This window comes from Pannonibacter anstelovis (assembly GCF_036881715.1).
GTDB lineage: Bacteria > Pseudomonadota > Alphaproteobacteria > Rhizobiales > Stappiaceae > Pannonibacter > Pannonibacter anstelovis.
Genome location: NZ_JBAKBF010000007.1, coordinates 170,976 through 228,646, shown reverse-complemented (window position 1 = coordinate 228,646; position 57,671 = coordinate 170,976). Strand labels below are relative to the sequence as shown.

The 57,671-nt window shown below is 62.4% G+C and carries 49 protein-coding genes and 1 other RNA gene (2 of these 50 cut by a window edge); 18 read left to right on the top strand and 32 right to left on the bottom strand.

The features are described 5' to 3' along the window. Together V6L75_RS13030 and V6L75_RS13025 are read right to left on the bottom strand one after the other, a co-directional pair. Positions 1-1,154, bottom strand: partial view of a hypothetical protein gene (locus V6L75_RS13030; protein ID WP_334251931.1) — the 5' portion only. The gene continues 472 nt to the left of window position 1, outside the view; only the first 1,154 of its 1,626 coding nucleotides appear in the window; the start codon lies at positions 1,152-1,154; its stop codon lies off the left edge, out of view. A gap of 183 nt (positions 1,155-1,337) precedes the next feature. Then, positions 1,338-2,630: an adenylosuccinate synthase gene (locus V6L75_RS13025; RefSeq protein ID WP_058898796.1), complete on the bottom strand. Its 1,293-nt coding sequence runs from the start codon at positions 2,628-2,630 to the stop codon at positions 1,338-1,340. Positions 2,631-2,882: 252 nt separating this feature from the next. Between V6L75_RS13025 and V6L75_RS13020 the strand changes: the two genes are divergently transcribed. Continuing rightward, positions 2,883-3,770, top strand: a complete 888-nt coding sequence (locus tag V6L75_RS13020) for a DMT family transporter (protein ID WP_334251930.1) — start codon at positions 2,883-2,885, stop codon at positions 3,768-3,770. Positions 3,771-3,815: 45 nt separating this feature from the next. On the opposite strand, the gene serA is transcribed toward V6L75_RS13020, so the two are convergent. From serA to V6L75_RS12925, 19 genes are all read right to left on the bottom strand, one after another. Next, a complete protein-coding gene (gene serA, locus V6L75_RS13015; RefSeq protein WP_334251929.1) occupies positions 3,816-5,402 on the bottom strand; it encodes a phosphoglycerate dehydrogenase in 1,587 nt (528 codons plus the stop codon). A gap of 143 nt (positions 5,403-5,545) precedes the next feature. After that, positions 5,546-6,718 carry a phosphoserine transaminase gene (locus V6L75_RS13010; RefSeq protein ID WP_334251928.1) on the bottom strand — a complete coding sequence of 391 codons (1,173 nt, stop codon included), beginning with the start codon at positions 6,716-6,718 and terminating at the stop codon, positions 5,546-5,548. A 165-nt stretch (positions 6,719-6,883) separates the two neighbouring features. Next, positions 6,884-7,711 (bottom strand): outer membrane protein, encoded by an 828-nt coding sequence (locus tag V6L75_RS13005; RefSeq protein WP_334251927.1) that lies wholly within the window; start codon positions 7,709-7,711, stop codon positions 6,884-6,886. Positions 7,712-8,039: 328 nt separating this feature from the next. Beyond that, entirely contained in the window at positions 8,040-9,383 is a 1,344-nt protein-coding gene (gene glmM, locus V6L75_RS13000; protein WP_334251926.1) for a phosphoglucosamine mutase, read from the bottom strand. Between the two features lie 151 nt (positions 9,384-9,534). After that, positions 9,535-11,460: an ATP-dependent zinc metalloprotease FtsH gene (gene ftsH / locus V6L75_RS12995; protein WP_334251925.1), complete on the bottom strand. Its 1,926-nt coding sequence runs from the start codon at positions 11,458-11,460 to the stop codon at positions 9,535-9,537. A 228-nt stretch (positions 11,461-11,688) separates the two neighbouring features. Continuing rightward, positions 11,689-13,095, bottom strand: a complete 1,407-nt coding sequence (tilS, locus tag V6L75_RS12990) for a tRNA lysidine(34) synthetase TilS (protein WP_334251924.1) — start codon at positions 13,093-13,095, stop codon at positions 11,689-11,691. Then, positions 13,034-14,038, bottom strand: coding sequence for a tol-pal system protein YbgF (gene ybgF, locus V6L75_RS12985; protein ID WP_334251923.1), 1,005 nt, complete (start codon positions 14,036-14,038; stop codon positions 13,034-13,036). The genes tilS and ybgF overlap by 62 nt, the downstream gene beginning before the upstream one ends. A 162-nt stretch (positions 14,039-14,200) precedes the next feature. Beyond that, positions 14,201-14,692: a peptidoglycan-associated lipoprotein Pal gene (gene pal / locus V6L75_RS12980; protein ID WP_334251922.1), complete on the bottom strand. Its 492-nt coding sequence runs from the start codon at positions 14,690-14,692 to the stop codon at positions 14,201-14,203. 181 nt (positions 14,693-14,873) lie between these two features. Then, positions 14,874-16,229, bottom strand: coding sequence for a Tol-Pal system beta propeller repeat protein TolB (tolB, locus tag V6L75_RS12975; protein WP_425498724.1), 1,356 nt, complete (start codon positions 16,227-16,229; stop codon positions 14,874-14,876). Positions 16,230-16,265: 36 nt separating this feature from the next. After that, the gene (locus V6L75_RS12970) at positions 16,266-16,619 is read right to left on the bottom strand and encodes a hypothetical protein (RefSeq protein ID WP_334251921.1); all 354 of its coding nucleotides are present in this window, start codon (positions 16,617-16,619) and stop codon (positions 16,266-16,268) included. Between the two features lie 51 nt (positions 16,620-16,670). Further along, the gene (locus V6L75_RS12965; RefSeq protein WP_334251920.1) at positions 16,671-17,654 is read right to left on the bottom strand and encodes an energy transducer TonB family protein; all 984 of its coding nucleotides are present in this window, start codon (positions 17,652-17,654) and stop codon (positions 16,671-16,673) included. A 15-nt stretch (positions 17,655-17,669) separates the two neighbouring features. Further along, positions 17,670-18,113 carry a protein TolR gene (gene tolR / locus V6L75_RS12960; RefSeq protein ID WP_334251919.1) on the bottom strand — a complete coding sequence of 148 codons (444 nt, stop codon included), beginning with the start codon at positions 18,111-18,113 and terminating at the stop codon, positions 17,670-17,672. A gap of 3 nt (positions 18,114-18,116) precedes the next feature. Beyond that, a complete protein-coding gene (tolQ, locus tag V6L75_RS12955) occupies positions 18,117-18,824 on the bottom strand; it encodes a protein TolQ (RefSeq protein WP_334251918.1) in 708 nt (235 codons plus the stop codon). A 273-nt stretch (positions 18,825-19,097) separates the two neighbouring features. Continuing rightward, positions 19,098-19,550 carry a tol-pal system-associated acyl-CoA thioesterase gene (ybgC, locus tag V6L75_RS12950; protein WP_334251916.1) on the bottom strand — a complete coding sequence of 151 codons (453 nt, stop codon included), beginning with the start codon at positions 19,548-19,550 and terminating at the stop codon, positions 19,098-19,100. Between the two features lie 115 nt (positions 19,551-19,665). Further along, positions 19,666-21,777, bottom strand: coding sequence for a methyl-accepting chemotaxis protein (locus tag V6L75_RS12945; protein ID WP_334251915.1), 2,112 nt, complete (start codon positions 21,775-21,777; stop codon positions 19,666-19,668). A gap of 161 nt (positions 21,778-21,938) precedes the next feature. Continuing rightward, the gene (gene ruvB / locus V6L75_RS12940; RefSeq protein ID WP_334251914.1) at positions 21,939-22,985 is read right to left on the bottom strand and encodes a Holliday junction branch migration DNA helicase RuvB; all 1,047 of its coding nucleotides are present in this window, start codon (positions 22,983-22,985) and stop codon (positions 21,939-21,941) included. A 122-nt stretch (positions 22,986-23,107) separates the two neighbouring features. After that, the gene (ruvA, locus tag V6L75_RS12935) at positions 23,108-23,725 is read right to left on the bottom strand and encodes a Holliday junction branch migration protein RuvA (protein WP_334251913.1); all 618 of its coding nucleotides are present in this window, start codon (positions 23,723-23,725) and stop codon (positions 23,108-23,110) included. Next, the gene (gene ruvC, locus V6L75_RS12930; protein ID WP_334251912.1) at positions 23,722-24,249 is read right to left on the bottom strand and encodes a crossover junction endodeoxyribonuclease RuvC; all 528 of its coding nucleotides are present in this window, start codon (positions 24,247-24,249) and stop codon (positions 23,722-23,724) included. Before ruvC ends, ruvA begins: the two co-directional genes overlap by 4 nt. Positions 24,250-24,448: 199 nt before the next feature. After that, positions 24,449-29,188, bottom strand: a complete 4,740-nt coding sequence (locus V6L75_RS12925) for an autotransporter domain-containing protein (RefSeq protein ID WP_334251911.1) — start codon at positions 29,186-29,188, stop codon at positions 24,449-24,451. 903 nt (positions 29,189-30,091) lie between these two features. Here V6L75_RS12925 and V6L75_RS12920 point away from each other — a divergent pair. Continuing rightward, entirely contained in the window at positions 30,092-30,856 is a 765-nt protein-coding gene (locus tag V6L75_RS12920) for a sulfite exporter TauE/SafE family protein (RefSeq protein WP_334251910.1), read from the top strand. 58 nt (positions 30,857-30,914) lie between these two features. Here V6L75_RS12920 and V6L75_RS12915 read toward each other — a convergent pair whose 3' ends face one another. The 6 genes from V6L75_RS12915 to V6L75_RS12890 all read right to left on the bottom strand — a co-directional run bounded on the left by V6L75_RS12915 (position 30,915) and on the right by V6L75_RS12890 (position 34,261). Then, a complete protein-coding gene (locus tag V6L75_RS12915; RefSeq protein WP_334251909.1) occupies positions 30,915-31,661 on the bottom strand; it encodes a YebC/PmpR family DNA-binding transcriptional regulator in 747 nt (248 codons plus the stop codon). A 158-nt stretch (positions 31,662-31,819) separates the two neighbouring features. Next, the gene (locus V6L75_RS12910; RefSeq protein WP_334251908.1) at positions 31,820-32,641 is read right to left on the bottom strand and encodes a TIGR00282 family metallophosphoesterase; all 822 of its coding nucleotides are present in this window, start codon (positions 32,639-32,641) and stop codon (positions 31,820-31,822) included. After that, the gene (locus tag V6L75_RS12905) at positions 32,638-33,249 is read right to left on the bottom strand and encodes a 5-formyltetrahydrofolate cyclo-ligase (RefSeq protein WP_334251907.1); all 612 of its coding nucleotides are present in this window, start codon (positions 33,247-33,249) and stop codon (positions 32,638-32,640) included. The genes V6L75_RS12910 and V6L75_RS12905 overlap by 4 nt, the downstream gene beginning before the upstream one ends. 102 nt (positions 33,250-33,351) lie before the next feature. Beyond that, a non-coding RNA gene (ssrS, locus tag V6L75_RS12900) (6S RNA) lies at positions 33,352-33,508 on the bottom strand. 78 nt (positions 33,509-33,586) lie between these two features. After that, a complete protein-coding gene (locus V6L75_RS12895; RefSeq protein ID WP_334251906.1) occupies positions 33,587-33,958 on the bottom strand; it encodes a cell division protein ZapA in 372 nt (123 codons plus the stop codon). 6 nt (positions 33,959-33,964) lie between these two features. Then, positions 33,965-34,261 carry a DUF4164 domain-containing protein gene (locus V6L75_RS12890; protein ID WP_019965114.1) on the bottom strand — a complete coding sequence of 99 codons (297 nt, stop codon included), beginning with the start codon at positions 34,259-34,261 and terminating at the stop codon, positions 33,965-33,967. A 443-nt stretch (positions 34,262-34,704) separates the two neighbouring features. Here V6L75_RS12890 and tkt point away from each other — a divergent pair, with 443 nt between their 5' ends. The 10 genes from tkt to V6L75_RS12840 all read left to right on the top strand — a co-directional run bounded on the left by tkt (position 34,705) and on the right by V6L75_RS12840 (position 46,924). After that, positions 34,705-36,693: a transketolase gene (tkt, locus tag V6L75_RS12885; protein WP_334251905.1), complete on the top strand. Its 1,989-nt coding sequence runs from the start codon at positions 34,705-34,707 to the stop codon at positions 36,691-36,693. Positions 36,694-36,882: 189 nt separating this feature from the next. Then, complete coding sequence (gene gap / locus V6L75_RS12880) at positions 36,883-37,893, top strand: type I glyceraldehyde-3-phosphate dehydrogenase (protein ID WP_050472464.1); 1,011 nt, start codon at positions 36,883-36,885, stop codon at positions 37,891-37,893. A 161-nt stretch (positions 37,894-38,054) separates the two neighbouring features. Beyond that, positions 38,055-39,248, top strand: coding sequence for a phosphoglycerate kinase (locus V6L75_RS12875; RefSeq protein WP_334251904.1), 1,194 nt, complete (start codon positions 38,055-38,057; stop codon positions 39,246-39,248). Positions 39,249-39,628: 380 nt separating this feature from the next. Then, positions 39,629-40,696, top strand: coding sequence for a class II fructose-bisphosphate aldolase (gene fba, locus V6L75_RS12870; protein ID WP_058898778.1), 1,068 nt, complete (start codon positions 39,629-39,631; stop codon positions 40,694-40,696). Positions 40,697-41,150: 454 nt separating this feature from the next. Then, on the top strand, positions 41,151-41,795 hold the full coding sequence (locus V6L75_RS12865; protein WP_334251903.1) for a thiamine phosphate synthase: 645 nt from the start codon (positions 41,151-41,153) through the stop codon (positions 41,793-41,795). Further along, a complete protein-coding gene (locus tag V6L75_RS12860) occupies positions 41,792-43,132 on the top strand; it encodes a tetratricopeptide repeat protein (protein WP_334251901.1) in 1,341 nt (446 codons plus the stop codon). The genes V6L75_RS12865 and V6L75_RS12860 overlap by 4 nt, the downstream gene beginning before the upstream one ends. Before the next feature lie 143 nt (positions 43,133-43,275). Next, on the top strand, positions 43,276-43,839 hold the full coding sequence (gene efp, locus V6L75_RS12855) for an elongation factor P (protein WP_055456416.1): 564 nt from the start codon (positions 43,276-43,278) through the stop codon (positions 43,837-43,839). An 81-nt stretch (positions 43,840-43,920) separates the two neighbouring features. Next, positions 43,921-44,715 (top strand): inositol monophosphatase family protein, encoded by a 795-nt coding sequence (locus V6L75_RS12850; protein ID WP_026355825.1) that lies wholly within the window; start codon positions 43,921-43,923, stop codon positions 44,713-44,715. Positions 44,716-44,896: 181 nt separating this feature from the next. Further along, on the top strand, positions 44,897-45,889 hold the full coding sequence (locus V6L75_RS12845) for a flagellar motor protein MotA (RefSeq protein ID WP_334251900.1): 993 nt from the start codon (positions 44,897-44,899) through the stop codon (positions 45,887-45,889). A 3-nt stretch (positions 45,890-45,892) separates the two neighbouring features. Then, a complete protein-coding gene (locus tag V6L75_RS12840) occupies positions 45,893-46,924 on the top strand; it encodes a peptidoglycan -binding protein (protein WP_334251899.1) in 1,032 nt (343 codons plus the stop codon). Positions 46,925-47,159: 235 nt separating this feature from the next. Here V6L75_RS12840 and V6L75_RS12835 read toward each other — a convergent pair whose 3' ends face one another. Continuing rightward, positions 47,160-47,894 carry a DUF1013 domain-containing protein gene (locus V6L75_RS12835; RefSeq protein WP_050472456.1) on the bottom strand — a complete coding sequence of 245 codons (735 nt, stop codon included), beginning with the start codon at positions 47,892-47,894 and terminating at the stop codon, positions 47,160-47,162. 184 nt (positions 47,895-48,078) lie between these two features. Then, positions 48,079-49,089, bottom strand: coding sequence for an NAD(P)H-quinone oxidoreductase (locus V6L75_RS12830; RefSeq protein WP_334251897.1), 1,011 nt, complete (start codon positions 49,087-49,089; stop codon positions 48,079-48,081). Positions 49,090-49,386: 297 nt separating this feature from the next. Here V6L75_RS12830 and V6L75_RS12825 point away from each other — a divergent pair, with 297 nt between their 5' ends. Then, on the top strand, positions 49,387-49,593 hold the full coding sequence (locus V6L75_RS12825; RefSeq protein ID WP_334251896.1) for a DUF1192 domain-containing protein: 207 nt from the start codon (positions 49,387-49,389) through the stop codon (positions 49,591-49,593). A 377-nt stretch (positions 49,594-49,970) separates the two neighbouring features. Beyond that, entirely contained in the window at positions 49,971-50,510 is a 540-nt protein-coding gene (gene rcdA, locus V6L75_RS12820) for a protease adaptor protein RcdA (protein ID WP_334251895.1), read from the top strand. Positions 50,511-50,595: 85 nt separating this feature from the next. Here the strand turns inward: rcdA and V6L75_RS12815 are convergent, their stop codons facing one another. After that, complete coding sequence (locus V6L75_RS12815) at positions 50,596-51,372, bottom strand: sulfite exporter TauE/SafE family protein (RefSeq protein ID WP_334251894.1); 777 nt, start codon at positions 51,370-51,372, stop codon at positions 50,596-50,598. Between the two features lie 219 nt (positions 51,373-51,591). On the opposite strand from V6L75_RS12815, the gene V6L75_RS12810 reads away from it, so the two are divergent. Continuing rightward, positions 51,592-53,508: a propionyl-CoA synthetase gene (locus V6L75_RS12810; RefSeq protein ID WP_334251893.1), complete on the top strand. Its 1,917-nt coding sequence runs from the start codon at positions 51,592-51,594 to the stop codon at positions 53,506-53,508. Positions 53,509-53,619: 111 nt separating this feature from the next. Beyond that, positions 53,620-54,411 (top strand): SDR family NAD(P)-dependent oxidoreductase, encoded by a 792-nt coding sequence (locus V6L75_RS12805; protein WP_334251892.1) that lies wholly within the window; start codon positions 53,620-53,622, stop codon positions 54,409-54,411. A 62-nt stretch (positions 54,412-54,473) separates the two neighbouring features. Here the strand turns inward: V6L75_RS12805 and V6L75_RS12800 are convergent, their stop codons facing one another. Further along, entirely contained in the window at positions 54,474-56,315 is a 1,842-nt protein-coding gene (locus V6L75_RS12800; RefSeq protein ID WP_334251891.1) for an ABC transporter transmembrane domain-containing protein, read from the bottom strand. Between the two features lie 248 nt (positions 56,316-56,563). On the opposite strand from V6L75_RS12800, the gene rpmE reads away from it, so the two are divergent. After that, positions 56,564-56,788: a 50S ribosomal protein L31 gene (gene rpmE / locus V6L75_RS12795; RefSeq protein ID WP_334251890.1), complete on the top strand. Its 225-nt coding sequence runs from the start codon at positions 56,564-56,566 to the stop codon at positions 56,786-56,788. A 199-nt stretch (positions 56,789-56,987) separates the two neighbouring features. On the opposite strand, the gene V6L75_RS12790 is transcribed toward rpmE, so the two are convergent. Then, entirely contained in the window at positions 56,988-57,167 is a 180-nt protein-coding gene (locus V6L75_RS12790; RefSeq protein WP_026355828.1) for a YdcH family protein, read from the bottom strand. Between the two features lie 377 nt (positions 57,168-57,544). On the opposite strand from V6L75_RS12790, the gene V6L75_RS12785 reads away from it, so the two are divergent. After that, on the top strand, positions 57,545-57,671 hold the 5' portion of the coding sequence (locus V6L75_RS12785) for a YdcH family protein (protein WP_019965137.1). The gene runs 80 nt beyond the window's last position; only the first 127 of its 207 coding nucleotides appear in the window; its start codon is at positions 57,545-57,547; its stop codon lies beyond the right edge, outside the window.

Here is a 57,671-nt window from a genome sequence, read left to right as displayed (position 1 = left end):
TTGCCCGCAGAAGCGGTGCCCGAGCCGCTGGCATCTTCACCCTCCTCATAAAGGAAAGCCTTCTGCGCAACGATGGCACCCGGCGTTTCTACAGTCTGGGCAGGAGCCGTACTGGCCGGCGGGGCAGCTGCCTCAGGCACGGCAGCAGGCGTATCCTGCGGCGGCGCGGAAGGCGTGATGAGGGTCGTCGTCACGGTGCGCGCATCAGGGGCGACTGCAGGCTCTCCCGTATCTGTCAGCAGACGGTCGGTATTCTTGCCGCTGTTTTCTTCATTTGCAGCCGTCTCACCTGCGGGGACCGGCGTCTCGGGGGCCGGAGCAGTCGTTGCCGCTGTTTCTTCGCTGGAGGAAAAGATCCCCGCGATCAGCGAGCGCTGTGAATAGATGAAAGCGCCGATGCCAATCAGCACCAGCACAAAACCGCCCAGGAACACGTAGGACATGAAGGGCGAGTTGCCAGACTTTGCAGCACGGCGCGGTGCACGGGTCCGGACCTTGCGCGGTTCATCGGCCGCAGCGCTCTTGCCTCCTGCACTGGCTGACACCGGTGCGGAAGGATCCGGGCGCAAGCTCTCGCTCGCAGGCGCTGGACGAGGGCTTGGTGTGGGAATGGCGTAGGAAGATGGTGCAGGAGCAGCCGGCTCAGCGGACGGCTTTGCAGGCGCCGCATCGAAGGCAGGCTCCACGCGCGGCTCGCTGCGCTCGCCAGCCGGATCCGCCGGAGCGCTCTCGTTGCGGAAGGCATCGCGGGCGGTCTGCACCGCGCTTGACGACGCATCCCCAAGCCTTTCGGCCTCCTGCACGGTAGAGCCAAGCGGCCCGCGCGGCGAAGGAGAAGACGGCGGATAGGGCTCGGCGCGGGGCGCAGCCGGAGCGATGGCGCCCGCAGGAGGGGCCATGGGCGCAGGCGCTGCGGGCGCCGGGCGCGTTGCCATCAGCGTTTCACGCGCCGCCTCGGCCTCAACCTTGCGGATGGCTTCCTCAAGGCGCAGTTGTTCGGCCGTGATTTCGGACGGGGAAAGCGGCGGCTCATAGGCCTTGAGCTGACTGACAATCGCGTTTCGGGCGCGGCTGTAGACGTTGCGGCGCGCAGAACCGTTGTTCTCCGGCAGTGACGCAATCGTTTTCTTCAAAATCGAATAGTAATCAGCCATTGGCTCGCTCGTGAGGGGTGCCAGCCTGAACCCGGCGCACCGGAAGCTCCGTATTCATGCCATCCCATTTGTAGGCTCAACACCGGCGGGCGCAAGAGGTGTTCGGCAAAGATAGGATGCGCAATCAGGTTTTTACATGACTTTCGGGCGGAATGGGGAGCATTCCGCCCGATAAATTTCACGTCAGTCCTGGAACGGATTCTGCACCAGGATGGTGTCGTCACGCTCCGGGCTGGTGGAAAGCAGCGCCACCGGTGCGCCGATCAGTTCCTCCACATGCCGGACATATTTCACCGCCTGCGCCGGAAGATCAGCCCAGCTGCGGGCGCCCTTGGTGGATTCCTGCCAGCCCGGCAGGGTTTCATAGATCGGCACCACACGTGCCTGCGCCCCCTGGGAGGCCGGCAGGTAGTCGATCCGCTTGCCGTCCAGCTCGTAGCCGACACAGATCTTCAGCTCTTCCAGTCCGTCCAGAACATCCAGCTTGGTCAGCGCGATGCCGGTAATGCCGGAGGTGCAGACAGTCTGGCGCACCAGAACCGCGTCGAACCAGCCGCAACGGCGCTTACGGCCCGTGACGGTGCCGAACTCATGGCCACGCGTGCCAAGGAATTCGCCGACTTCGTTCTGCTGCTCGGTCGGGAACGGGCCTTCGCCCACGCGGGTGGTGTAGGCCTTGGTGATGCCCAGCACATAGCCGACCGCATTGGGGCCAAGGCCAGAACCGGTGGCAGCCTGACCGGCAACCGTGTTGGACGAGGTCACAAACGGATAGGTGCCGTGGTCGATGTCGAGCAGCGCACCCTGCGCACCTTCAAACAGCAGGCGCTTGCCTTCACGGCGCTGGCCATCAAGCAGCTTCCATACCGAATCCATGTAGGGCAGCACGGTGCCAGCCACCGAGGACAGTTCCTCGAAGATGGCCTGCGCGGAAATCTCACTCTCACCGAGACCCCGGCGCAGCGGATTGTGGTGCGCCAGCAGCCGGTCGATCTTGGCCGGCAGCGTCTCCAGATTGGCAAGGTCCATCAGACGGATGGACCGGCGGCCCACCTTGTCCTCATAGGCCGGTCCAATGCCGCGGCCCGTCGTGCCGATGCGCGTACCGGTGCTGGAGTTCTCGCGCAGCGCATCCAGCTCGCGGTGCAGCGACAGGATCAGCGTCGCGTTTTCGGCAATGCGCAGGGTTTCCGGGTTCACGGTCACGCCCTGATCGCGCAGACGGCCGATTTCCGACACCAGCGCATGCGGGTCCAGCACCACGCCATTGCCGATCACCGACAGCTTGCCCGGGCGCACGACGCCGGAGGGCAGCAGGGACAGCTTGTAGCTGACGCCATCGATCACGAGCGTATGGCCGGCATTATGCCCGCCCTGGAAACGGACAATTACGTCAGCCTGCTCAGAGAGCCAGTCGACGATCTTGCCCTTGCCTTCATCGCCCCATTGCGAACCGACGACAACAACATTGGCCATGGGTGCCATACCCTTCTCAAAAGGAACCATCTGCCGGGGCCGCTTTTTCCGGGCACCAGCACACAAAACCCCGGTACATGGCCGGGGCAAACGCGCGGACTATAGCCACTTCCGCCAAGAGTTGCGAGCCCGAAACGGAAGAAATTGACGGACGGAAGCCTCGCATTCCGGGTGGCGCTGCAATCCCGTCAGGTGATACAGCTCGCACTCTCCCGAAGGCGCAGGCCCCGCCTCAAACATCCGGACACAATCATGTCATTAGCCGCCTGGCTGCTGCTGTTTTTCCTCAGTGCCCTTTGGGGCGGCTCGTTCCTCTTTGCCAAGGTGGCGGTTGCCGAAATTCCGCCGCTGATGCTGGTGTTCCTCAGGGTTCTGATTGCGGCCAGCGTGCTGCATGTGGTGCTGCGCCTTACTCCGCACCGGTTTCCCCGTGATCCGAAGATGTTGGCAAGCTTCCTTGTCATGGGCCTGCTCAACAATGCGATTCCCTTCTCCCTGATTTTCTGGGGCCAGACGGGCATCGCAGCAGGCCTTGCTTCGATCCTCAATGCCACAACGCCGATCTTCACCTTCCTGATCGCCGCCGTGGTGCTGCATCAGGAACCGGTGACGGCCAACCGCATCGCTGGCGTATTGCTGGGCTTGTCGGGCGTGGTGCTGATGCTGTCCTCCAGCCTTGCCGGTCTCAGCTCGGATCCGCTTTGGGCGCAGGCCGCCTGTCTGGGCGCCGCCCTCTCCTACGGCTGCGCAGGCGCTTTCGGCCGCCGCTTCAAGGGCACGCCGCCGCTGGTGACAGCTACGGGCCAGATTACCGGTTCCACCGTGCTGATGCTGCCGCTTGCGCTCTTTTCCGTGGGAAGCTGGTCACCGGCGGATGTCAGCCTGCTGGTCTGGAGCAATGTGCTGGCGCTCGCCGTGCTCGCCACGGCGCTTGGCTACATGATCTTCTTCCGGCTTCTGGGTGAAGCAGGAGCAACCAACACCTCGACGGTGACCCTGCTGGTCCCTGTCTGCGCCCTCGGCTTCGGGCACCTGCTGCTCGGCGAGCGGCTTTATCCGGTGCAATTCGCCGGACTGGGCATCCTGCTTTGCGGCCTCGTGCTGCTTGACGGGCGGGTGCTGAAGCTGCTGCGCCGGTGAAATAAAAGAGCGGCACCCTGCCGGATGCCGCTCATCATACCGTTTTTAGAACTTCAGCGCCTTGGCCTGTTTCACCAGCGGCAGCGATTCGATGGCCGTCAGTGTGGCGGCAGGCACCTCGCCGTCCACCTCCAGCAGCGCAATCGCATCGCCTCCCGGCCCGGTGCGGCCAAGGTTGAAGGTAGCGATGTTAATGCCTGCCTCACCCAGAAGGCTGCCGAACTTGCCGATGAAGCCCGGCTTGTCCTCATTGGTGATGTAGAGCATGTAGGGGCCGAAGCTGGCTTCCATGTTGATGCCCTTCACCTGAATGATACGCGGCTTGCCATCGGCAAACACGGTGCCTGCCACGGAGCGCTCCTGCCGGTCCGTGACGATGGTCAGGCGCATGTAGGTCTCGTAAGCCCCCATCTGGCCGCGCCGCACCTCTTCCACCTGAATGTCACGCTCACGGGCAATGACAGGGGCCGACACCATGTTGACGGTCTGCAGCACCGGCGTCAGCACACCGGTCAGGGCCGCAGCTGTCAGGGCGCGGGTGTTCATATCGGCAATCGTGCCTTCGTATTCGATGCGGATCTTGCGGATGCCGGTTTCGGTCAGCTGGCCCGCAAAGGAACCCAACTGCTCCGCAAGCCGCACGAAGGGTGTCAGGCGCGGTGCTTCTTCCGCCGAGATCGACGGCATGTTCAGCGCGTTGATGACCGCACCGCTCATCAGATAGTCCGAGATCTGCTCGGCCACCTGCAGGGCAACGTTTTCCTGCGCCTCTTCAGTCGAAGCGCCCAGATGCGGGGTGCAGACCATGTTCGGCGCACCGAAGAGCACGTTTTCCTTGGCCGGTTCCTCGACGAACACGTCAAACCCGGCACCGGCCACATGGCCCGTATCGAGTGCCGCCCGCAGCGCCACTTCATCGACCAGCCCGCCACGGGCGCAGTTGATGATGTAGACGCCACGCTTCGTCTTCATAAGCGCATCGGCGGAGATGATGTTGCGGGTCTTGTCCGTCAGCGGCGTGTGCAGGGTGATGAAATCGGCCCGTGCCAGCAGCCCGTCCAGCTCGACCTTTTCAACACCCAGATCCCTTGCCCGCTCTGCGGAGAGGAACGGGTCGAATGCCAGAACCTTCATCTTCAGGCCGATGGCCCGGTCGGCGACGATGGACCCGATATTGCCGCAGCCGATGAGGCCGAGCGTCTTGCCGGTGATTTCCACACCCATGAAGCGGGACTTCTCCCACTTGCCGGCCTGCGTCGAGGCATCGGCTGCCGGGATCTGCCGGGCCAGCGAGAACATCATCGCAATGGCATGTTCGGCCGTGGTGATGGCGTTGCCGAAGGGCGTGTTCATCACGATGATGCCCTTGGCGGTGGCGGCCGGGATATCGACATTGTCGACACCGATGCCCGCACGGCCGATCACCTTCAGCCGCGTGGCGGCGGCAATCACCTTTTCGGTGACCTTGGTGGCCGAGCGGATGGCAAGTCCGTCATACTCGCCAATGACGGCAAGCAGTGCGTCCTTGTCCTTGCCCAGCTCCGGGCGGAAATCCACGTCGATGCCGCGGTTCTTGAAAATCTGGATGGCTGCTTCCGACAGCTGATCCGAAATGAGCACTCTGGGAGCCATGAAACTCTCCTGTCTTCAGGGCGCCTCGGGCAAGGCTGCACCGTCTGCGGTCCAGGTGCCGGACCACAGCAGGCGCCTCACACGGGCGCAGGATTTGGGTGAAGTGCAAGGCCCGGAGACTTGGAGATCACCGGGCCGCTGCATCAGGCAGCTGCCTGCAGGCGGGCCTTCTGGGCTGCAAAGGCCCAGTCGAGCCAGGGCAGAAGCGCCGCAACGCTGTCCGGATCCACCGTCGCACCGCACCAGATGCGGAAGCCCGTCGGGGCATCGCGGTAAGAGCCGATGTCATAGGCAACACCTTCGGCTTCGAGAGCCGAAGCCATGGCCTTGGCGAAGGCTGCCTGCCCCGCATCATCCAGCGCCGTCACGTCCGGATCAACGATCTTCAGACAGACGGAGGTGTTGGAGCGAGTGGCCGGATCAACGGCGAGGAAGTCCACCCACGAGGTCTCTTCCACCCAGCGGGCAATGTGCCCGGCGCTGGTGTCGGCGCGGCCGATCAGGGCCTTCAGGCCGCCGATGGAGGATGCCCATTCCAGCGCGTCGATATAGTCCTCGACGCAGAGCATGGACGGGGTGTTGATCGTCTCGCCCTTGAAGATGCCTTCGATCAGCTTGCCCTTGGAGGTCAGGCGGAAGATCTTCGGCAGCGGCCATGCCGGGGTGTAGCTCTCCAGCCGGGCAACGGCGCGCGGGCTGAGGATCAGCATGCCATGGGCACCTTCACCGCCAAGCGCCTTCTGCCAGGAGAAGGTGACGACGTCGAGCTTGGCGAAATCCAGATCCTGCGCAAAGGCGGCGGAGGTGGCATCGCAAATCACGAGGCCTTCCCGGTCTGCCGGGATCCAGTTGGCATCCGGCACGCGCACGCCCGAGGTGGTGCCGTTCCAGGTGAAGACCACGTCGCGGCTGAAATCGACGCTGCCAAGGTCCGGCAGCTCGCCATAAGGGGCTTCGATGGTGCGGGCATCCAGCTTCAGCTGCTTGACCACATCGGTCACCCAGGTGGAGCCGAAGCTTTCCCAGGCGAGCATGTCAACACCGCGCGCGCCGAGCAGCGACCACAGGGCCATCTCGACTGCACCCGTGTCCGAGGCCGGAACGATACCGATGCGGTAGTCTGCCGGCACCTCAAGGACCTCACGGGTCTTGTCGATGGCGAGTTCAAGACGGGTCTTGCCGATCTTGGCGCGATGGGAGCGGCCAAGGGACTTCACGTCCAGCGCGGCGGCAGACCAGCCGGGGCGCTTGGCACAAGGACCAGACGAAAAATGGGGATTTGCCGGGCGCTGTGCCGGCTTTGCAGTCGCTGTCATATGCTATCCTCTCAGATAGGCGCTCCTCGTTGGGGAGGAGTGTCCCACTGAAATGGATATGCCCTTCCAGTGGAGCGGTCAAGCTGGATGGGGCTTTGCAGTGCGGCAAAGCAAAAGGCCGGTGCTTGTGGCACCGGCCCCAGACATGATCCGCGGGGACGAGGATCAATAGCGGGCAGAGATCGCGTCGCCCGAATAGATCATCGGGCGGTTGACCGGGCCAGCCGTATCGAAGTTGTAGCGCACGCCGAGCCGGATCTCGTGAGCGGCCAGATCCTTGTACTTGATCCGGCTCTGACCCGTGCCGACGTTGTACAGTTGAACCGAACGGGCCTCACCCAGGTTCTTGTAGCGGTAGCCAAGGTCAATGTCCCAGTTCGGGGTCACCGCATAGGACGTACCGGCCATCAGGGCCCAGGCGAAGTTCCACTTGCCGCTCGACCCGTCATAGGACGTGGTCACGCCGTTCGGGTTGAAGGACTTCGTGTCTTTCACATTGACGTAAGCTGCGCCAACACCTGCGCCCACGTAAGGGGTGAAGCCGTTCCAGGTGCCCACATCCAGGTAGCCGTTCAGCATCAGCGTCCAGACGTCAATATTGGATGTCTCGCGCGACGAATCCGAGCCGGTGCAGAGGTTGCAGGGGGCGTAGCCTGTGTATTTCGCCGAGGGCTCGTAATCGAATGTCAGGTCCGAGCGCAGATAGTCGTTGAACTTGTAACCAACACCCACACCGATGACCATCGTATCGTTCATCTCGTTGGGGCTGAAGCGCAGGTCACCGATCACGGGATCACTGAAGCTGCCCTTCGGTGCCTGATAAATCTTGTAGCCGATATCGCCGCGCAGGTACCAGCCTCCGGCGGCAGGCACTTCCGGGATATGCTCAATCACCGGAGCCGGCAGGTCCATCGCCAGATCCGCGGCCAGTGCTGCCTGCGAGATGAAGATCGCACAGCTCGCCAAAGACAACTGCTTGAAAACGCTGCCCATGTCCTCGTCCTTTGAAACAAGCGCCCGCATCAGCCAGGCTGCGAGGCGCGCTTTGGAACATGTCTTCGTTTTAGGGCAAAAGATTTAAAGGGTACTTAACCGTGTTTCTTTACCAGCATTTTTTACCTTAACCCAAGGTAAACAAGAGCAGCTGCCTTAAGAATTCCTTAATAAAAAAGGCATCTGCCTCGCTGGCAGATGCCTTGTGCTTTTGCCATTCCGCGATGAGCTTGCTTCATCGCGGAATGATCAGGCAAGTGCAACGCCTGGGCCTTTCCAGGCATGACAGGCGGCATCAGAAGCGCCTGAATGCGGCAAAGCTTGGAGTTCAGGCCGCCGAACGCGCAACGACGCCAGCGATCTCATCCACCACGTCATTGACGAGCGAGGCATCATCGCCTTCCGCCATGACACGGATCAGCGGCTCGGTCCCGGACGGGCGTATGACAAGGCGGCCGCTGCTGCCAAGACGCTCCCGCCCCGCATCAATGGCCGACTTGACCACGTCACTCTCCAGCGGCTTGCCGCTCTTGTAGCGCACGTTCTTCAGCACCTGCGGAACCGGCACGAATTTGGAGCAGACTTCCGAGACCGGGCGGTCCTGCTCGCGCACACAGGCGAGGATTTGCAGGGCTGCGATCAGGCCGTCGCCAGTCGTGGCAAAGTCGGACAGGACCAGATGGCCAGACTGCTCGCCGCCCACGTTGAAACCGTGAGCGCGCATATGCTCGACCACATAGCGGTCGCCCACCTTGGTGCGGGCCAGTTCCAGCCCGCGTGCTCCAAGGAAACGCTCCAGTCCAAGGTTGGACATGACCGTCGCCACAATGCCGGGGCCCGAGAGCTTGCCTGCCGTATGCCAGCTTTCGGCAACGGTGGCCATCAGCTGGTCGCCATCGACCACCTGGCCACGCTCATCCACGATGATCACCCGGTCGGCGTCACCATCCAGGGCAATGCCGATATCGGCCCGTACTTCATGCACCTTGCGCGCCAGCGCGTCAGTGGAGGTGGAGCCGCAGTCCTGGTTGATGTTGTAGCCGTCCGGATTGACGCCGATGGAGATGACTTCCGCGCCCAGTTCCCACAACACGGCAGGCGCCACCTTGTAGGCCGCGCCATTGGCGCAATCGACAACGATGCGCAGGCCTTCCAGGCTCATGTCGCGTGGCAGAGTGCGCTTGGCGAATTCAATATAGCGGTCGTGCACGCCGTCAATGCGCTTGGCCCGGCCCAGCTGGTCGGCGCTGGCCAGGCGCGGGGTCAGGTCACTGTCCACGAGACGCTCGATTTCCAGCTCGATCTCATCACTCAGCTTGAAACCGTCCGGCCCGAAGAACTTGATGCCATTGTCGGCAAAGGGATTATGCGACGCCGAAATCATGACGCCGAGATCTGCACGCAGCGAGCGCGTCAGCATGGCAACAGCCGGCGTGGGCATCGGTCCGAGCAGGAACACTTCGAGGCCAACGGACGTAAAGCCCGCCACCATGGCATTTTCCAGCATGTAGCCGGACAGACGCGTATCCTTGCCGATCACGACACGGCTGCGGTGATGGCCATTGCGGAACATGAGGCCCGCCGCCATGGCGACCTTGAGTGCCACTTCCGCCGTCATCGGATGGGTGTTCGCCTTGCCGCGAATGCCGTCGGTTCCGAAATACTTGCGCATGGGTGAATCACTGCCTTTGCGATTGGTCTTGTGCGTCCCTCATACAGCGTTCCGCCGCAGAAGGCCGGTCAAAATTTGTGATCGACTGTTACGATGAAAAACGCCCGGCCTGTAAAGACCGGGCGTGAGGTTATCAAGAAGGAATTGCAGCTCAGGCGAGTGGTTGCGGCTCCATGCCTGAGGGCGCACCGCCCTCTCCGCCGCGCTTGGCTCCGGCTGACGGAACAGCGGAACTGCGGCCGACGGGCTGGTCATCATCTTCGTCACGAACAGGCGGCTTGCCTGCAAGCAGGTTCTTGATCTCTTCGCCCGAAAGGGTCTCGTATTCGATCAGCCCCTTGGCCAGCGTTTCAAGATCATCCGCACGCTCGGTCAGAATGCGGCGGGCCTCATTGAAGCCGTCCTCCACAAACCGGCGCACTTCCGCGTCAATGATGCGGGCGGTTTCCTCCGACACGTTCTGCTGACGTGCGACGGAGTGGCCGAGGAACACCTCTTCCTGGTTGTCACCATAGGCCACCTTGCCGAGTTTGTCGGAGTAACCCCACTGGGTGACCATCGCGCGGGCAAGACGTGTCGCCTGCTGAATGTCGGACGATGCACCGGAAGTGACGTTCTCGAGACCGAAGATCAGCTCCTCCGCCACGCGGCCGCCCATGATGATCGCAAGGCGCGAGGTCATCTGGGTGTAGCTCATGGAGATTTCGTCACGCTCGGGCAGCTGCATCACCATGCCGAGGGCACGGCCGCGCGGGATGATGGTTGCCTTGTGGACCGGATGGGCCTTCGGCACACTCAGCGCGACAAGGGCATGGCCAGCCTCATGATAGGCGGTGCAGCGCTTTTCCTCTTCGGTCATCACCAGCGTGCGGCGCTCGGCGCCCATCATGACCTTGTCCTTGGCATCTTCGAACTCCGCCATGGTGACGAGACGCTTGGAGCGGCGGGCGGCCAGCAGAGCAGCTTCGTTGACAAGGTTCATCAGATCCGCACCGGAGAAGCCGGGGGTGCCACGGGCAAGAACCTTCACGTCCACATCCGGCGCCAGCGGCACCTTGCGCATGTGCACCTTGAGGATCTTCTCGCGGCCAGTGACATCCGGGTTCGGCACGACGATCTGGCGGTCGAAACGGCCCGGGCGCAGCAGCGCCGGGTCGAGAACGTCCGGACGGTTGGTCGCGGCGATGATGATGATGCCTTCGTTCGGCTCGAAACCGTCCATCTCAACGAGGAGCTGGTTCAGCGTCTGCTCGCGCTCGTCATTGCCGCCGCCGAGTCCGGCGCCGCGATGACGGCCCACCGCGTCAATTTCGTCGATGAAGATGATGCACGGAGCATTCTTCTTCGCCTGCTCGAACATGTCGCGCACGCGGGATGCACCCACACCGACGAACATCTCGACGAAGTCCGAGCCGGAGATGGTGAAGAACGGCACATTGGCCTCACCTGCCACCGCACGGGCGGTCAGGGTCTTGCCGGTGCCCGGAGGGCCGACGAGCAGCACACCGCGCGGAATGCGGCCGCCGAGACGCTGAAACTTCTGCGGATCGCGCAGGAACTCTACGATTTCCTGGAGGTCTTCCTTGGCTTCATCGATGCCGGCAACGTCATCAAAGGTGACGCGGCCATGGGCTTCGGTCAGCAGCTTGGCCTTGGACTTGCCAAAGCCCATCGCCTTGCCGCCGGCACCACCCTGCATCTGGCGCATGAGGAAGATCCAGACGCCGAGAATGATGATCATCGGCAGCCAGGAAATCAGCGCACCGGCCAGCGAGAAATTCTCTGAAGGCGGGCGGGCCTTGATCAGCACGCCCTTGTTGCGCAGTTCGTCCACATACTGGGTGCCGTTCGGCGCATAGGTCTGGAACTGACCGCCATTTGTGAAGTTACCGGTGATCAGCTGATCCTGGATCGTCACATCACGAATCTCACCCTGATCTGCCTGGTTCAGGAACTGCGAGAACGGAATGTCGTTGGACGCTGTTCTCTGGGAAGAGCCCTGAAACAACTGGAACAACGCGATCAGCAGGAGCGCGATGATCACCCAGAGGGCAAGATTGCGGAAATTTGCGTTCATTTCGATCCCTTGTCCGCCATCAGGCGTCCATCAACGTCGAGGGGTTGCCGGCTACTGTCCCACAAGATAGGTCGGCATAATGCCCCTGCCAAGGAGTAGCCGCAGTGTTGCGCGGATCAGCTCACTTTTTTATTAAGCCCGCGCTGGTTTTCAGCAACATCAGCCTCCCTTAGGGCATGTTGCCTGCAGGTGCAATGACGCTCCGCCCCGCACTCTTTGCACAGAACGTCAATTATCCGCCAGTTCCGCCGGAATTACCCGGTCTCCGGTGCGCCGCAGGACAAGTCCGGGCTCCCGTGGCAGAGTCCATGCAAGGCAAGCCAGGCCGCTTTTGAAGCCATCTTGAAGACGCGTGATGGCCGGAAGGCGGGCGAAGGCTGCGACGGGAAAGCCACTCGCTCTTGCAAGGGTGCGGACATTCTCCCGCAGCGCTTCATCTTGCCGCAGCCGCGCCACAGGGGCGATCATGAGGCTCCCGCCCATGTCCGGCCTGACGCAGATGCGGTAGCGCCCGTCCCAATAGAGACATTGACCCGGCTGGATCTCCACCGCAGCCGGCAAGGAGCGCCCCGGCTCCGGCCACAGCCGCATGCGTCCGCCTGCAGAAAGGTCAAGGACCGCGCCCGCCAGCGTCACCCTCAAGGGGCCTCCGGCAAGAAGGCGCGCATCCAGCGCCTCAAGGCGGTCCAGCCGGGGCGGATGGAGACTGCCCCCTATATGCTGCGCCAGCCGGGCCAGAAACCTCAGGCGCACCTCTTCGGGCAGCGGTGTCAGGCGTGCAAGGTCGAAACGGGCAAAGTCGGGCACATCACCGGCGCAGGCATCCTTCAGCAGAGCATCTGCCGCCGCATCAATGGCCTGCGCGGCCCGCGCCATCCGCCGGATTGTGGAACTGATACGCGACGGATCAAGCCCTTCAATCAGCAGCCCGGCCTGAAGCTGGCGCAGGCGCACCCGCTTGTAGGCGGGATTGCTGTTGGACGGGTCCTCCACCCAGGCAAGCCCTCGGGCAGCAAGGGATGCCTTGAGGCGCACAGCGGGCACCGCCAGGAAAGGCCGCAGAAGGCGCAGCCCGAAGGGGCCGCCGGGCTGATCTGCCGCCATCGCAGCCAGTCCATAGACACCGCTGCCGCGTGTCAGCCGGTCGAAGAATGTTTCGATCTGGTCGTCAAGATGATGCGCCAGCACCAGAGCCTCAACGCCGTCCAGATCCATCGCATCGGCCATCAGCCGGTAGCGGGCCATGCGTGCTTCGGCCTGCAGATTGGCAAGGCCCTCCGGCGGGTTCCAGGTGAGAATTCTAGCGGGAAGCTGCAGGGCTTCAGCCTGCTGCAGGACAAACCGGGCCTCGGATGCAGCCTCCTGGCGCAACCCGTGGTCAACTGTCAAAACCTGCAAGCGTGGCACAGGCAGCCCGGCGGAATGCCGCGCGCGGGCCCAGCCGGCGGTGAGATGCAGAAGGGCGAGCGAATCCCCTCCCCCTGAGACAGCCAGCGCGAGCGACGAAAACCGCTCGAGAGGAGCCAGAAGACGCGCGGCCTCGTCATCTGAGACCGGAAATGCGCTGGAAAAATCAGGAGCAGCGGGCACGCTGCTGTTCGGCGCGGGCCTGATCACGCACCGCCTTCGCCGCATTGGGATATTTCGTCAGAAGCTCGGCAAAGGTCGCGCAGGCCGCGCCCGTCTCGCCGAGGCCCTTGAGGGAAAGGCCGAGTTTCAGCAGACTGTCCGGCGCCTTCGTGTTCTTCGGGTGCTCGGTATAGGTCTTCAGGAAAGCGTCCGCAGCACCGCGGAAATCACCTTGACCATAAAGGCTTTCTCCCAGCCAGTACTGCGCACTGGGCACTTGGTCGCTCTGCGGATATGCCTCAAGGAAGGAGCGGAAACCCTGCTCGGCGGATACATAGTCGCCCTGAAGCGCAAAATTGTAGGCGTTGTCATAGTCGGTTCTGGGGTCACCCGTCATGCCCAGACTGGCAATCTGGCCAGCAGGCTGCCCGGGGAGCTGGTTTGCACCGCTGTTAACACCCGGAGGCGTGCCACCGGGGGAGACAGGCAGCTGCTGGGGCTGGCCAAACTGGCCACGCGCCAGCGCCGACAGATCCAGCGGACCGCTGCCGGACGCCGCACCGCCCTGATACCCGCCGCCAGCCGCAAATTCGGCATCTCCCGAACCAGCGTCCGCATTGCTGCCGTCAGTCATCTGCCCAAGGGTGCCCTCTGCGGGTGCCAGACCGGCACCCGCAGTTGCTGCATTGTTGTTCGCCTGCTGCGCCGGCGCGGCAGGACCTGCATCAGAACGCTTGCCCGGCTGCTTCGGCGCGCCTTCCAGCTGCTGGAAACGGTATTCGTTGTCTTCCTGCATCCGGCGCAGCTGATCCTGCAACTCACGCAGCTGATAGCTCAGCTGTTCCACCTGTCCATTCAGGCGGCGCATCTGGTCTTCCACTTCGTTGAGGCGCACCTGCGCATCGTTACCGCCACCACCGCCGAAAAGCTGCGCATTTGCGGACGGCACGGCCGATGCCATCATGCAAACGGCGGCTAGGGCCGCGAGAAGCGTCTTCCATTTCACCATGCTTTACCTCCGGTCTGCCTTCTTGGCATCCGATGGATAGCACAGGGCGCGCTGACTTCGGCCAAAATTTGACCGAAAGACATTTCAACCACCAGTTCAAATAAAAACAGGCGCGAAGGAAGCCCTCGCGCCTGTCAAAATATCGCCAGCGTCAGGTCTGAATCAGCTGCCAGCGCTGTTCAGAACGGTCACAGCGCGGCGGTTCTGGGACCAGCAGCTCTCGTCGTCACACACAGCAACCGGACGCTCCTTGCCATAGGAAATGGTGCGGATACGCGAAGCCGAGACGCCGCGTGAAACGAGGTAGTCACGAGCCGCATTGGCACGGCGGGCGCCCAGTGCAATGTTGTACTGGCGGGTGCCGCGCTCATCAGCATGGCCTTCCATCGTGATGCTGTAGCGGCTGTAGCTGTTCAGCCACTGAGCCTGCTTGTCGAGGGTCGCCTGCGCCTGACCGCTCAGGGTCGACTGATCGTTTAGGAAGAACACGCGATCGCCGACATTGACCACAAAATCCTGGCTGGAGCCAGGGGTGGCGTTGGCGCTGCCATCAAGCCCGTCGGTATTGGTGTTGGAGCAGGCAGCCAAGGTCAGCGCAAAACCAATGACAGCCGCCATGCGCGCACCGCGCGCCATCATAGCCGTATTCAACATTCGATAACTCCTCGTCCTGCCGGTTCCGGCAAGGTGAACGCATTCTATACAACAGTGGTTAACAACCGGTTGGCGGCAAGCTCTATCATACAGAAAAGAGCCCGGCACCTCACGATTTTCTGCGATTCCCGCTCATCCACACGGGCAAGCTGCCGCCAAAGGCGGCAGCAGAGTGCTTCAATCAGTCAAGCAGCGGCGACCAGGCCGGATCAGACCCAAACGCAGGCGTGGTGATACGCTGCTCGTTATAGCCGGTCAGATCCACGGTCCAGACCTGCGGGCCGCCATTGGGGCCTGGCGTGTCACGAAAGAACGTCAGCACCCGGCCGTTCGGCGCCCAGGCCGGACCTTCATTATGGTAGCCTTCCGTCAGAATACGCTCACCGCTGCCATCCGGCTTCATGACACCGATCATGAAGCGGCCCTGGTTCTGCTTGGTGAAGGCAATCAGATCCCCGCGCGGTGACCAGACCGGCGTCGAGTAGCGGCCCGGACCAAAGCTGATACGCTGCGGATTGGAGCCGTCTGCCCCCATCACATAAAGCTGCTGGGTGCCGCCGCGGTCGGATTCAAACACGACCTGGCTGCCATCCGGCGAGAAGGACGGGCTCGTGTCAATGGCAGGCGTATTGGTCAGACGGGTCGTGGCGCGCGAACGCAGGTCCATCGTGAAGATGTTGGCATTGCCGCCCTGCTGCAGACTCATGATCACCCTCTGGCCATCCGGAGAGAAGCGCGGCGCAAAGGTCATGCCGGGGAAATTGCCGACGATCTCGCGCTGGCCGGTTTCGATGTTCAGCAGGAAAACACTCGGATCGGTCCCGGTGTAGGACATGTAGGTGATTTCCTGCGTCGTCGGCGAGAAGCGCGGCGTCAGCACCAGTTCGTCGCCGCGGGTCAGATACCGCAGATTGGCGCCGTCCTGATCCATGATGGCCAGGCGCTTGACACGCTTCTGCTTAGGGCCGCTCTCGTCGACGAAGACGATGCGGGTATCGAAATAACCCTTTTCGCCGGTGAGCCGCTCGTAGATGGCGTCGGAAATGATGTGGCCAAGGCGGCGCCAGTTTTCCGGAGTTGTAAAGAACTGCTGGCCCAGCATCTGCTCGCCGGCAAACACGTCCCACAAGCGGAACTCGGCCCGCAGGCGCCCATCCGGCTGGCGGGTAACGGAGCCGGAAACAAGCGCCTGCGCCCCGATGGTGCGCCAGTCACCGAAACGCGGTGTGGTCTGAGCGCTTACGTTCTTTTCGATGAAACTTGCCGGATCCAGAGGACGGAACAGGCCGGAACGGCGCAGATTGTTTGAGATGACCTCCGTCAGCTGACGCGCAAGCTGGGCATCACCGCCTTCAGGAGAGAAATCCGGCAGAGCAATCGGCATCGGCTCGATCGTGCCCTGCGTGATGTCGATTTCGATCAGGGCGCTGGCCGGTGAAATCATTGCCGCACCAGTCATCGAGATGGTGCAGACCGCCAGGGCCGCACGCAGGGCCGAGGCTAGGCGCCGTTTAATCTGGAAGGCTCTCATCTTCATCGAGGCTCCGGTTTTTTCCTGAAGTCCATCAGTCCGTCATTGATGGACAAAATTGATGACAATCTCACGCCAGGCCTCGTATTTGGCCTCTGGCAACGAATAGGGCGCGCATCGCTGCGCAGCCCGGATGACGCTTTGGGCGGACAACTGCCCGGCCTCACCGTCTGCCGCCTCTAAAATCTGCGGCGTTCCATCCAGTTCCCCGGACGGCGTTAATCTGATCCGCACCTTCACTTCAGCGCTGGCGCCAGCTTGCAGTTGGGGCGGCATCCAGCAGCGCTGGACCGCCTCACGCAAGCCAGAGATTTCCTGCACCGTCAGGGCCTCGGCGTCAGACGCCTTCGCCAACTGAGGCACAGCAGCGGCACAAAGCAGCAACCCGATCTGCATCGGGTACAAGCCCCGCCCGGGATGCCTTGCACCGCCTCGCCGCCTCATCTCTCAGCCCCCCAGCATCTGGCTTGGGTCAAAGTTGATGATGACCTCGCGCCAGGCATCATATTTCTCAGCGGGCAGCGCATAGGGCTGGCAACGCATGACTGCGCGCACGGCACTGTCGGACGCCGCCCGGAACGAAGGATTGCCGCTCGAATTGATCACCCGGGGAGAGCCCTCAACTTCGCCAGCCAAGCTCAGGTTGAATTGCAGGCGCACGGCCAGGTCTGCAGCGCCTGCAGCACCGACCGGCGGGTTCCAGCATTTTGCGATCTGGCCACGCAGCGCATCCAGCTCCGACACCGTCATCTTGACGTTGTTGTTGCCCGTGCGGCTGCCGAGAGAGGCGGCTTCCTTGGCACCTGTGGTGCCGCCGCCGGAGGGATCAACCTTGTTCAGCAGTGCGCTGATCTCGTTCGGATTGAACTTCTCTTCCTTCTTCGGCTGCTGCTGTGCCGTCTGCTGTTGCGGCTTCGGCGGCGTCGGCTTGGAGCGTGGCGTCACCTTCACCGGCTCGGACATGAGCGGCTTGGGCGCTTCCTCAGCGGGCGCAGCTTCTGCCACCGCCTGCTTGACCGGCTCCGGCTCGGCCTTCGGCGCAGGCTCTGCAGCCGGTTTCACCGGTGCGGGCTTCACCGGGGCAGGCTCAGGCGTGGGCGGGGGCGCCGAAGCCTCCTGTGCGGCAACAGACTGATTGGTTGGCCGGGGCGTCGGCGGCGTCTGCAATTCAGCCTTCGCCTCCCCTGCCGTCTTGTCCGGCTCGGGAGCCTTTTTGTTGGCTTCCTTGGCGGTGGACTCGTTCGGCTTTTCCTTGAGCTCGGCGGTCTTTTCACCCTTGTTCAACTGAGTGAATTCACCGATCGGCACCAGATCAACCGGCAGGGACTCCATCGGCTTGGTGTCAAACGGTTCCGCCCCCGGAAGCGACACAAGCCCCCAGAGCACAAGAGCCATATGGCCCGAGACGGAAACGATCAAGCCTGTGCGCATGATGCGTCAGGTTCCCTATTCTGCAAGAGTCACAAGGCCGAGACGCTTGAAGCCGGCAGCGTTGATGCGGCCCATGATCTGCATCATCGTTCCATAGGCGGCCGTCTGGTCACCCTTCACGAAAATGCGCTCCTCATAGCCGTTTTCGGCAATGGCAGTCAGTTTCGGCACCACCTCATCCAGCGCGATTTCCGTGTTCTGGATGAAGATCTTCCCATCCGCCGTCACAGAGATCGTGATCGGCTCATTGTCACCCTGCAGGGGCTTGGCCGCCGTTTCGGGCAGATCCACCGGCACTCCAGAGGTCATCAGCGGCGCAGCAACCATGAAGATGATCAGAAGCACCAGCATCACGTCCACGAAGGGCGTGATGTTGATTTCGTTCACAGGCGCTGCACGGCGGCCACCACGTCTGCGCCGTCCTCCGCCACCGCCGCCCGCTCCAACACTCATACCCATGGGTCAGGTCCGTTCGTCAATCTGGCGGGACAGGATGGCAGAGAACTCGTCCGCAAAACCTTCCATGCGGGCCGACAGCTTGGCCACGTCGGTCTGCAGCTTGTTATAGGCAATAACCGCCGGAATTGCGGCAAGCAGGCCGAGCGCCGTTGCGAAAAGCGCTTCGGCGATACCCGGCGCCACAACGGCAAGCGACGTGTTTTCGGACTGGGCAATGGACTGGAAGGCCGTCATGATACCCCAGACCGTACCGAACAGACCGATGAAGGGCGCCGCCGAACCAACCGTTGCCAGAACAAGCAGGCGGGATTCCAGGCGCTCTGTTTCACGCGCAATCGTCACGTCCATCACGCGGTCGATACGCTGCTGGAGGCTCGCCAGGGCAGGCTTGGCGCCTTCATGACTTCGTTTCCACTCCCGCATGGCAGCCACAAACAGGGCGGCCATGGAGTGATTGGCGCGGCTCGACAGGGTCTTGTACAGCTCTTCGAGCGACTGACCTGACCAGAAGACAGTCTCAAACCGGGTCATCTGGCGCTTGGTGCGCGTGTAAAGCATCACCTTGTCGACGATGATGGCCCAGCACCAGACAGATGCAGCAATCAGTCCAAGCATCACCAGCTTGACGATGATGTGAGCCTGCCAGAACAGGCCAATGAACGACATGTCGCCATGCGGGGCCGCCATGGTCGTCTGGGCGATTTCATTCATCTAAAAGGGACCTCTTGCCCGTGGAATTGATATCATGAGTTACAATCATGCCAGGAAACCTGCTGTGTCCCGGCGGCTTGGGTTTCCTCCCGGACCTTCGGTCTTCCTGACCGCTGAATTTGGCAAAACTGGGACTGCGCAATGCGCGCAATCTCGCCTAAACAAAAGGATTAAGGTTACTGCCCTGTTAATGACGTTGCGTCGCACAAATTGATTTGATCCCAAAGCCTCAAAAAGCTTCCGGAAAAGCCGCGCAAAGCCTGGTGGTGTTTCTTAATCCGGTTGCACCGGCAGCCTGGCTGCCAGCTCCGGCGGCAGGCGCACCGGACGGCCGGAAGCCAGGATCACAGCAACGACGACCTGAGCCGAAACCAGCAGCGCACCGCCGCACCAGATTTCCTGTTCCAGCACCAGACGGGCGCCGCGCGCTTCGCTGAGGCGTGTGCGGACTTCAAGAAGATCGTCGATACGGGCGGGCTTCACGAAGCGGATCGTCATGTCACGCACGGCGAAGACAATCGGCTGCCCGTGGCTGCCGTCGGCGAGCGCCGCATGATGCACACCACAGGCCCGCAGCAGTTCCGTCCGGCCGCGCTCGAAGAACCGGACATACGAGCCGTGATAAACGAGCCCGCTGAAATCCGTGTCTTCGTAATAGATGCGAACAGGAAGGACGTGCACCCCCTCCACCATCCGGCCATCCGTGGTGCTGTCTTGCTGCGTCATGATGCCATTTGCACTCCCTGCCCGGCCGCATATGCGCGAAACGCCCGGCGCTTGCAAGCCCGCAATGGGCCCGCCAGCACCGGGCGTTCCATATTCCGGTTCAGAGATCGTCAGATCAGGCGGCCGCCACCTCTCGCAGGAAACGTTCCACCGACCGGCGCAGTGTTTCGGCCTGCTGCTTCATCGAGAGGGTTGCTTCCTGCATGGCCGAGGCCGAGCCGGAGTTCTCCGAGATATCCGCATTGAGCGACGCCACCGCATTGGCCACTGCCATTGTGCCATGCGCTGCTTCGGCAACATTGCGGGAAATCTCGCCCGTCGCCGAACCCTGCTCGCGCACCGCACCGGCAATGGAGGCCGTGTAGGTATTCACCTCTTCCATCGAGTTGGTGACATCGGCAATCTCCTCGACGGCTTCTGCCGTGGAGTTCTGGATGGCCGAGATCTGAGCGGAAATCTCTTCCGTCGCCTTGGAGGTCTGCGTCGCCAGTTCCTTCACTTCCGCCGCCACAACCGCAAAGCCGCGCCCGGCCTCGCCTGCGCGTGCGGCCTCGATGGTCGCATTGAGCGCAAGCAGGTTGGTCTGCTCGGCAATGGCGCGGATCAGGTCTACGACTTCACCGATCTTGTTTGCGGCATTGGCGAGCCCGGAGATCTTCTGGTTCGACGACTGGGCATTGGCCGTGGTCCGGCCAACAACATCCGCTGTCGTCGCGACCTGACGCGCAATTTCTTCGATGGAGGCATTCAGCTCTTCCGTCGCGCTGGCAACTGCCTGCACATTGGAAGACGCATTCTCCGCATCACCGGCAGCCTGCGCCCCGCGATGGGAGGCTGTATCGGAGCGGCTGCTCAGAATGGCCGACATTTCCTCCACACGGGCGAGATTGCTTTCCACCTCGGCCAGCAGCGCCTGCGCTTCTTCCCGGAAACCGGCAATCAGCCCGTCAATATGCTTTTCGCGCTGCTCACGGGCCACATGCCCGGCACGGCGCTCTTCGGCCAGCCGTTCGCGCTCCAGCGAGTTCTCCTTGAAGACTTCGATGCAACGGGCCATCTGACCGATTTCATCGCCTCTTTCCAGAGCATTGATGGCAGCCGACAGATCACCATCTGCAATCTGGCGGGCCGTCACCGACAGAGACTGCAGCGGCGCAAACATGCGGCTGGTCAGCCACCACATGACGGCAACGATCGGCAACAGACAGGCAATGCCCGCAATGATCGCACCCCAGGTGATCTGACGCGCTGCCGCGTTCAGCTCTGCACTTTCAACGGCAGCACCAACGCCAAACGGCTTATCGACGCTCATGCCATCCGTCACGGTGTAGCGGTAGGCATTGCCGCCCAGCGTCACCAGGCCATCGCCGGAGCGGATGGCATCAAAGCGGAAAGCCTGCGGCGCCTTGTCGCCGTCGAACACCGCGACATTTCCAGTTGCATCCACAAGCAGGGCAAGTTCCGTCTCGCCAATGCCGCCCTTGGCCGAAATCAGACCTGCCAGCTTGGTCATATCAACCGTGTAGCCGATGACGCCAAAGAAACGGTCATGCGAGAAGACAGGGGTTGCCAGTGTCAGGAGAACATTACCATCATCTGCAACAAGGAAGCCTGAGGATGTGACCTTTGGCAGCGCCGTCTCTGTCCTTTCAGGGATATCCAGAATGGCTTTTGCCGCCGCCGTCAGCGGGCCACCCTGCAGTTCGGGCGAATTGAGGTTGCGGGCAAACTCCTCCCCCTTCATGTAGCTGTAGATGACGTTGCCATCGAGATCGATGAGCTGAATGTCCTTGAACAGCCCCTGATCTACAAAAGAGCCGACAGCCATGTGGATGGGTTTGTGATTGTTTGCGTAGAAGTTCCCGACAGTGGATTCGACCAGCAAATGCCGCTCGTCCGGGCCATGCGGGTTGTCATCGACAAAGGTCTTGCGGAGCTGTTCGGTCTGATTTTCCTTCAGCACCTTCCAGCCGGCGGTCATTTTCATGACCGCATCCTTGGCATCGGACACCGATGCAAAAAAGCGGGCTGCATCGACACGCTGCTCGAGGGCAAGTTCCAGCGTACGGTATTTACCGAGTGTTGCGCTTGAAAGTGCCTTGCTCGCCTGGCTGTCGGCTACGTCTCCCGCAAGCCGTGCCGTGACAATCACAATGGCAAGGCACATAATGGCTGCACCGGCGAAAAACATCGCGGCAACCTTGTTGGACAAGCGGTTACGGATCATATGGGGTTCCTCCCTGAACTGGGAGGATCGTCGGCAAATTTCCCCAAAGAAACCTTAATCACCCGCAAAAATACGGTCCCGGGCCGGGAAATACTACCCAAAACTACACCTGAAATTGCAGATCTCAGGATAGAACAACGGCCCTGACACGTTTCTCTAGGTCACACGTCAGACTCATCCGCAAACAAGCCAAGTTGCGGTGCAGACGCACTTTGCGGCACCGCGAGCCCCAGATGCCGGAAAGCTTGGGCTGTCAGCACACGCCCGCGGGGAGTCCGCTGCAGGAAGCCGTTCTGGATCAGATAAGGCTCGACGATCTCTTCAATCGCGTCGCGCGGTTCGGACAGGGCAGCTGCAATCGTTTCGATGCCCACCGGTCCGCCGCCGAAGTTCAGCGCGATCTGATTGAGATAGCGCCGGTCGAGACTGTCCAGCCCCGCCCCGTCCACTTCCAGCTGCGACAATGCCCGGTCCGCCATCGCCCGGTCCACCGTGTCATTGCCGGCAAAGACGGCGAAATCACGCACGCGGCGCAGAAGCCGCCCGGCAATACGCGGTGTGCCACGGGCGCGCTTGGCAATTTCCCTTGCGCCATCAGGAGCCATGCCGATGCCGAGAATGCGGGCCCCACGGTTGACGATCAGTTCCAGCTCCTCGACCGTGTAGAACTCCAGCCGCACCGGAATGCCGAAGCGGTCCCGCAGCGGTGTCGTCAGCAGGCCAAGGCGCGTGGTGGCGGCCACCAGCGTGAACTTCGCCAGGTCAATCTTCACCGAGCGGGCGGCTGGCCCCTCACCAATGATCAGATCCAGCTGGAAATCCTCCATCGCCGGATAGAGCACTTCCTCCACCGCCGGACTGAGCCGGTGAATTTCGTCGATGAAGAGCACGTCCCGCTCTTCCAGATTGGTCAGAAGCGCCGCCAGATCGCCCGCTTTGGCGATGACCGGCCCGGAAGTGGCACGAAAATTCACCCCCAGTTCGCGGGCCATGATCTGGGCCAGCGTTGTTTTGCCAAGTCCTGGAGGACCGACAAACAGCACATGATCCAGCGCCTCGCCGCGCGCTTTCGCCGCGCCGATGAAGACCTTGAGATTGGCTCGCGCCTGCGCCTGGCCGACAAAATCATCCAGCGCCTGCGGGCGCATGGTGGTGTCGATTTCGTCACCGCGAATTTCCGGCGTGACGAGGCGTTCGGTCTTCTCCATACGCTTTCAACTCCAGACCCCGCGCGTGGCGGAGTGATTGGCACAAGCCCGTTGAGAGCTTGAGCAGATCGGGGGCGCGGTACCTCAGCGCCTCAACGTCCCGGCATTCCGCCGCCGCTTTCTTACTGGGCCAATTCCTTCAGGCCAAGGCGAATGAGCGTTTCGGTCGTCGCATCCTCGCCAGCAGACTTCACGGCACGGGCCACCGCCGCACTGGCCTGCGCCTGGGCATAGCCCAGATTGGTCAGCGCCGAGACAGCTTCGGCGACGGGACGGGCGGCGACATTCTCGCTCACCGTCTGTGCCACCGCCAGCGTGTCCGCATCAAGGCTGGAGTAGCCAGGCGCCTTGTCCTTGAGCTCGATCACCAGCCGTTCGGCCACACGCTTGCCGACGCCCGGCGCACGCGCCAGCGCCGCCTTGTCACCCAGCGCAATAGCCGTTGCCACTTCGCTGGCCTTCAGCACGCTGAGCACGGCAAGCGCCACCTTGGCACCGACGCCCTGCACGGTCATCAGCAAGCGGAACCACTCGCGCTCGGCCTCGGAAGAGAACCCGTAGAGCCGGATCATGTCTTCGCGCACGATGGTCTCAATGAAGAGCACCGCCGCCTCGCCGGCCCCCGGCAGTCCCTGAAGCACCCGCGAGGGGCAGAACACCTGATAGCCTACGCCGTGGACATCGAGAATGAGGTGGTCGTCACCGTAACTGTCGACCGTACCCTTGAGCTTGCCGATCATGCTGCACCCCGTGCCAATGCCTCAGCCTTTGCCCGCACCGCCGAGGTCTTGCGATGGTGCGCGTGACAGATGGCGATTGCCAGGGCATCCGCCGCATCATCCGTGTCGAACTGCGCCTTGGGCAGAAGGATCTTCACCATGTGGCGGATCTGATCCTTTTCGGCATGTCCCGTGCCCACCACGGTCTTCTTCACGAGGTTGGGCGCATATTCGGCCACTTCCAGCCCGTGCAGCGAAGGCACCAGCAGCGCAATGCCGCGTGCCTGACCGAGTTTCAGCGTCGCCCCTGCATCCTTGTTGACGAAGGTCAATTCGACTGCGGCCTCTTGCGGCGCATTGTCGTCGATGACCTTCTGCAGCCCGTCATGCAGCTGCACAAGCCGGGCGGCCAGTTCCCGTTTGTCATCAGACGTGACGGTTCCGGCAGCAACAAAGGTCAGCCGGTTGCCCAGCGCCTCAATGAGACCCCAGCCGGTGCGGCGCAGGCCGGGATCAATCCCGAGGATTCGAATCGGATGCATCATAGAACAAACCGGTAACAAAACTCCGGCTCCGGCGCCAGCCCGCTTGGCCTCAGACGCCCCGAGGAAGCTGTGTTTTCCCGCCTGAACAGAGTTAGCCCGGACAACCGGCCTCAAAAAGCGTGGGGCCGAAGCGGCAAATCCGCTCCGGCCCCACTGATGCGTAGCCTTCATCATCAAGCGGCGTGCCTGCCGCAGCCCCTCAGAACTTCAGGGACATCTGCGCCGAGAAGGAATTCTCGACAGCCTCGGATGAAATCTGGCTCTTGTAGTTCACCTGCACGGAGGCGCGATCCGTGAAGGAATGGGACAGGCCCAGGCCAATCAGGGCCGTATTCCGGGCAAGAGGAACGCCCTTCACTTCAAACGGCGATGTGCTGTTGGCAAAGCGCATGGCGGCGACCGGTGCCATATCTCCGAAGGCATGCTGCCAGCCGAGCGATACGGACGGAGTAAAGGTGCGGCCCATGATGTTCACCTGGGAGGCAGCGCGCATGCCCAGCGAGGTGTAGAAGGTGTTCTGGTCTTCAAGGCGCACAGTCAGAGCTGCCGGGCTGCCGTTTTCCTGCGCGGAGGCGCCAGCCAGATGGACAAATGCCAGACCGGCAAAAGGCTCAAGTGCGATCTGCCCAGCTGAGAAGCCGTAGGAGGCCTCACCGAACACCTGTGCAGCTTCCTGCCTGTAGCCGGATTGTGCGCTGCCAGAGAAGCCACGGATGGCTATGGAGCGGTCGAGCGACACGTCATGCAAGCCGTAGGACGCGCCGCCCTTCAGCGCAACGCCGCCAAAGCGGGCACCGCCATAGACACCAACCTCGTAATTGTCGATATCACCAGACGAATTGCGGCTCGTCACATCAAAGCGGGACTGGCTGAAGCCCGCCACGACACCGGCGCGGGCATTCTCTCCGAGACCTGCATCCACACCGGCAAGAAAGCCCGCCAGACTGGAAGAGATGGTAGCGGCATTGTTGCCATCAAATCCCCTGCCCCAGCCGCCATGGCCCTGTGCCCAGATCGTGACACCGTGCTCACCGCCCATGCTGGAGCTGCGCGGCCCGGCAGCATCTGCGGCCGACGCAAGTGCTTCATGTGCTGTAAAGCCCTGACGCAGGCGGGTACCAACGGCATCACGCAGGTACGACGACTGTTGCTGGATGACGGTGCCTGCCGAGGCATAGGCTTCGCCGGACAGCTGATCGAGCGCCGGAGCAATTTCAGCACCGGAGAGAACTGCCAGCGCGTCATAGAGCGTATCACCGACCGGCAGCGCCATCAGAGCATTGGCCGCGCTGCGCTGGTTATCCGTGCGGGCAAAATCAGCGAGGGTGAGACCGTTGTAATTCAGCGTCAGATAAACGTTCTTCGCATCATAGGTCAGTGTGGGCGACAGAAGCGCGAAGTTGGAGGACACGTTGCCAAACGCGCCGTTCACGGCATCCGCGCTGGTGATGATGGCATAGGTTGTCTGCGGCCGGTAGAAACCGCTCTCGCCAAGCACCTGCACCGACGCAGCCGGATCAATAGTTACGGCTCCCGATGCGATGATCAGGTCATGCCGTCCTGAGGGCGTTGCATCCACCTGATAGACTGAGCCGCCGAGGAAGTTCGCAGTGCCCGTCACAACGAGCGTCCCGGGCGAGTAGCCGGGTGCCACGACAGCGCCGGAATTGGCAACAAGCCCGCCAATTGTGCCGGAGCCACCAAGTTTGCCGCCATTTTCGACGGTGAAGACGGATGTGGTCTGAACGCCCTGCTCCAGCGTCACAGTCGAATTCCCGACGGTGACCGCGCCCTGATACGGGGAAGCAAAGTCAACCTTGCCGCCGCCCTGGAACAGCACCGCACCATTGCCTGTGATGGATCCCGAGAAGGTGTAATTGTCAGAGCGGTTGAAGATGAGTGTCGCGTTGTTCACGACATCGCCCACAATTGACCCCGAGGTACCACCGTTGCCGAGCTGTAGCGTACCGTCTGCAATGGTAGTCAAGCCGGTGTAGGTATTCGTGCCTGTCAAAACCAGCGTACCGGTGCCGGATTTGGTGAAGCCGGTAGTGCCCGAGATGGTACCGGAAACCGTCAGCACCTTGCCGCCAGTCACTTCAAGCGTGTTCTGCCCGCCCTCAAGGGCGATGCTGCGCCCGGTCGACACCGTCTCGCCTGCGGATAAGGTACCGCCAGCCAGAACAACCGCTCCGGCTGCGGAGCCGAGCGCGGCATCGCCCGTAAAGCTGAGCGTGCCGCCCTGAATGCGTGTGCCCCCGCCGTAGCTGTTCGTGCCCGTGAGCGCCAGTGTGCCAGTGCCCGACTTTGTGAAGCCGGCGGTGCCCGAGATCGTGCCGGAAACCGTCAGCACCTTGCCACTGGCCACGTCCAGGGTATTGCTGCCGCTTTCAAGGACTATACTGCGGGCAACGGTCGTCGTGTCAGCTGCAGAAAGAGCGCCGCCCGCGAAGGTCACGGCTCCCGACACCGCGCCCAGCGCTGCATCAGACGTGAAACGAAGTGTACCGCCCTGAATGCGGGTTCCGCCGGTGTAGCTGTTGCTGCCAAGGAGGAGCGTGGTTCCACCCGCTGCATTTACCGAGCCATTTCCGGAGATGGCCTGAGACATCAGGTAGTTCTGGCTGGTGTGATTGAACACAAGCGACCCGCCGGCAGTACCGAAGACGATCCGTGCTGTGTCCACGCTGCCAGCCGCTACTGCAGCCGACCCGGCATCCGCACCGATGATCAGTTTGCCTGAACCTTGGGAATCATATCCGACGCGGATCTCATTGTCGGCCTTGATGACGGCTCCATCGGAAACCGTGACCGTGGCATTGCCGTTGTAACCAACGTAGAAATTTCCCAGGGCGTTATAGGTGCTGTTTGCTTTGGCCCAGAGCTGGGTGCCCTGCCCCGTAACGGTCAGAACGCCTTGCGATTTTGGGTCCATGCCGACGCCAAGGGTTGCCGTGGTGACAACGGCCCCGCCGGAAATGGTGAGATTGCCATTTCCGTTCATCGGGTCCACGTCCCGGCTGCCATTCTGACCGCCGACGTAAATCCGCTCAGCCGCGTCCACGACCGTTCCTGCACCCGTTATCGTCATCGTGACGAGATTGCTCCCGCCAGGTCCTGCGTAGATACCACTTGCATAGAGATAGGCACCGTCAGACACGGTCACCGAACCGCCCTCCGGGCTCAACCAGGCTGCCTGGGACAGATCGTTGGGATTGCCGATCTCGACGCGGGTGTTCTGGCCGGTGATAAGGACCTGAGAGCCCGCACCCGTGTAGATGCCGGTGTTGCGGATGAAGGCGGAAGCGCCGCCGGAAATGACCAGGGAACCGGCGGTGTTTGGCGTCATCCCGACTCTCACGCCGCCAGTGCTGGACCAGCTTGCTCCGGCTCCGGAAGTGACGAAGGATGCGGTGGAAGAGCCCTCCACAGTCACCGTCAATGCAGTCATGGAGCCCTGCAGTTGCAACGTTCCATCCAATACGGAAAGCGAGCCGCTCACGCCCCCGCCGGAACCTGTCAGCGTCCAGTTTCCGGTGCCCGACTTCGCCAGATCCGTGAAGCCCCGGTACTGGCCGGTAGAAGACAGTTGGCCTGCGTTGAAGGTGCCCGCTCCGGCGCCGGTCAGTTCCAGCGTGCTGCTGGCGCCAGACGCAGATACAATGCCGGTGATGGAAGACGTCTCCGTCAGCACAAGCCGGTTCGTTCCGCTGCCCATGCTGATGGCAGTATCTGCAGCATCAGCCGCTGCAATCGTGCCGGAGTTGATGATCGTCGTATCACCGTTTCCGGTCACGACGCCCGTGCCGTGCAGCTGCGTCACCGTGATGGTACCGCTGTTTTCCAGGCGATTCGCCGTGCCGTCGAGCGAGACACCAATCGACTGAGCAGCTACGGTGCCGCTGTTCGTGACGGAGATGTTGCCGTTTACGGCAGCGGAGGTTGCATTGGTGTGGCCACTGGCCTGGCCGCTGTCAACATAGATGCCCGTTTGACCGGAAAGCGAGCCAGCATTGATGATGGTGACATTACCCTGCGGCGTCTCTGCCCGAATGGCCGCATCACGGCTCGCAGTGACGGTGCCGGACGCCTCGTTGGTGATGACGATATCACCTGTGTCCGATGCCGAACCGATCAGACCCGCATAACCGGCGGGCGCCCGGATCGCAGCCCGGTCACCATCGAGGGAACTGTCACCCGTTGCCGTCACCGTCCCGCTGTTGGTGATCGTTGCAGTGCCGTTCTCCGTTGAGGCGTAGATGGCATTGTCAGTGTTGCTGGTGACGGTGCCGGTGTTGGTGATCGTTGCATCGCCATTGGCGGACCATGCAATCAGACCCTGAAACAGGGTAGAGCGTGCCTCACCTTCGTTCACGATGCTGGCAAGGCCATTATAGGCGATCACCCGGATGGCAGCAGTCGTCGCACTCACCGTTCCGGTTGCGGTGTTCGTAACCGAAATCGTCGCCGGATCCGTGCCGTTATGGTTGCCGTCGGCATAGATGCCACGTCCACCCGTGGAGGTAACGGCTCCACTGTTGGTAATCGTCACGGCACCCAGATTGGTCGTGGCGCTGATGGCAGCTGCTGATGAATCCGGCGCCTGCAGCGAGACTGTTCCGGCGTTGTCGATGGCTATGTTGCCGGCATAGTCATTCCTCACCCAGATCGTGCCGAAACCGCCAGCAGGGCCCGAACTGGCCGTAACGCCGGAGGCAATGTTGACCGTCGCATTGACCGTGACTGGAATAACCTGCGGCGGCGTGCTGCTGTCCGTGCCGAACTGCATGACCAAGCCGCTGTAGTCCGCCCGGCTGATTGCCGTCGTGCCAATAAGGTTGACAGTCTGATTGTAGATGCCGGTGATCTGCGGCGAAGCATAGATGACAGATGCCACACTCTCGCTATCGACCGTCAGCGAGCCGTCTCCCGCCGTCATGCTCACACTTGCACTGGTTGCATCACAAGATACGAGCACCGTCGTCCCAGTTACAGAACAGGCAGCCGCTGCTCTCTGGGAATAAATCGGCGACAATGCGATGACTGCGCCAGCAACAGGCAGTGACAGAGCATTCAGAGGAAAAACAATAGCGGATGTCAGCAGCAGACTTCTGCGGCGAAGATTTGATCTTCCACCCCCAGACCTCTTTGCCGCAAACTGGGCAGAGTCAATATCACCTGTAGAAAATATCTTGCTCATCATCGTTGCCCCAGACTTCCCACCGAACAAGATCAAGGCACGGATCCCAAACCGGCCACAATCCCATAACATGTCCGGAAGCTGGCACAGAAGCACAGGTACGCACAATCACTCTTTGTGGACCAAAGGTACAAGAAAAGCAGGTTTAAAAACCTTGCGTCATTTCGGCACCACCAGAACAAATGAGAACATTTCTCAAAATCAGAAGCAACCACTACTAATATCGATAAATTAATTTTTTCCTGATTATTTATAGATTCGCAAAATACGAACCAGTTAAACAAAACAAAATAAAATATTAACGAATTATACAAAAATTTAGAACAGAATTAGAGGAAACAATCAGAAATAGAAAATCGTATCCCAAATGACGCCTCACAAATACACCGTAATTTTAACAAGAGAAATTCATGGATATACAGGCCGAGGCTGCAAACCGCGCTGACCGGGCATAAGGAGTTGGACCTTTCTCTCACTCAGGGGATTTGGCATGCAGGAGAATTTCTCGAGATTCTGTCGTGACACCCACGCTCTGAGACGCCGACACATCATGCCGTGAACCTGATCTGATGCGGCAAGGGCACCGCCAACAAGGGATCTGTCAGGACAGTCAGGCGCCTTGGGAGCAGGGGTTGAAGAATTATGGAGAACCTCGTCACCACCTATGGCTGGCCCACCCTGATCACCGGTCTTGTGGTTCTCTTCACCGGAGGCGTGGTGCGCGGGTTTGCCGGTTTTGGCGCGGGCATGATCTTCATGCCGGTGGCCTCCGCCCTCTTCTCGCCCCCAGCCGCTGCGGGGGCGTTTCTGCTGCTGGACTACTTCGTCACCCTGCCGCTGCTGCCCCGCGCCCTGCGCCTGTGTGACTGGCGCACGGTCCTGCCTGCGGTTCTGGCAGCGGTTGTTTCGGTACATCTGGGGGCTTGGATGCTGGTGAGTGCCGATCCGCTGATCCTGCGCTGGGTGATCTGCCTTGTGGTGCTGGCGCTGCTCGGCCTGCTGATTTCGGGCTGGCGCTACAGCGGCACGCCCTCGCCTGCCACCTCCGCAGGTGTGGGTGTGGCGGCAGGCATCATGGGCGGTGTATCACAGGTTTCCGGCCCGCCGGTGGTTGCCTTCTGGCTATCGAGCCCGCATCCACCGCATGTCATCCGCGCCAATCTCATCGTCTTCTTCGCGCTGGCAGGAACAGGAAGCCTGCTGGCCTATCTGATTGCAGGGGTTTTCAACGGCCGGGTGGTGGCACTGGCGATTGGCGGCATCGCCGTCTATGGCCTCGGGCTTTATCTGGGCGCGCGCGGCTTCGGACGGGCCAATCCGCAGCTCTACCGCCGCATCGCCTACAGCCTCATTGCCCTTGCTGCGCTGACAAGCCTGCCTGCCCTGGATGGCTGGCTCGGGCGTTAAGGCAAAAGAAAACCCGGCCAGAAGCCGGGTTCCCACGAATTCGCGCGGCAGAAATGGCTCAGCCTGCGAGGCTTGCCATGGTTTCCTCGTCGATGTCGAAGTTGGCGTAGACGTTCTGAACGTCATCGTCATCTTCCAGCATGTTGACGAGTTTCATCAGCGTCTGGGCCTTGTCAGCGTCCACCGGTGTCAGGTTCTGCGGCTTCCAGACGATCTTGACCGATTCCGGCTCGCCCAGCGTTGCTTCCAGGGCCTTGGACACATCGCCCAGATCTTCGAAGGCGCAGATGATGACGTGGTTGTCTTCATCCGACTGCACGTCCTCGGCACCGGCCTCGATGGCCGCTTCCAGAACAGCCTCGGCACCACCGGCCTTGGCCGGGTAGATGATCTCGCCGACCTTGTCAAACATGAAGGACACCGAGCCGGTTTCGCCCATCGCGCCGCCGCACTTGGTGAAATAGGAACGCACGTTGGACGCAGTACGGTTGCGGTTGTCGGTCAGCGCCTCGACGATGACGGCAACGCCGCCGGGGCCATAGCCCTCGTAGCGGATTTCGTCGTAGGACTCAGCATCACCGCTCTGCGACTTGTTGATGGCCCGCTGAATGTTTTCCTTGGGCATCGACTGAGCCTTGGCGTTCTGGACGGCCAGGCGCAGGCGCGGGTTGGAGGCGGGGTCCGGATCGCCGTGCTTGGCCGCAACGGTGATTTCCTTCGACAATTTGGAGAAAAGCTTCGACCGGGCAGCGTCCTGGCGGCCCTTGCGATGCATGATGTTCTTGAACTGTGAATGTCCGGCCATGGTCTTCCCGGCAGTTGAGACGGCCAGAGCCAAGGCCCGTCAGGACCAGACAATGCTCCGGCGCATGAAGAATGGGCAGCCTTATAGGCAATGACGCGGCTAAAATCCAGACACCCTGCGGCTTCTCTTGCGCGCTGAGGGCAGGATCTGCACTGTTGTCAGCGCCAGAAGTGCGGGATCACCGGCTCCAGGCGCCCGCCCAGACGCAACGGAGCCACCGCGATGGCAAGACCCGTGCGGTCATCCGTCTCTACTGCAACACCGCAGACAGTTGCCTCGCCCAGCGCCGGGGTAAACCGGTTGGACGGCACCTTGCGCAGGAAGCGCTGCACCGGCTCTTCCTTTTCCATGCCCAGCACGCTGTCATAGTCGCCGCACATGCCCGCGTCGGACATATAGGCCGTGCCGCCCGGCAGGATCTGATGGTCAGCCGTCGGCACATGAGTATGCGTGCCGACCACGAGGCTGACGCGGCCATCGAGGAAATGACCCATGGCCTGCTTCTCGCTGGTGGCTTCCGCATGCATGTCGATGATGATGGCATCGACCACATGCCCGAGCGGACAATCGGCAATCGCCAGCTCCACGGCGGCGAAAGGATCATCCAGCGGGTCCATGTAGACCCTGCCCATGACGTTGGCGACCGCCACCTGCGCTCCATTACGGGCAGAATAGATGTTGATGCCCCGCCCTGGCGTGCCCGCCGGAAAGTTCACCGGGCGCAGCAGGCGCGGCTGCCGGTCGATATAGACAAGGGTCTCGCGCTGGTCCCAGACGTGATTGCCGGTGGTCACCACGTCAGCGCCCGCATCCACCACATCCTGAAGGATCTGCTCGGTGATACCGAAGCCGGAGGCAGAGTTTTCGCCATTCACCACGACGAAATCGAGGCCGTTTTCCTCGATCAGGCCCGGCAGAGCCTCAATGGCAGCAGTGCGGCCGGCGCGGCCGACCAGATCACCCAGAAACAGAAGCTTCATCGGTCCTCTCGTGTGTGAAACCAGCGCAGCCCGGTTTCAGTCAGGATGCCATGAAGAAGCTGGTCATGCGGTTCTGTGGGCACCTGATCCACTTCCTGGACGGAAAAGGCAAGCCCGATGCGAAGGATCGGGCCGTCTTTCTCCAGCGCCGCAATCGCCGTGTCGTAGTGCCCCTTCCCATACCCCAGCCGTCCGCCCCGCGCATCAAAGGCCGCCAGCGGCACCAGCATGACGTCCGGGCGCATGAGGGGGGACGCTTCATCGGGCACGCTCGTGCCAAAGCCTGCGGGCACCAGTTTCGTTTCCCGGTCCAGCTTGCGGAACAGGAGGTGCGGCTTTGCGACAATGGGCAGGCAAAGAGGATGGCCGCGGGATGCCAGTTCATGCATCAGCGGACGCGGATCGATCTCGTCGCGAATCGGCCAGAAGCCGGAGACTGTTTCACCTGGCCGCAGCTCCAGGCCCCCCACATGGGCCGTCAGGGCAAGGGACCCCTCGATCCGCTCGACAGCCGTCATCGCCGTACGGCGCGCCAGCGCTTCAGCCCGGATCTGCTGTTTGGCCTGGACAAGAGCGGCAGGAGCGTCGCTGATCTCAGTGGCGGGCATCGAACCTCGCTGGGAACCGGTCCGGCACTACGTGGACTGCCATCCGGCGCACCTTCTCAGGGGGCGGCAGGCCGTAAATCCGGCCCTCGAATGAATGGTGAAAGTGCAGCCACGGCGACCGTTGGAATTGCAATCCCGGGAAACCTACAGTGTAGGTGGGCGCCGTTTGTTCCAGCCCAGGGGCCGGATCAGGGACAGCTCCCTAGGGAATGCGTAAGGCCCCGGGGATAATGTTTCCTGACGGGAAGCGCAGCTGCTCACTCAGATATAGAGCCAGAGTGTTGCATTTGAAAGCCCTTCAGCGCCTGCAGGCTTCTCTTTCCCGCCCGTCGTCACCTCAATCGGTCTTGAGGCTGCGGGTCAGCCCTTCGGCCAGCGCCTCAATCTTGCGGGCGGCTTCGTCAATGCGCAGCACAACGGTGGCTTCGTTACGGTTGATGTGGTCGAGTGCCGCCTGCCGTGCATCACGCACCATGGCAAGCTCCTGTTCCAGCTGCTCCACGCGCTTTTCCAGCTCGACCAGCTCATCAATCACCATAATACCGGCCATGACGGTCAGCCGCTGGTCACCGATCTCACCGAAACTGCCGCGCAACTGATTGATGCAGCCATCGAACCGCTCGGCAAGACCGATCAGCCGGTCTTCCTCGCCGTCGTCGCAGGCCATGCGGAAGGCCCTGCCGTTGATGGTGACGGAAATCTGCGCCATATGCCGTCAGCCTCCGTGCGCTTCGAGAACGGAGCGGATCGTCTCCATCGCGGAAACGAGACGGCGGGAAACCTCACGGTTGGCTTCTTCCAGGCTCTGCGCCCGGGCCTCTGCCTTGTCCAGGTTCATGGCCAGCTGCGAGCGGTCCTCGCCGAGGCGCTGAATGTCGTCGTGCAGGGCGTTGAGGGAATGGTCGCCATCCAGCCGCCGGCCAACCGACGTTTCCAGATGGGAAATGGCAGTCGCAAGGCGCGTCAAGGCAGCATCCAGAGACTGGCTATGACCTGAGCCCAATTCTGCCATCAAACCGCATCCACTTTCAAAATCCGCCTTCAGGACCCCGGCATAGGGATATTACCTGAGCGTAGACCACCGGCGCCCGCTGGCGTGACACATATGGCCCACCGCAAAAACTAAAGCAAATTGCGAGCAGGCGGCAATAACCGGATGACCACACTTAACGGAATTCGTCCGGACCGCCTTCGCGGGATAAAGATTAAGCAATCGTTAAAAGCGCCGTCAATGGCGGCATTCGGCTCCATAGCGTTTCTCCCCCGCCATCCCGTCATTTCATGCAAGTGCGGCCTTTGTTGACACCACTAGGGTTCCTGTTATTTGTCGGGCTCCCTGCAGGGCTTGGCGAGGGGATGGGAGATGGCAAAGGGCCGATCCTCACCTCTCCAGCGGCAGGAGAAACAGATTCTCAGGTAGCCCTGCGGCCTGCCGCATGTAGCAACGGGATGAACATGACTGATCTTGAAAAGCATCACCGCATGGCGAATGCGATCCGCTTCCTCTCCATGGACGCGGTCGAAAAGGCCAAATCAGGCCATCCCGGCCTTCCGATGGGCACCGCCGACATCGCCACGGTCCTGTTTACGCAGTTCCTGAAGTTCAACCCCACCGCCCCGCACTGGGCCGACCGCGACCGTTTCGTGCTGTCCGCCGGTCACGGCTCCATGCTGCTCTATTCCGCGCTCTACCTGCTCGGATATGAGGATTTCTCACTCGATCAGCTGAAGAATTTCCGTCAGATCGGCGCCCGCACGGCAGGCCATCCGGAGTTCGGCCATGGCGCAGGCATCGAGACGACCACCGGTCCGCTGGGCCAGGGCCTTGCCAATGCTGTCGGCATGGCTATTGCCGAGAAGCTGCAGGCAGCCCGTTTCGGCGAGGATATCGTCGATCACTACACCTATGTGCTGGCCGGTGACGGCTGCCTCATGGAAGGCATCAGCCAGGAAGCTCTGACGCTGGCTGGCCACCTGAAGCTGAACAAGCTGATCGTCATCTGGGACGACAACAACATCTCCATCGACGGCAAGATCGATGTGACCGATTCCACCGACCAGATCGCCCGCTTCGAGGCCTCCGGCTGGGCTACCAGCCGCGTTGACGGCCATGATCCGGTCGCCATCGCCAATGCCCTGCGCAAGGCCCAGGAGAGCGACAAGCCGACGCTGATCGCCGCCAAGACCGTGATCGGTTTCGGCGCACCGACCAAGGCCGGCACCAACAAGGTGCATGGCTCGCCGCTCGGCGCCGATGAAATCGCCGCCACCCGCAAGGCGCTGAACTGGAGCCACGAGCCCTTCGTCGTGCCGAGCGACGTGCTGGACGCCTGGCGCATCGCAGGCCTGCGCTCTGCCCATGCGCACAAGAGCTGGGAAAAGCGCTTCGCCGCCAAGGACGCGGAAACCCGCGCCGAGTTCGAGCGCCGCAACCGTGGCGATCTGCCGGCCGGCTTCGATGAGGCGATGCTGACCTACAAGCGCAAGCTGTTCGAAGAGCAGCCCTCGCTCGCCACCCGTCAGGCCTCCGAGCACGTGCTGAACGTGGTCAACGAGGTGATCCCCGAGACGATCGGCGGCTCGGCCGACCTGACCGGCTCCAACAACACCAAGACCGCCCAGACCAAGGCCGTGACGCCGGATGACTTCTCCGGCCGTTACATGCACTGGGGCATACGCGAGCACGGTATGGCCGCTGCCATGAACGGCATGGCCCTTCATGGCGGTTTCATCCCCTACTCCGGTACCTTCCTGGTGTTCTCGGACTACTGCCGGCCGGCCCTGCGCCTCGCCGCCCTGATGGAGCAGCGCGTCATCCACGTGATGACCCACGATTCCATTGGCCTTGGCGAAGACGGCCCGACCCACCAGCCGGTGGAGCATTATGCCGCTCTGCGCGCCATTCCGAACCTCTACTTCCTGCGCCCGGCCGATGTGACCGAGACACTGGAGTGCTGGCAGATTGCGCTGACCGCCGCCAAGACCCCGTCGGTTCTCGCCCTCACCCGTCAGGCCCTGCCCTCGCAGCGCAAGACCTTCGAGGAAGCCAATCTCTCCGCACGCGGTGCATATGAACTGGCCGGCAGCGAGGATGCAGCCGACGTGACGATCTTCGCCTCCGGTTCGGAAGTGGAAATCGCCATGAATGCCCGCGAAAAACTGATGGCTGACGGCATCCCTGCCCGCGTCGTCTCTGTACCGTGCTTCGAACTGTTCGAAGCCCAGTCAGACGACTACAAGGCCTCGGTGATCGGCGACGCCAAGGTAAAGATCGCAGTCGAAAGCGGCATCCGCCTCGGCTGGGACCGCTTTATCGGCAACGACGGCATCTTCGTCGGCATGCACGGCTTCGGCGCATCGGGCCCCTACAAGGAGCTCTACGCCCACTTCGGCATCACCGACACGGCGGTGGTTGACGCTGCCAAGGCCCGCCTCGGCGCCTGATCCGGACAAAGTGCAGCGGGCCGCCTTGAGCCTGCTGCGCCGGAAAACACCAGAACTCTCGCCTCCGCCCCCGGCGGGGGCTCCTGAGCCCGGGCAGGCCCTCTCCTGCCCTTTCGCAAGGCCGGCCCGGTCTGGGCTGGCGAAAGGCGTCCTCGACAACGGCGCCACGCATGTATGGGAGTTATTCACATGGTGACCAAGGTTTCGATCAATGGATTTGGCCGTATCGGCCGCAACGTGCTGCGCGCGATCGTCGAGTCCGGCCGCACCGACATCGAAGTCGTATCCATCAACGACCTCGGCCCGGTGGAGACCAACGCGCATCTGCTGCGTCATGATTCGGTGCACGGCAAGTTCCCGGCAACCGTGACGGTCGAAGGCGACAGCATCCGCATCAACGGCGGCAAGCCGATCAAGGTGACCGCGATCCGCGACCCGAAGGAGCTGCCGCACGGCGAGCTGGGCGTCGACATCGCTATGGAATGCACCGGCATCTTCACCGACAAGCCGAAGGCCGAAGCGCATCTGGCCGCTGGTGCCAAGCGCGTTCTCGTTTCCGCTCCGTCCAACGGCGCTGACAAGACCATCGTTTACGGCGTGAACCACGACGCGCTGACGGCAGCCGACCTCGTCGTCTCCAACGCATCGTGCACCACCAACTGCCTGGCTCCGGTTGCTTACGTTCTCAATGCCGCCATCGGCATCGAGAAGGGCTTCATGACCACGATCCACTCCTACACCGGCGACCAGCCGACTCTGGACACCATGCACAAGGACCTGTATCGCGCCCGCGCCGCAGCCATGTCCATGATCCCGACCTCGACCGGTGCCGCCAAGGCCGTGGGCCTCGTGCTGCCGGAGCTGAACGGCAAGCTGGACGGCGTGTCCGTGCGCGTTCCTACCCCGAACGTCTCCGTGGTGGACTTCAAGTTCATCGCCAAGCGGTCCACCACCGTGGAAGAGATCAACAGCGCCATCCGCGACGCTGCCAACGGCAAGCTGAAGGGCATCCTCGGCTTCACCGACGAGCCGCTGGTGTCCATGGACTTCAACCATGACAGCCACTCCTCGATCTTCCACATGGACCAGACCAAGGTCATGGACGGCACGCTGGTGCGCATCATGAGCTGGTACGACAACGAGTGGGGCTTCTCCAACCGCATGTCGGACACCGCTGTGGCACTCGCCAAGCACATCTGATGCACCACTGAATGAAGGGCGGGCCCGGTGCCCGCCCTTTTTCCTTCTGCCGGGGCATGTCCCCGATGGCCCGCCGCGATCCAGCCTCCCCCGTGATCCGCAGGCCAGCGCCTCCAGTTCAAGCGCCCCGGAGCGGTGCGCAACTTTCAAGGATGAGATCCATGTCCTTCAAGACCATCGGCGATATTCAGGAACCTGCAGGCAAGCGCGCCCTCGTGCGTGTGGACCTCAACGTCCCCATGAAGGACGGCAAGATCACCGACGACACCCGCATCCGCGCCGTCGCCCCGACCATCCGCGAACTGTCGGACAAGGGCGCCAAGGTCATCCTGCTGGCCCACTTCGGCCGGCCGAAGGGTGAAGTGGTGGCGGACATGAGCCTTGCGCCGGTGGCCCCGGCTGTTGCCGCAGTCATCGGCCGCCCGGTTGCCTTCTGCGCCGATTGCATTGGCGAGGCTGCTGCCGGTGCCGTCGCCGCCATGCAGGACGGCGATGTGCTGCTGCTGGAGAACACCCGCTTCCACAAGGACGAGGAAAAGAACGGCGCCGACTTCGCTGCTGCTCTGGCCGCCAATGGCGATCTCTATGTGAACGACGCCTTCTCCGCCGCCCACCGCGCCCATGCCTCCACCGAAGGCCTTGCCCGTCTGCTGCCGGCCTATGCAGGCCGCTCCATGCAGGCCGAGCTGGAAGCTCTGGGGGCGGCCCTTGGCGCGCCCAAGCGCCCGGTTCTGGCTGTTGTCGGCGGTGCGAAGGTCTCCTCCAAGATCGACCTCCTGGAAAACCTTGTCACGCGCGTGGACATGCTCGTCATTGGCGGCGGCATGGCCAACACGTTCCTGGCTGCCAAGGGCGTCAATGTCGGCAAGTCCCTGTGCGAGCATGACCTTGCCCCGACCGCGCTGAAGATCATGGCTGCTGCCGAAAAGGCTGGCTGCGAGATCGTGCTGCCGGTCGATGCAGTCGTCGCCCGCGAATTCAAGGCAGGCGCTGCCAACGAGACCGTCGCCCTCGATGCGATTCCCGCCGATGCTATGATGCTGGATGTGGGCGCGGCCTCCATCGAGACGGTGAAGGCCAAGATCGACGGCGCTTCGACCCTGGTGTGGAACGGCCCGCTCGGCGCTTTCGAGATCGAGCCCTTCGACAAGGCAACCGTCGCAGCTGCCCGGCATGCGGCCAGCCGCACCAAGGACGGCAAGCTGCTCTCCGTAGCCGGTGGCGGCGACACGGTGGCTGCTCTCAACCACGCAGGCGCAGCCGGTGACTTCTCCTATGTCTCCACCGCTGGCGGGGCGTTCCTCGAGTGGCTGGAAGGCAAGGAACTGCCGGGTGTGACCGCCCTGCAGGCCTGAGCCTGACAGTTCAGCAAGTCTTGCGGCGCGCCGGTCCAGTATTGGCGCGCCGCCTTTTGCCGGCACGCCTTGCCCGGCACCTATTTAATTCGGATATCAAATTAAAAATGTTCGGAATTTCCTGCGTTTACCGGCATTTAAATTGATTTATGGGCTCCGGCCCCATCTTCCCAAACCGCTGGATTTTGTTAGAACGGCCACGGTTTTGTCGCAGTGCGAAACTTATCTGCGGCCCACGCCGCCGTTGCACGGCAAGCGCGGGACTACGCTTTGTTCAATCGGCAAGACCGATGGAACAGGCGGACCACGCGCAGTGTTTGAGCAGGCAGGTCCGGAGCCGGGTCAGGGCTTCGCATGGATCTGGAACAGGAGAGATTTCGATGGCACGCATTACACTTCGTCAATTGCTCGATCATGCCGCGGAACACGACTATGGCGTTCCGGCCTTCAACATCAACAACATGGAACAGGCGCTCTCCATCATGGAAGCGGCCGACGCGACCGATTCCCCGGTCATCATCCAGGCCTCCCGCGGCGCCCGTTCCTATGCCCATGACGTCATGCTGAAGCACATGATGGACGCGGTGACGGAAATTTATCCGCACATCCCCGTCTGCGTGCATCTCGATCATGGCAACGAGCCCGCCACCTGCATGACCGCCATCCAGGCCGGCTTCACATCGGTGATGATGGACGGCTCGCTGAAGGCTGACGGCAAGACCCCGGCCGACTGGGCCTATAACGTCGGCGTCACGAAGGCCGTGACCGACATGTCCCATCTGGGCGGCATCTCCGTCGAAGGCGAGCTGGGCGTGCTCGGCAGCCTCGAAAGCGGCATGGGCGAAGCGGAAGACGGCCACGGCGCCGAAGGCCAGCTGAGCCATGACCAGCTGCTGACCGACCCGGAAGAAGCGGTGAAGTTCGTGCGCGAGACCAAGGTTGACGCGCTGGCCATTGCCATGGGCACCAGCCACGGCGCCTACAAGTTCACCCGCAAGCCGGACGGCGCGATCCTTGCCATGCACGTGATCGAGGAAATCCACCGCCGCCTGCCGGAAACCCACCTGGTCATGCATGGCTCCTCCTCGGTGCCGCAGGACCTGCAGGACATCATCAACCAGTACGGCGGCAAGATGCCCCAGACTTGGGGCGTGCCAGTGGAAGAAATCCAGCGCGGCATCAAGAACGGCGTGCGCAAGATCAACATCGACACCGACAACCGCATGGCGATGACCGGCCAGATCCGCAAGATCCTTGCCGAGAACCCGGGCGAGTTCGATCCGCGCAAGTATCTCAAGCCCGCCCGCGATGCGATGACCAAGCTCTGCAAGGAGCGTCTGGAAGCCTTCAACACCGCTGGTCAGGCCTCCAAGATCAAGCGCGTCCTCACCCTCCCGGAAATGGCCGCCCGCTACAAGTCCGGCGCGCTGGACCCGAAGATCTCGTAAGGCCCTCAGCCTTCACAAAAAACATCGAGGCCGGGGCAATGCTCCGGCCTTTTAGTTGCCCGCATTTCCGCCACCTCCCCGCCCTTCCAAGCGGTCGCCCCGGGCGGAACGCAGTGCAGACCCGGGGCCTACTCGCTTGCAGAGAGATGCCGTTGTTTCCAAAGGCGCAGCAGGGACAGGCAACAGCATCCAAGTCTCAACACGGGAAGCATCTCTCACCGCTCTGGAAACGAGTAGGCCCCGGATCTCCGCTTCGCTCTCGTCCGGGGCGACCGCATGAGTAAATGGCCAGGCAGCGCACCAATCTCCTGCTGGTATCGCCCCCTCACCCGCAACATTCCGCCGCGCAAAGCTTCTGCACCCATCTCTGCGCTTGCGTCGTGCTTTTGCCGTCTTTAGGGACATAGGTATGTTCCATGCGCCCGCATACCGGGCCCAACAGACGGATACCGCCTTGAACCGCCCGCGCCTTTATCTGGTTACGCCGCCCGTTTTCGACCTCGAAGCCTTTGCCCCGCGCCTTGAAGCGGCGCTGTCGGGCGGGGATGTGGCCTGCGTGCTCATCTATCAGCCCGAGGCGACCGCCAAGGCGCTGCAGGAAACGGCTGCAAAGCTGGTGCCCATGATCCAGAAGGCTGAAGCCGCCGCGCTGATCTACCGCGACACGCAGGTGACAGGCCGCACGGGCGCAGATGGCGCCCATATCGACAGCTCCTTCGAGGACATCAAGCTGGCGATGGAAAGCCTCCAGCCGGCCCGCATCGTCGGTGCAGGCGGCACCAAGATGAAGCACGAGGAAATGGAAATCGCCGAAAGCGGCGTGGATTATCTGTTCTTCGGCCGGCTGGACCTTGAGGAGCAGCCCGGTGCCCATGCCAAGACGCTGGAGCGCGCCGAATGGTGGGCGGAGCTGTTCTCCACCCCCTGCGTCGCCCTGGGCGGCAATGACCTGGCCACACTTGGCGAAACGGCGGACACGAAGGCCGACTTCGTTGCCCTGAAGGATGCCATCTGGCAGCATCCCGAAGGTCCGGCGCAAGCCGTGCGCCTTGCCAATGCGATTCTCGATCAGCACCCGTTTGAAGAGGACGAGGAATGACCCTGCCGCGCCGGACCATGACCGGAAGCCAGTTTCCCGAAACGGCGGAGGCATCTGCCCGCCCGCCCCTGCGCCGTGGCCTGAGGCCCGGCGCACCGGGTCTGGCTTTGGCAGGTCTGGCGCTGGCTGCGCTCTGCGCAGCCACAGGCAGCAGCTTTGCCCAGACGGCGGCTCCGGCAACGCCCGAACCCGCCGCAAACCCGGCGCAGGCACAGGTGGAAACCAAACCTGCGACCGAGGCTCCGGAAGGCGCGGCGCCTGCAACTGAACCTGCAGCTGGTGCAGCGGCTGGCGCAGAGGCCGGCACGGCGGTGCCAGCCCCGGCTGCGCAAGACCCGGCGGAAGGTGCTGCCGCAGAGCCCGCCAACGAAGCTGAGGCCGCCGCACGGGCCCTTGCCCGCTATGAGCCTGAGCCGCTTTTCAACCTGCTTGAGGCGGGACCGCCGCTGATGGAACCGGGCGAGCCGATCAATGCCGATTTCGCCTATGGCGTCTTCCAGCGCGGCTGGTATCTGACGGCTGTTGCCGTCGCCACGCCGCTGGCTGAGGAAGGTGACCGTGCTGCACAGACCCTGCTGGGCGTGATGCATGAAACCGGCCTTGGCGTGGCGCGCGACTGGAAGAAGGCTGCGGACTGGTACCAAGTCGCAAGCAACTCGGGCGATCCGAATGCAGCCTACCGCCTCGGCCAGATGTACCTGCTGGGCGAGGGCGTGACTGCCGACAAGAAAATGGCTGCCGACCTCTTCCAGAAGGCCGCAGATGCGGGCATCCCCGGTGCCCTCTACAATCTCGCCATCCTGTATCAGGAGGGCGAAGGCCGTCCCTATGACGAGGAGCGTGCATCCCAGCTGCTGCTGCAGGCCGCCGAAAAGGATGACGTGGAAGCGCAATACGCTCTCGGCCTCCAGTTCCTCGAAGGCGGCGAGAAGGTGCGCGATCCGATCAAGGGTGCGAACTGGCTGGGCCGTGCCGCGCGGCGCGGCCATACCTCGGCGCAGGTGTACTACGGTATCCTGCGCTTCCAGGGGCGCGGCGTGGAACCGGATGAGGCAGACGCTGCAGACTGGTTCGAACGCGCAGCGCGGGCCGGAAACCCGGTGGGCATGAACCGCCTCGCGCGCATCTATGCCTTCGGCCGCGGCCGCCCGGTTGATCAGATCGAGGCCGCCGCCTGGCATTATGTGGCGCGTGCGCTCGGTCTTTCCGATCTGGAACTGGATGGCTACGTGGGATCGCTGGACCAGGAAACCGTGACAAAGGCCATGGAACGCGCAGGCGCCTTGACCGCCACGCTGATCCCCAAACCGCTGGATCCAGCCAGGGCCGCCCCCTGACAAGTAACCGCTTTGCAGGTTTTTCCTTGAATTTGCGCCCGTTTTGTGTTGGACAGGCGCGTCATTGGTGCCCGTTCGCCGTCCTTATCCGGCAGAGCGTGGATGCACCGTCAGGTTTCACGCCCTAATCAATCGGTCGTTTCATGAAGATCAACGGTAACGAGATCAAGCCCGGCAATGTTCTCCAGCATCAGGAGACGCTCTGGGCGGTCGTCAAGGTGGACCACGTCAAGCCCGGCAAGGGTGGCGCGTTCGCCCAGGTGGAAATGAAGAACCTCATCGACGGCCGCAAGCTGAACGAGCGCTTCCGTTCGGAAGACAAGGTCGAGCGCGTCCGTCTGGAGCAGAAGGACTTCCAGTTCCTCTACATCCAGGAAGACGTCCTGATCTTCATGGACACCGAAACCTACGAGCAGCTTGAGCTGCAGAAGGACTTCGTCGGTGACCGCGCCGCCTTCCTGCAGGACGGCATGATGGTGACCGTGGAACTGCACGAAGAGAAGCCGATCGGCATCACCCTGCCGCAGTTCGTCACCCTGCAGATCACCGAAGCCGATGCCGTGGTGAAGGGCCAGACCCAGTCCTCATCCTACAAGCCGGCCATTCTGGAAAACGGCGTGCGCGTGCTCGTGCCCCCGTTCATCACCGCTGGCGAAAAGATTGTCGTCGATACCGGCACGGTCGAATACGTCCGCCGCGCGGACTGATCTTACTTCTGAACATCCTTCCGCCCGGCGCCCCCCGTGGGGTGCCGGGCTCCCCATTCTACAGACCCGGCAAGACAGATCATGGCACGTACAGCAATCCTCAACGTAATGGTCCAGGCAGCAATGAAGGCCGGACGTTCGCTCGTGCGTGACTTCGGCGAAGTCGAAAACCTTCAGGTCTCGCGCAAGGGCCCCGGCGACTTCGTGTCTGCCGCCGACCGCCGCGCCGAAGAGATCATCCGCGCCGAACTGACCAAGGCACGGCCCACCTATGGCCTGCTGATGGAAGAATCCGGCGAGACGCCCGGCGAAGACGGCCAGCACCGCTGGATCGTAGATCCGCTCGACGGCACCACCAATTTCCTGCACGGCATTCCGGTCTTCGCCATTTCCATCGCGCTGGAGCGCCAGGGCCAGATCGTTGCCGGTGTCATCTTCAATCCGGTGATGGACGAGCTTTACACGGCCGAGCGCGGCCGCGGCGCCTTCGTCAATGACCGCCGCCTGCGCGTTGCCGCCCGTACCGCCCTTCCGGACAGCCTGATCGGCACTGGCCTGCCGTTCCTCGGCCGCGGCGACCATGGCCGTGCCCTCAAGGAACTGCGCTACGTGATGCCGGAAGTCGCCGGTGTCCGCCGCATCGGCGCTGCCGCGCTCGACCTCGCCTATGTCGCCTCGGGCCGCCTCGACGGCTTCTGGGAGCACAGCCTGAACCCTTGGGACATTGCAGCCGGCATCCTGATGATCCGCGAAGCCGGCGGCTATGTCAGCGACATCGACGGCAAGGATACGATGCTGGAGACCGGCTCGGTCGTTGCCGGCAACGAGTTCATCAAGGCCCAGCTGCAGAAGCTGCTGAAGAGCGCAGCCGAGTAAGATGACGGACTCCTGAGGGCCGAAACCCTTGGATTTATCCGTTGCAGGCCGGAGAGCAAAACCGCTCTCCGGCCTTCTGCTTTTCAATTAAGCTTTTGCTAACGCGCGATTAACGGTTTTCAACAAACGGTAAATCGCGCTATCACTGGTGCAGTTGCAACAGGCGGAAGCTCGACGGTTCATGGCACGCGATTTCGATCCCTACAGCCTGTCCAGTCCCAAGGCGTATCTCTCGTTCATGATCATCTTCCTGGTGATCGTTGCCTTCGTCGCCTTCATCCTGAACCAGCAGATCGCAACAGCCTTCATGAGCAATCCCGGCCTGAACGGGATGATTGTGCTCACAGGCCTGTTCGGCATCATGCTGACGTTCGCCCGCGTCGTGCGGCTGTTTCCGGAAATAGCCTGGGTGAATAGCTTCCGCATCGGGGATCCGGGCATCGAGGTTCGCCGCCCGCCGGTGCTGCTGGCGCCGATGGCCTCGCTGCTGGGCAACAAGGTCGGCGAAATGGCGCTGACGCCGACCACCTCGCGCTCGATTCTCGATTCCATCGGCATGCGCCTTGATGAGTCGCGCGAGATTGCCCGCTACATGACTGGCCTGCTCGTATTCCTCGGCCTGCTCGGCACCTTCTGGGGCCTGTTGCAGACGGTAAGCGCCGTCGGCTCCACCATCCAGTCGCTGGATGTGGTGTCCGGCGACACCGGCGTTATCTTCGAGGACCTGAAGGCAGGCCTGCAGGCGCCGCTTTCCGGCATGGGCACGGCCTTCTCGTCCTCGCTCTTCGGCCTCACCGGATCGCTGGTTCTCGGCTTTCTCGATCTTCAGGCCGGACAGGCACAGAACCGCTTCTATACGGAGCTGGAAGACTGGCTGTCCACCGTCACCGAAATCGAGCAGGAAGAGACACGCGCGCCCGTTGCAGCTGCCCCTGATACGGACAAGCTGCAACTGGCCATCGAGCGGCTGCAGCGCGCCGTCGAGGAAGGCGGCAGCAAGGCTGCCAATCAGGCCATGGCGAACCTTGCCGAAGGCATCCAGGGCCTCGTCAAGCATGTGCGCTCCGAGCAGCAGATGATGCGCGAATGGGCAGACAATCAAAGTGCTCAGCAGAAGCGGGTGGAGAACCTCCTGTCCTCCATCGCAGCGGCCTTCGACCGCGCCAAGGAGTGATCCATGGCGGGTTTTCGCGGCCGCAGACGCAATCAGGAGATCGACTACTGGCCCAGCTTCGTGGATGCCCTGACCACGCTGCTGCTGGTGCTCATCTTCCTGCTGTCGATCTTCGTCATCGCCCAATTCGTGCTCAGCCAGCAGCTGTCGGGCCGCGATTCGGTGCTCAGCCGCCTGAATGCCCAGATCAGCGAGCTGACCGAGCTTCTATCGCTGGAGCGGGCCTCCAAGCGCGATCTGGAATCGACCGTAGCCACCCTGCAGGCCAGCCTCGGCGAAGCCACCAGCGAGCGCGACAGGCTCTCTGGCCTGCTGTCTGACCGCGAGGGTGCAGCGGCCAGTGCTGGCGGCGAACTGGCGGCCTTGCAAGGCACACTCAACGAGGAGCGGCAGGTCAGCCAGCGGGCGCTGGCGCAGGTGGAACTGCTGAACCAGCAGATCGCCGCCCTGCGCCGCCAGCTTGCCGCCGCCAATGCGGCCCTGGAGGCTTCCGAGGCCAAGGAAAGCGAAAGCCAAGCGCGCATCGCCAGCCTTGGCCAGCGGCTCAATGCGGCGCTGGTACAGCGCGTGCAGGAACTGAACCGCTACCGCTCCGACTTTTTCGGCCGCCTGCGCGAGCTTCTCTCCCAGCGTTCCGATATCCGCGTGGTCGGCGACCGTTTCGTCTTCCAGTCAGAGGTTCTGTTTCCCTCCGGGTCCGACGAAATCAACCCGAGCGGCCGGGTGGAGCTGGACAAGCTGGCAGAAGCCCTTCTGGAGCTCGAGGGGCAGATCCCGAGCGAGATCCAGTGGGTGCTGCGCGTCGATGGCCACACCGATGCGGTACCGCTTTCCGGAACGGGCCGCCTGCGCGATAATTGGGAGCTGTCCTCTGCCCGCGCCACCTCGGTGGTGCGCTACCTGATCAGCAAGGGCGTAGATCCCAAGCATCTGGTCGCCGCAGGCTTCGGCGAGTTCCAGCCTCTGGAGCCCGGCAACACCCCCGAAATCAACGCCCGCAACCGCCGCATCGAGCTGAAGCTGACGGAACGGTGAGAGGCAGCCCCTGCCGCTCCGGCACCGTGCGTGCAATCAGGCACTCAGCCCGTCGCCTCAACCTCACCGCGCTGCAAACGGGCAGCCCCCGGATCTCCGCTCCGCTGCGTCCGGGGCAACGCCGGGGGGGTGGAGCCCTCCGGCACCGCATTGATCCAGACCGTGGCATGCCCCCCCCCAACAACAAAGGCCGCCCCAATGGGACGGCCTTGAATGATCGCGAAACGCTGACGGCTCAGAAGCGGTAGTCGTCTTCTTCCTCGTCGTCGTTCTTCTTCGAGCCCTTGAGTGCGTTGAGCTTGGCAAAGACCGCATCGGCGTCGATCTCTTCTTCCACTTCGCGCTGCGGGCGGTCGCGGGTGAAGGCAGCGGCGATGGCCTCTTCGCTCGTGGTGTCTTCCACCGGAGCCAGCAGTTCGGTGTAATCGGTCTCCGGACGCGGCGGGGCGTTCTTGGCGGCCTTTTCCACTTCCATGTCCAGCTCAAGCTGGCTGCACAGGCCCAGGGTCACCGGGTCGGAAGCGGTCAGGTTGGACGAGTTCCAGTGGGTGCGCTCGCGGATGGCGGCGATGGTCGGCTTGGTGGTGCCGACGAGGCGCATGATCTGCGCATCCTTCAGCTCCGGATGGTTGCGCACCAGCCAGAGAATGGCGTTCGGGCGGTCCTGACGGCGCGACACCGGGGTGTAGCGCGGGCCGCGGCGCTTGCTCTCCGGAACGACGACCTTGGAGCCCTGCAGCTTCAGCTGATAGTTCGGATCACGCTGCGCACGCTCGATTTCCTCGCGGCTGAGCTGACCCGTCATCACCGGATCCAGGCCCTTGATGCCTTGGGCGGCTTCACCGTCGGCGATCGCCTTGACTTCCAGCGGATGCAGTTTGCAGAAGGCGGCAATCTGAGTGAAGCTCAGCGCCGTGTTGTCCACGAGCCAGACGGCAGTGGCCTTCGGCATAAGGGGGGTGTTCGACATCGGTGTAAAATCCTCCTGTCGGCTTCCCCGCCCGGCAAGGCGAAAAAGCGGTATTCCATGTTCGAATGAATGGGAGATTGGACACAATATAGGCTGAGACGGCTTAAAAGGCAAACGCGCAAGCGCGCCTGCCTCAAAGAATCTCGAGATTTCCTGCCGCAGCGTCAGACGGCACCGCCGCAGCCTAGACCGTCAGGACAATCTTGCCGATATGGCCGGAGCTTTCCATCCGCCGGTGCGCATCGGCCGCCCGCTCCAGCGGGAAAGTCGAATCCATCACAGGCCGGATGGCGCCATTTGCGATCAGCGGCCAGACATGCGCCTCAAGCGCCGCCGCAATCGCCGCCTTGAAATCATTGTCGCGCGGGCGCAGGGTCGATCCGGTGTGAATGAGGCGCTTCATCATCAGGCGGTTGAAGTTCACCTCGGTGGCAACACCATTGAGATTGGCGATCTGGCAGATCCGCCCCTCAACGGCAGCCACCTGCCAGTTCTTCTCGACATAGTCGCCGCCCACCATATCGAGAATGACGTGAATGCCCGCCCCGCCCGTGATGCGCCCGATCTCCTCGACGAAGTCCTGGGCATTGTAGTTGATGGCGTGATCGGCCCCGAGCTTCAGCACCGCCTGCCGCTTGTCCTCCGACCCCACGGTGGTGAAGACCTCGGCGCCAAAGGCCTTGGCCAGCTGGATCGCCGTGGTGCCAATACCGGACGTCCCGCCATGCACCAGAAAGCGTTCCCCGGCCTTCAGCCCCACCCGGTCGAACACATTGCTCCAGACGGTGAAGAAAGTCTCCGGCAGGGCTGCAGCTTCCACGATGGAAAGGCCGGCAGGCACCGGCAGCGCGTGACGCTCGTCCACCTTGCAGTATTCAGCATAGCCGCCGCCCGCAACCAGCGCAGTCACCTTGTCGCCGATCCCGAACCGCTCTGCACCCGGCCCACGGTCCACCACCGTGCCAGCCACTTCGAGGCCCGGCAGGTCTGACGCCCCCTTGGGCGCCGGATAAAGCCCCATGCGTTGCATCACATCCGGCCGGTTGACGCCTGCCGCCTCGACCTTGATGAGGATTTCACCCTTTTGCGCCACCGGCAGATGGCGTTTCTCCGGCGCCAGCACATCCGGCCCGCCGGGAACCGGAATCGCCATCACGGTCATTTCCTGCGGCAGGCCTGACGGAATGCTGGACATGGCAATCTCCCTGTATCTGTCTGAAGCGGTTCACACTCTCGCCCGGCACTGTAGAGTCTGTCCGGCGAAAGTGGAAACCGGTTTTCCCGGAAATCGCACGCGAAACTGCCTTTCCCTCACGTGCAAGGTCTCTCCTGAAAGACTGACAGAAGCTGCGCCCTGTCCTATTCTTGTCCGCTGGCAGCTGCGCGGCGAGAGGGTGTCAGATCGGGACCTGTTCCGGAATGGGCCACACCAGCCGTGCCAGCCTGTGCCACTGCGCCTGCAAGACACGGCAGAAAGAGGAGGAGAAGGCAGATGAGTGACGACAACATCTGGGCTACACCAAAGGCAGCCCCGTCAGTCTTTGTTCCAGGCAGTGATCTCTCGCGCCTGTCCGTGGCCGAGCTGCAGGCGGAGATCACCAACCTGCAAGCAGAGATCGTCCGTCTTCAGCGGGAAATTGATGCAAGAAGCGGTGTTCGCGCAGCAGCCGATGCGCTGTTCAAGCCACCGGCATCGTAAGATGAGAAAAAATCCCAGCACCCCCAAACCGTTAAAGGTGAATAACGGAGCGGCACGATTAAAATTTTATTCATTTACGCGATATTAAGCCTTCCAGGAGATAACTGTGAATGTCCAGTTATCTGGATTCCTGAGTGGCTCCTGTCCACTCTGTTTGACGCCTCCCTGTTAATGACTTCGAGCCGCGCGCGCGCGGCTCTTTTTTTCGCCACCGTGACATTGTAAGCAGGGATTCGGTTCGCCGCAGCGCCATGGGCACAGCGGCTGGCACGGCAGTTGCTCTTCATCCTGTCAAGAAATCCGCGCGTTTCAAATCGGAACAGAAGCGGATGGCTGGTCCTGACAAGGACCGGGGTCAAATGAGAAGGCGTTAACCCATGACGGACGAAACCAGGAAGCTCAGCATCGTGCCTGAAACGGTCAGCTTCGCAGACCGCCTTGCCGCATCCCAGCAGTTCCAGGCGCTGTTTCATGAGGGCATGGCTCTCGTGGAAGAGACTGCCGCCTATCTGGACGGCAACGGCCGCAGCGAATCGAAGCGGCTGGAGCGCCCGGCCTCGCTGGCCTATGCCACCGAATCCATGCGCCTGACGACGCGTCTCATGCAGCTCGCGTCCTGGCTGCTGCTGCAGCGTGCCGTCAACGAAGGCGAGATGTCTCCCGATCAGGCCAGCACCGACAAGAATCGCGTGCGCCTCGACCGTCTGAGCAGCGCCAATTCGGGTAATTCCTTTGATGCCCTGCCGTTGCGCCTCCAGGACCTGATCCTGCGCTCCGTGCGCCTGCAGGAGCGGGTGCAGCATCTGGACGCCATGCTCTATCCGGTGGAAGAAAAGCCGGAGGAGCCGGTTCAGGCAGAAAACCCGGTGGCCCAGCAGATTGACCGCATCTTCGCGGCGTTCGGCAAGGCTGGCTGACAGTCAGCCACACACGTTCCCTTCTCAGGCCCGTTCCGGGACAGACATTGTGCCGTCCCGGAACAGCGGCTGTATCAAGCCCTGATCAGCCTGTGCCAAGAAGCGCTGACAGGCCATCCCAGACCAGCTTCGTGCCGACAAAGGCCATCACGGCATAAACGGCGCCGTAGAAAAGCTGCGGCCGGACAATCCGCGTCAGCCGCCACCCGGCCAGCGTAGCCAGAGGCGCCAGCGGCAACAACACCGCTGCGGTCGCAAGATTGGCCGCATCGAACTGACCAAGCAGGAAGTAGGGAACCAGCTTCACCAGATTGACGGTGGTGAAGAAGATGACGGCCGTGCCTGCAAAGAGCGCCGGTGCAAGGCCACGCGGCACCATGTAGATCTGATAGGGTGGCCCACCCGTGTGGCTGACGAAGCTTGTAAAGCCGGAAAGCGTGCCCCAGAAAACCCCCGAGGGAACACGATGCGGCAGCGCCCCGCCGCCACGGCGCCCGGGACGGAACCTGTCGGCCACAAAGGCCAGCGAGATGACGCCGACCAGCAGCGTCACATGTGCGTCCTCGACAAAAGCCGCTGTCAGCCACCCCAGCCCCACGCCCAGAATACCCGCAGGCAGAAGGATTGCGATGGCCTTGCGGTCAAACGTGCCCCTGTAGGCGGCAAGCCCCACAGCGTCCATGACCAGCAGAACCGGCAGCATGATTCCGGCGGCCTGGATGGGTGGAATGACCAGCGCCATCAGCGGCACGGCAAGCATGCCAATGGGACCGCCAAAGCCGCCCTTGCCCAGCCCCGCAAGGATGACGGCCGGGATGGCCACGGCATAGAACAGCGGATCGGAAATCGGTGACAGGAGCATGAAGGGGCATCCGGCGGGAGGAAGGACCTGAACTGGACCTGTCTCTTTGAAGCATAGCCAAAGAGGTTAAGTAAACCCACGCCCCTGCGAATGTCTAAGCAGCCGCCCTCTTGCTTGTGCAGCGCAAGCTGCGACATTCTCCGCCACGCGGCCCGGCAAGGTGCGAACCTGCGCTGGCCGCAAGGGATGGAACCGCCGAACTGTCTGGGAGGACAAGCAATGGCCGCCAGCCGCTATCATGAAACCTATGATGCCTGGAAACGCGATCCGGAAGCCTTCTGGGCGCAGGCGGCGGCGGAAATCGACTGGTTCCGTCCCTGGGACAAGGTCCTCGATGCGCAGGAAGGTGCCTATGGCCGCTGGTTTGCCGGGGCCGAAACGAACACCTGCTACAACTGCCTCGACCGGCACGTCGCCAAAGGCCGCGCCGGACAGACCGCACTGATTTACGACAGCCCCATCACCGGGACGCAGGCCGCCTATACATATCAGGAAATGCTCGACCAGGTTCAGGCCATGGCAGCCGTGCTGCAGGACCATGGGATCGGCAAGGGCGACCGCGTCATTCTCTACATGCCGATGATCCCCCAGGCCGCAATGGCCATGCTGGCCTGCGCGCGCCTGGGGGTCATTCATTCCGTTGTCTTCGGCGGCTTTGCCGCTCATGAACTGGCCACCCGCATTGATGACGCCGCGCCCAAGGCCATCATCTGCGCCTCCTGCGGTATCGAGCCCGGCCGCGTGATTGCCTACAAGCCGCTGGTGGACGCGGCCATCGCACAATCGGCGCACAAGCCGGAGTTCTGCCTTGTCATCCAGCGCAAGCAGCTGGCCGCGGAGATTTCGCAGGAGCGCGACCGGGACTTCGGCGCCTTGACGGAAGCCGCCTATCTGGCTGCCCGGCAAGTGCCTTGCGTGCCGGTGAAGGCGACCGATCCGCTCTACGTGCTTTACACTTCCGGCACCACCGGCCAGCCCAAGGGCGTGGTGCGAGACACCGGCGGCCACATGGTGGCGCTGAAATGGTCCATGTCCAATCTTTATGGTGCCGCACCCGGCGAAGTGTTCTGGGCCGCCTCCGATGTGGGCTGGGTCGTCGGCCATTCCTACATCGTCTACGGCCCGCTGCTGCAGGGCTGCACAACGCTGGTCTATGAGGGCAAGCCGGTGGGCACGCCCGATGCGGGCGCCTTCTGGCGGGTCATTTCGGAGCATTCCGTCGCCGCGCTCTTCACCGCGCCCACAGCCTTCCGCGCCATCAAGAAGGAAGACCCTAACGGCAAGCTGATGGAGGATTATGACCTCAGCGGCTTCCGCACCCTGTTCCTCGCCGGTGAGCGCGCGGATCCGGACACGGTGCAATGGGCGGAGGAAAAGCTCGGCGTGCCGGTGATCGACCACTGGTGGCAGACGGAGACCGGCTGGGCCATCGCGGGCAATCCGGTCGGCCTTGGCATTCTCCCCGTCAAGCGCGGCTCGCCCACGGTGGCCATGCCCGGCTATGACGTGCAGGTGCTGGATGATGCAGGCCACCCGGTGCCGCGTGGCACGCTTGGCAACATCGTCATCAAGCTGCCCCTGCCGCCCGGCTGCCTGCCGACCCTGTGGAACGCGGATGCCCGCTTCCGCAGTGCCTATCTCGACGAGTTCCCGGGCTACTACAAGACGGCCGACGCCGGCATCATCGACGAGGATGGTTACCTGTCGATCATGTCGCGCACCGACGACATCATCAACGTGGCCGGACACCGCCTGTCTACTGGCGCCATGGAAGAGGTGCTGTCCGGACACCCGGATGTGGCTGAATGCGCCGTCATCGGCATCAACGATCAGCTCAAGGGTCAGCTGCCCTGCGGCTTTGTCGTGCTGAAGGCAGGCGTCAACCGGCCGCATGACGAGGTGGAGGCGGAGCTTGTCCGGCGGGTACGGGACGTCATCGGCCCAGTCGCCGCCTTCAAGATCGCTGTCACCGTCGACCGCCTGCCCAAGACCCGCTCCGGCAAGATCCTGCGCGGCACCATGCGTCAGATCGCCGACGGACAGGAGTTCCGCGTTCCCGCGACGATCGACGATCCGGCCATCCTTGACGAGATCGAGACGGCCCTCAGGGAATATGGCGTCCTCACACGGAGCTGAAAGCTGCACCGCGGTCAGCCATCGACAGGCTGACCGCAAGGCCCTATTGTTGCGCGCGGAACGGCCCCTTCACGGGCGGTTCGCCCCTTGCACAACAACGAGGAATTTCCCTTGTCCCTCACCAACAAGGTTGCCATCGTCACCGGCGCCTCGCGCGGTATCGGTCTTGCCATTGCACGGCGCTTTCTGAGCGACGGCGCCAGGGTCGTCATCGCGGATATCGACGATGAGGCCGGCGAAGCCGCAGCCGAAGAACTCAAGCCACTGGGCGATGTGCTCTATGTCAGCTGCAACGTTGCCGAAGCGCTGGACGTGCGGAACCTGGTTGCCGAAACGCTGAACGCTTTCGGTGACATAGACATTCTGGTCAATAATGCTGGCATCGTCGCAGGAACCGATTTCCTCAATCTGGAGGAAGCCGACTTTGACCGGGTCATTCAGGTCAACCTGAAGGGCTCTTTCCTGGTGTCACAGGCCGTTGCCCGGCACATGGTGGAACGCGTCGAAGCGGGCGGCACGCCGGGCTGCATCATCAACATGTCCTCGATCAACGCGGTTCTGGCGATCCCCTCGCAGATCCCCTACTGCGTGTCGAAGGGCGGCCTTGCCCAGCTGACGCGCGCCACGGCGCTTTCGCTGGCGCCCTACGGCATCCGCGTCAATGCCATAGGCCCCGGCTCGATCATGACCGACATGCTGGCGGCGGTGAATTCCGACAAGGCCGCGAAGAACCGCATCCTGTCGCGCACGCCTCTCGGCCGTATCGGAGAGGCTTCGGAGATTGCCTCCGTGGCCGCATTCCTTGCTTCGGACGATTCGTCGTACATGACCGGCCAGACCCTCTACGTCGACGGCGGGCGCATGCCGCTCAACTACACGGTCGCCGTTCCGGACAACGACTGAGCGCTCCTGCATTCAAACAAAAGAAGCGGCGGCCGTTCCCTGAACGCGCCGCCGCAGCTTTTTCAGGCGTCGGCCAGCGCATCCTCGCGGCTGGCGTCGAACTGCAGGCTGGCGAGGCGCGCATAAAGCCCGCCTTCAGCAACGAGATCGGCATGCGTACCCATCTCCACGATGCGGCCCTCTTCCATGACGATGATCCGGTCAGCCTTCAGCACGGTGGCAAGGCGATGGGCGATGACGAGCGTCGTGCGGCCCTGCATCAGCTGCTCCAGAGCCTTCTGCACCTGCACCTCGCTTTCCGCATCGAGCGCGCTTGTCGCTTCGTCCAGCAGCAGCACGGGAGCGTCCTTGAGAATGGCACGGGCAATGGCGATGCGCTGGCGCTGTCCGCCGGAGAGCGTCACACCGCGCTCGCCGATCACGGTGTCATAGCCCTGCGGCATGGCGGAGATGAAGTCATGGGCGCGGGCGGCATGTGCCGCTGCGTGGATTTCCTCCAGCGAGGCACCAGGGCGGCCATAGGCGATGTTTTCCGCCGCCGTCGTGCCAAACACCACCGTGTCCTGCGGCACCAGCGCGATGCGGGAACGCAGCGCCTGCGGGCTGACGTCGCGCAGGTTCACCCCATCGAGCCGCACCTGACCTTCCACCGGATCATAGAAGCGCATGAGCAGATGGAAGAGCGTCGACTTGCCGGCCCCTGATGGGCCAACGATGGCGACCGTTTCGCCCGCCTTCACGTCCAGGCTCACCTGGCGCACCACGGGCCCGCCGCCGGTGTGGCCATAGGCAAAGCTGACGCCGTCAAAGCTCACTTCACCGCGTGCCGGGCTTGGCAGAGGCTTCGGATCTGCCGGTGCCTTGATCACCGGCTCGATGCGCAGGATCTCGCCCAGCCGTTCGGCCGCGCCTGCTGCCTGCGAAATCTCGCCCCACACCTGCGACAGCTCTCCCAGCGCTCCGGCAGCAAGGATCGAATACAGCAGGAACTGACCCAGTTCGCCGCCGCTCATCCGCCCCGCGAACACATCCCCAGCGCCAATCCAAAGCACCGCCACCACACTGGAGGCGATGATGAAGATTGCAAAGCCGGTGAGGAAGGCGCGTGCGCCCATGGCACTGCGAGCTGCACCAAAGGCCTCTTCCACCGCAAGGCGGAACTTGCCGGCCGCAACGCCTTCGCTGGTGAAGGCCTGCAGCGCCCGGATGGCGCCCAGCATTTCCGAGGCGTAGGCGGAAGCACCCGCCAGCGTGTCCTGCGCCCGGCGCGAGCGCTTGCGCACAGAACGCCCGAAACCGATCAGCGGCAGCACGATCACCGGAATGGCAGCCAGAACGATGACGGACAGGCGCGGGCTGGTGAAGACCATTAGCGACACCGCACCGATAAACATCACCAGATTGCGCATGGCAATGGAGGCGCTGGCGCCGAAGGCGGACTTGATCTGGGTGGTGTCCGCCGTCAGCCGCGACAGGATTTCGCCCGAGCGGGCGCTGTCATAGAAAGCTGGGCTGAGCACCGTCAGATGGGCAAAGACATCCGCCCGCACATCGGCGACGATCCGCTCACCGATCCACATGACGAGGAAATAGCGGCAGGAACTGGCAAGCGCGAGGGCTGCTGCAACGCCAATCAGCATCAGGAAGTAGGAGTTGACCAGCGCCGGATCGCCCGCAGTGAAGCCATTGTCGATCATCCGCCGCACGGCCACGGGCAGAACCAGCGTGACGGAGGCCGCAGCAAACAGCGCGGCCATTGCCCCGGCAACCATCCAGCGGTAACGCAGCACATAAGGGAGAAGCTGCGCCAGCGGCCGCAGGGAGCGGCGGCGTGCTTCCACCTCGTCTTCAGCGCCCTTTCCTGCAGAGTTTCCGTCTCTTGTGCCGTCAAACTGCCCGCTCATTTGCCTGCCCGTCAGCTCTGTCAACCTGTCCTGCCATCACTTGGCCCATGGCAGCGGCAATTCCAAGCGGAAAAAGGCGCCTGCAAGCGTTTGCCTGCCCTTGTCTTGCCAGCCGTCTTGAGATATAGCAGCGCCTCATGTTTCAAGGGTCATGCGTGCGAAAGACGTTCGCTGGCTCAAATTTCAGGACTTGCATCTCGCCGGAACGCCCTCAAGGGTGTGTGGGCAGGTGCTGGAAAGGACCGGCGATGAAAGCGAACATCCATCCCGATTACCACGCCATCAAGGTCGTGATGACCGATGGCACGGAATACATGACCCGTTCGACCTACGGCAAGGAAGGCGACACCCTGTCGCTGGACATCGATCCGACCTCCCACCCGGCCTGGACCGGTGGCGACCGTCAGATCATGGACCGTGGCGGCCGTGTCTCGCGCTTCAAGAACAAGTTTGCAGGCTTCCTGGGCTCCTGAGCCCCAGCACTGCAGATCTTGCAAGCACCAAAAAACCCCCGGACCAGACTGGCCGGGGGTTTTTCGTGTTCTCTGATTTTTGTGCTTCCTGCGGGCTCCGCTTCAGCTGTCTGGCGCTTCGGTCCCGGTTCGCAGCTGGCGGAAGCCCCGCCAGCTCATGCCTCCGTCATGTCACAGTTGCTTCAGGTCAGACCAGACCTCAGTGCATCGTGGCTTTCGACTGGATTTTAAAGATCTCTTCCTTGAGCTTGAGCTTCTTGCGCTTCATCTCGGCCAGTTCGAGCGTATCGACACTTGGGTGCCGCAGGGCCGTTTCGATCTCTTCGTCGAGGGCTGCGTGGCGGCGCTCCAGTTCTGCAAGATGCGACTGCATTGACATGGATAGTGCTCCTTGTCCTGTTGGCTCAGACAAAGAGATGTTGCCACACATTTTGCCGGCTTGTCGAATGCATTTCATGGGACCCGCTCTGCATCTGACGCATAGTGCGCTGCAAAATGAAAACTACACTTACGTAAGAATTAAAATCACCAGAATAATATATCACTTCTAATCTACCGCACTGCACCAGGAAAGCGGATTTTATCCACGCCCACAATGTGTTGGAGTCACCCGGTGCAAATTTGGCTCGCAGAAACGCAGGCACCGGTGTACGGTTTCTCCACCGCGATTGGAGTTGCAAGGCGCGACGGGCCGGGGAGCACTTGTGCAAGGATCAGAGCACTTGAGCCCGGCGTGTATTGTGTCTGGGGAGAGCGATGCCGGAAGCTAATGAACAGGCCGTGCGAGTTGAGCTGGCGCAGCTGCGCCAGGAGCACCGTGACCTTGATACCGCCATTCAGGCCCTTGCCGGCACCGGCAGCGCAGATGCCCTGCAGCTGCAGC

What these genes read in the sequence shown, in the direction of transcription:
- tolB (WP_425498724.1), bottom strand. Translation starts at nt 16,229, where the DNA reads ATGAAGATGAGAGCCTTCCAGATTAAACGGCGCCTAGCCTCGGCCCTG.
- glmM (WP_334251926.1), bottom strand. Translation starts at nt 9,383, where the DNA reads ATGCGCAAGTATTTCGGAACCGACGGCATTCGCGGCAAGGCGAACACC.
- ruvC (WP_334251912.1), bottom strand. Translation starts at nt 24,249, where the DNA reads ATGATGCATCCGATTCGAATCCTCGGGATTGATCCCGGCCTGCGCCGC.
- tilS (WP_334251924.1), bottom strand. Translation starts at nt 13,095, where the DNA reads ATGCGGCGAAGGCGGTGCGTGATCAGGCCCGCGCCGAACAGCAGCGTG.
- ybgC (WP_334251916.1), bottom strand. Translation starts at nt 19,550, where the DNA reads ATGACGCAGCAAGACAGCACCACGGATGGCCGGATGGTGGAGGGGGTG.
- ybgF (WP_334251923.1), bottom strand. Translation starts at nt 14,038, where the DNA reads ATGGTGAAATGGAAGACGCTTCTCGCGGCCCTAGCCGCCGTTTGCATG.
- V6L75_RS12895 (WP_334251906.1), bottom strand. Translation starts at nt 33,958, where the DNA reads ATGGCGCAGATTTCCGTCACCATCAACGGCAGGGCCTTCCGCATGGCC.
- V6L75_RS12840 (WP_334251899.1), top strand. Translation starts at nt 45,893, where the DNA reads ATGGCGGGTTTTCGCGGCCGCAGACGCAATCAGGAGATCGACTACTGG.
- V6L75_RS13020 (WP_334251930.1), top strand. Translation starts at nt 2,883, where the DNA reads ATGTCATTAGCCGCCTGGCTGCTGCTGTTTTTCCTCAGTGCCCTTTGG.
- rpmE (WP_334251890.1), top strand. Translation starts at nt 56,564, where the DNA reads ATGAAAGCGAACATCCATCCCGATTACCACGCCATCAAGGTCGTGATG.
- V6L75_RS12845 (WP_334251900.1), top strand. Translation starts at nt 44,897, where the DNA reads ATGGCACGCGATTTCGATCCCTACAGCCTGTCCAGTCCCAAGGCGTAT.
- V6L75_RS12850 (WP_026355825.1), top strand. Translation starts at nt 43,921, where the DNA reads ATGGCACGTACAGCAATCCTCAACGTAATGGTCCAGGCAGCAATGAAG.
- V6L75_RS12810 (WP_334251893.1), top strand. Translation starts at nt 51,592, where the DNA reads ATGGCCGCCAGCCGCTATCATGAAACCTATGATGCCTGGAAACGCGAT.
- tolR (WP_334251919.1), bottom strand. Translation starts at nt 18,113, where the DNA reads ATGGGTATGAGTGTTGGAGCGGGCGGCGGTGGCGGAGGACGGCGCAGA.
- ftsH (WP_334251925.1), bottom strand. Translation starts at nt 11,460, where the DNA reads ATGAACGCAAATTTCCGCAATCTTGCCCTCTGGGTGATCATCGCGCTC.
- V6L75_RS12905 (WP_334251907.1), bottom strand. Translation starts at nt 33,249, where the DNA reads ATGCCCGCCACTGAGATCAGCGACGCTCCTGCCGCTCTTGTCCAGGCC.
- ruvB (WP_334251914.1), bottom strand. Translation starts at nt 22,985, where the DNA reads ATGGAGAAGACCGAACGCCTCGTCACGCCGGAAATTCGCGGTGACGAA.
- efp (WP_055456416.1), top strand. Translation starts at nt 43,276, where the DNA reads ATGAAGATCAACGGTAACGAGATCAAGCCCGGCAATGTTCTCCAGCAT.
- V6L75_RS12970 (WP_334251921.1), bottom strand. Translation starts at nt 16,619, where the DNA reads ATGCAGATCGGGTTGCTGCTTTGTGCCGCTGCTGTGCCTCAGTTGGCG.
- V6L75_RS12915 (WP_334251909.1), bottom strand. Translation starts at nt 31,661, where the DNA reads ATGGCCGGACATTCACAGTTCAAGAACATCATGCATCGCAAGGGCCGC.
- pal (WP_334251922.1), bottom strand. Translation starts at nt 14,692, where the DNA reads ATGTTGAATACGGCTATGATGGCGCGCGGTGCGCGCATGGCGGCTGTC.
- V6L75_RS13005 (WP_334251927.1), bottom strand. Translation starts at nt 7,711, where the DNA reads ATGGGCAGCGTTTTCAAGCAGTTGTCTTTGGCGAGCTGTGCGATCTTC.
- V6L75_RS12965 (WP_334251920.1), bottom strand. Translation starts at nt 17,654, where the DNA reads ATGCGCACAGGCTTGATCGTTTCCGTCTCGGGCCATATGGCTCTTGTG.
- rcdA (WP_334251895.1), top strand. Translation starts at nt 49,971, where the DNA reads ATGACGGACGAAACCAGGAAGCTCAGCATCGTGCCTGAAACGGTCAGC.
- V6L75_RS12945 (WP_334251915.1), bottom strand. Translation starts at nt 21,777, where the DNA reads ATGATCCGTAACCGCTTGTCCAACAAGGTTGCCGCGATGTTTTTCGCC.
- tkt (WP_334251905.1), top strand. Translation starts at nt 34,705, where the DNA reads ATGACTGATCTTGAAAAGCATCACCGCATGGCGAATGCGATCCGCTTC.
- V6L75_RS12800 (WP_334251891.1), bottom strand. Translation starts at nt 56,315, where the DNA reads ATGAGCGGGCAGTTTGACGGCACAAGAGACGGAAACTCTGCAGGAAAG.
- V6L75_RS12910 (WP_334251908.1), bottom strand. Translation starts at nt 32,641, where the DNA reads ATGAAGCTTCTGTTTCTGGGTGATCTGGTCGGCCGCGCCGGCCGCACT.
- tolQ (WP_334251918.1), bottom strand. Translation starts at nt 18,824, where the DNA reads ATGAATGAAATCGCCCAGACGACCATGGCGGCCCCGCATGGCGACATG.
- V6L75_RS12890 (WP_019965114.1), bottom strand. Translation starts at nt 34,261, where the DNA reads ATGGCAGAATTGGGCTCAGGTCATAGCCAGTCTCTGGATGCTGCCTTG.
- fba (WP_058898778.1), top strand. Translation starts at nt 39,629, where the DNA reads ATGGCACGCATTACACTTCGTCAATTGCTCGATCATGCCGCGGAACAC.
- V6L75_RS12825 (WP_334251896.1), top strand. Translation starts at nt 49,387, where the DNA reads ATGAGTGACGACAACATCTGGGCTACACCAAAGGCAGCCCCGTCAGTC.
- V6L75_RS12815 (WP_334251894.1), bottom strand. Translation starts at nt 51,372, where the DNA reads ATGCTCCTGTCACCGATTTCCGATCCGCTGTTCTATGCCGTGGCCATC.
- serA (WP_334251929.1), bottom strand. Translation starts at nt 5,402, where the DNA reads ATGGCTCCCAGAGTGCTCATTTCGGATCAGCTGTCGGAAGCAGCCATC.
- V6L75_RS12860 (WP_334251901.1), top strand. Translation starts at nt 41,792, where the DNA reads ATGACCCTGCCGCGCCGGACCATGACCGGAAGCCAGTTTCCCGAAACG.
- V6L75_RS12925 (WP_334251911.1), bottom strand. Translation starts at nt 29,188, where the DNA reads ATGACGGCGGGAGACGGCTCGCTGACGGTCGATAGCGAGAGTGTGGCA.
- V6L75_RS12920 (WP_334251910.1), top strand. Translation starts at nt 30,092, where the DNA reads ATGGAGAACCTCGTCACCACCTATGGCTGGCCCACCCTGATCACCGGT.
- V6L75_RS13025 (WP_058898796.1), bottom strand. Translation starts at nt 2,630, where the DNA reads ATGGCCAATGTTGTTGTCGTCGGTTCGCAATGGGGCGATGAAGGCAAG.
- V6L75_RS13010 (WP_334251928.1), bottom strand. Translation starts at nt 6,718, where the DNA reads ATGACAGCGACTGCAAAGCCGGCACAGCGCCCGGCAAATCCCCATTTT.
- V6L75_RS12875 (WP_334251904.1), top strand. Translation starts at nt 38,055, where the DNA reads ATGTCCTTCAAGACCATCGGCGATATTCAGGAACCTGCAGGCAAGCGC.
- V6L75_RS12790 (WP_026355828.1), bottom strand. Translation starts at nt 57,167, where the DNA reads ATGTCAATGCAGTCGCATCTTGCAGAACTGGAGCGCCGCCACGCAGCC.
- ruvA (WP_334251913.1), bottom strand. Translation starts at nt 23,725, where the DNA reads ATGATCGGCAAGCTCAAGGGTACGGTCGACAGTTACGGTGACGACCAC.
- V6L75_RS12830 (WP_334251897.1), bottom strand. Translation starts at nt 49,089, where the DNA reads ATGTCCAGCATTCCGTCAGGCCTGCCGCAGGAAATGACCGTGATGGCG.
- gap (WP_050472464.1), top strand. Translation starts at nt 36,883, where the DNA reads ATGGTGACCAAGGTTTCGATCAATGGATTTGGCCGTATCGGCCGCAAC.
- V6L75_RS12835 (WP_050472456.1), bottom strand. Translation starts at nt 47,894, where the DNA reads ATGTCGAACACCCCCCTTATGCCGAAGGCCACTGCCGTCTGGCTCGTG.